Here is a 56420-nt window from a genome sequence, read left to right on the forward strand (position 1 = left end):
GAATCTCAACAAGCCTTAGCAGCATTCGACACGGACGAACAGATTGCTCCGGTGCTCTGCTCCGGAGTCTCTAAAGATCAAACAGCGCGATCTTGCGCTTGTCGAACTTGATGCCGATCTCGCCGCGCACAAGCTTGAGCGCTGCCTCGCCGAACACCGCGCGCCGCCAGCCCTGCAGCGCCGGTACGTCTGCATCCTCGCCCTCGGCGGCGATGCGATCGATGTCGTCGCTGGAGGCTAGCACTTTCGAGGCGACGCCTTCCTTTTCGGCGACGATCCGCAGCAGCACCTTCAACAGTTCCGCCGCAGCGCTCGAGCCCTCGGGCGGCTGGAAATTCTTCGGCAGCTTCGGCATCTGCTCCTTGGGCAAGGCAAGCGCGGTGTTGACCGCGCCAAGCAGGGCCGTCGCCGTCGAGGAGCGCTCCCAGCCCTTCGGCGTCGTGCGCAGCTTGCCAAGGGCTGCTGCGTCGCGCGGCGCCTGCTGCGCTACCTCATAGATCGCGTCGTCCTTGAGCACGCGGCCGCGCGGCACGTCGCGTTCGCGCGCTTCGCGCTCGCGCCAAGCCGCCACGCCCTGCACGATCGCCAGTTCCTGCGGTTTGCGCAGCCGCATCTTCAGCCGCTTCCAGGCGTCCTCGGGGTGCGGGTCATAGGTCTCTCGCGAGGTCAGGACCTCCATTTCCTCGTTGAGCCAATGGGCGCGGTTTTCCCGCGCCAGCTCGGCGCTGAGGTGCTGATAGACCTCGATCAGATGGGTGACGTCGGCCAGCGCGTAGTCGAGCTGCTTGTCGGAAAGCGGCCGGTGGCGCCAGTCGGTGAAACGCGACGACTTGTCGAGCCGCGCCCCGGTGATCCGCTGCACGAGCTGATCATAGGAAACACTGTCGCCGAAGCCGCAGACCATCGCCGCCACTTGAGTGTCGAACACTGGATGCGGAACCAGATCGCCGAGGTGGACGATGATTTCGATGTCCTGCCTAGCGGCGTGGAAGACTTTGACCACCGCCTCGTTGGCCATCAGCTTGAAGAACGGCTTCAGGTCGATATCAGGCGACAGCGGATCGATCAGCGCCGTCACGCCGGGTGCGGCCATCTGGATCAGGCACAGGATCGGCCAAAAGGTCGTTTCTCGAATGAATTCGGTGTCGACGGTGACGAAATCCGACTTTTCGAAAGCGGCGAGAACGGTCTCGAGTTCTTTCTGGGTGGTGATGACGTGCATCAAATCGCTTTTGGCAGGAGTAAGGTCTTCCTAGATTTCAGCCGGCGGGGCTTTCGTCAAGCTTTGGCGCCATCGTTACGACCCCGTCGGCCCGTCGGAATCGCTGTTTCTCTTGGCCAGCCGTGCGAAAACCGTCGAGGTGCGCAAGAGCGCGGTGAAGCGGCTGCGCCTGCCTGCCGGCACGCCGGACCGGGCCTGCATCCGGTAGAGAATGACGGCGATGAAGATCGCATAGACCACGGCGCTGAACACGAACAGCGCGCTCGGTCCGAAATACTGCATCGCCGTCGAGGCGGCAAACGGGCCACCAATGGCGCCGAAGGAATAGAACAGCATCAGCGCTGCGTTGATCAGCACGAACTCGCCCGTGTCGGCGCGATCGTTGGAATGCGCCGCCGAAAGGGAATAGAGCGGCATGGCGAAACAGCCGAAGATGAAGATGATGATGAAGTTGAGCAGCGGATTGCTGCCGGCGATGAACACCAGCGCCAGTGCCGAAAGCATCGCGCAGCAGGTCGTTATCAGCAGCACCCGGCGCCGGTCCCAGCGGTCGGAGAGGTAGCCGAGCGGATACTGGATGATGGCGCCGCCGAAGATGCCGACGCTGACGAAGGTGACGACATCGGCGACCGACATGCCGATCTGCTCGGCATAGACCGGCGACAACGTGCGAAAGGCGCTGTTGGTGACGCCGACGGCGATGCAGCCGAAGCAGCCCAGCGGCGAAATCCGCCAGACGCGCGCCAGGTCGAGCTTGACGTCTTCGGGCGGCGTCGGGTTGGAGCGGTCGCCGAGCGAGACCGGCACCAACGACAAGGTGATCATGATCGACATGATGGCGAAGATAGTGAAGCCGCCGGCGCCGAAGACAGGGATCAGGAACTGCGCGCCGGTGACGGAGCCGGTGTCGACCATCCGGTAGATCGCCAGCACGCGGGCGCGATCCTTGTTGGCGACGCCGGAATTCAGCCAGCTTTCGACAATGGTGAACAGCCCGGCAAAGCAGAAGCCGCCGGCAAAGCGCACCGCGCACCACATCACCGGATCGAGAACCAGCACCAGCAGCAAGGTGCCGACCGAGGCGATCGCCGCCAGCGCCGAAAATGCCCTGATATGGCCGACCGCCTTCATGATGCGGGTGATCGCCAGGCAGCCGAGCAGGAAGCCGGCGAAATAGAAGGTGCCCATCAGGCCGATGTCGGAAGCGGAAAACCCTTCCTGCGCGCCACGCAGCGCGATCAGCGTGCTCTGCAGCCCATTACCGCCGAGCAGGATGCCGGCGGCGAGAAGGAGCGGGATCAGTGGGCGGATGGAGGACATGAAGCAATCACGTGTCGGTGATCCCTTCTTGAACCATCGTCTTGGCCAATACCAGCGGCAATTCTTGGCCAACTACAGCGAGGATATGTCCAATTGCTCGTGGAAGGTCTCCCACGTCACGAGAACGGTCAAACCTCGCCGGTCTGCGCCGGTATCTTCTCCCGTGTGGGCTCGGGCACTTCGCCCGCCAATGCGGACTTGCCGTGCGGCGGTGGCCGCCGTCCAAGCGATCCAGCCGTCAGCAGGCTGAGCGCGATGAACGGGATGCCGATGCCGAAGGCCGAGCGGATGCCCCAATGGTCGGCGACAAATCCGAGCAGTGGCGGGCCAAGCAGGAAGGCGACGAAGGATATTTGCGACAGCGCCGCGACATTGATTGCCGCGGGGCGATCTGTTCGCTGTGCGGCCGCCGAAATCGCCAGCGGGAAGAGGGCGCTGGTGCCGATACCCAGCAGGGCGAAACCCAGCAGGGACAGCAACGGGGCAGGCGACAGGAAGACGAGCAGCACGCCAGTCGCCATGCTCGCCAACAGCACGCGCGCCACGCCGCTTGGCGAGTAGCGGTCGACGAAGCTGTCGGCGAAGAAACGCGTGGTTGCTTGCGAGAACGCAAACAGCGCTACCGTGAACCCGGCGACAAACGGGCCGGATTCGAACACGGTGCGCATATAGATCGCCGACCAGTCGATGCTGGCGCCTTCCATCAGCATTGCCGACAGTGTCACCGCGACGAGGACGAGGATTGGCAGTGTCGGCCTTGCCAGCGCGGGGGCCTTGTCACCGTTGCCGGCGAAGCGGCTCGGCGCTGGTTCGTAGCCGCCGAGAAACAGCGTCACCGATGCCGCGACCATGGGCACGACAATCGCCAGGTGCAATTGCGGCGACACGCCGAGATGCGCCAGCGCCGCGCCGAACAGACCTGCGCCGAAGAAGCCCATGCTCCAGAATGAGTGGGCCCGGTTCATGATGCGGCGTTTGAGCAGGAATTCGGTTCTATCAGCTTCGACATTGAGGATGATTTCGATGCTGCCGATCATCAGGCCGACCGGAACGAGCAGCAGGAACAAGGCGAGGGGTCCCGGCGCATGCACCGCGATGGCATAGGCTGCGGCCACCAGCGGAACCAGCCCGAGCAGCGCGCGTCGGAAACCGACGCGCTCCAGTACCGGCGTTGCCAGGGTAAGCGCGGTCAAGGTGCCGATCGGTGTGCCGATCAGGCTAAGCCCGAGCGTGCCATCCTGGATGTTCATGGCGTGCTTGATGTCGGGCAGCCGCGGAAAAATGTTGCCCATGGCAAACGAATAGATCGCAAACCCGGCATAGACCCGGTGTTGGGGAGCGAGGTTGAGGCCCATGGCGCGGTGCTTTCGATGAAAAGGAAGCCGGTGGCTGGCTGTCCGGCAACGGGAGTCCTGTCTCCTTGCATAAACGTGCAAAACATGCAAGAACGTGCACAAACAAAACGGAACCATGCAATGCTGACAGATGAGCGGCATCGAATCATCCGCGACCGCCTGGCGGCGGAGGGAAGTGTGTTGGCCGGTGAACTGGCGACCCGCTTCGGCGTTTCGGAGGACACCGTCCGCCGCGACCTGAGGGAGCTGGCGAAGTCCGGTCAATGCCGCCGCGTCTATGGCGGCGCGGTCGCACCGGCGCCGTTCGCAGATGCTCCCATCAGCCTGCGCGGTGGTCACGCCGTTGAGGAGAAGATGCGGCTGGCAAGCGCGGCTGTCGCGCTGCTTTCCTCTGGGCAGTCCTTGTTTATCGACGGCGGCAGCACCAACGCCGCTCTCGCCAGGGCCATTCCACACGACCTCGAGCTGACCATCGCTACCAATTCGCTAAGTGTTGCCTCGGCCCTCTCCGATCACGCCCTGGTTGAGTTGATCGTGCTCGGCGGAAGGTTCGTCCGCGACCTAGGAACCTGCGTCGGCGCCGACACGCTGGCCGCCGTCGCGCAGCTTGGCGCCGATCTGTTTTTCCTGGGCTCTTGCGGTCTCGACGCTACGCGTGGCGTAACGGCTTTCGATCCGGCCGAGGCCGAGGTCAAGCGGGCCATGGCTCGAAACAGCGCCGGCATTGTCGTTGCCGTGACCGACGACAAGCTGGCAACCGCGGCGCCCTATCGCGTCGCCGGGGCCGAGGCGATCCGCCATCTGGTGGTCGAAAAGACCGCACCGGCCGCAATCCTTGCGGATTTCCAGCGTCAGGGCGCCGAAATCCACTTCGCATGAAGGTGGGGCGAGACGGGGCCGGTCACGGCACTTTGGTTTCGGGTTCGGCCGAAGTCCCGGGCTGAAGGCGAAAGAAGCGCACGCGACCTGCTTGCCTTGACAAATCCGGCCTCCCATGCGCTTTTCGCGCAAATTTCAGGGCCGGGCCGTGATGCCTCGGCCCGCAACCCAGCACCCCGGACTTTACCAATGACAATGCACCGTTACCGCAGCCATACCTGTGCCCAGTTGAGGAAGAGCGACGTCGGCTCGACCGTTCGCCTGTCGGGCTGGGTGCATCGCGTGCGCGATCATGGCGGCCTGCTCTTCATCGACCTGCGCGACAATTATGGCCTGACCCAGATCGTCGCCGATCCGGATTCTCCGGCCTTCAAGGTCGCCGAGACCGTGCGCGGCGAATGGGTCATCCGCGTCGACGGCGAGGTCAAGGCGCGCTTGCCCGAGACCACGAACGCCAATTTGCCGACCGGTGAGATCGAGATTTTCGCCCGCGAGATCGAAGTGCTGTCGGCGGCCAAGGAATTGCCGCTGCCGGTGTTCGGCGAGCCTGACTATCCCGAAGACATCCGCCTGAAATACCGTTTCCTCGACCTGCGCCGCGAGACGCTGCACAAGAACATCATTGCGCGGACAAAAATCATCGCCGAAATGCGTAAGCGCATGGGCGAGGTTGGCTTCACCGAATTCTCGACGCCGATCCTGACCGCCTCGTCGCCGGAAGGCGCGCGCGACTTCCTGGTGCCGTCGCGCATCCATCCCGGCACCTTCTACGCGCTGCCGCAGGCGCCGCAGCAGTACAAGCAGTTGATCATGGTGTCGGGCTTCGACCGCTACTTCCAGATCGCGCCCTGCTTCCGCGACGAGGACCCGCGCGCCGACCGTCTGCCCGGCGAATTCTACCAGCTCGACCTTGAGATGAGCTTCGTCGAGCAGGACGACGTGCTGTCGACCATGGAGCCGGTCATGCGCGGGGTCTTCGAGACCTTCGCCAACGGCAAGCCGGTGACGCAGAAATTCCAGCGCATTCCCTATGATGTCGCCATGCGCAAATACGGTTCCGACAAGCCCGACCTGCGCAACCCGATCGAGATGCAGGCCGTCTCCGACCATTTTCGCGACTCCGGCTTCAAGGTGTTCGCCAACATCCTGGCCAACGACCCGAAGGCCGAGGTGTGGGGCATTCCGGCCAAGACCGGCGGCAGCCGCGCCTTCTGCGACCGCATGAATTCCTGGGCGCAAGGCGAGGGGCAGCCGGGGCTCGGCTATATCTTCTGGCGCAAGGAGGGTGACAAGCTCGAAGGCGCCGGCCCGCTCGCCAAGAACATTGGCGAGGAGCGCACCGAGGCGATCCGCCTTCAGCTCGGCCTTGCCGATGGCGACGCCGCTTTCTTCGTCGCCGGCGATCCGAAGAAGTTCGTCTCTTTCGCTGGTGCTGCGCGCACGCGCGCCGGCGAGGAGCTGAACCTTGTCGACCGCGAGCGTTTCGAACTGTGCTGGATCGTCGACTTCCCGTTCTTCGAATGGAACGAGGAGGAGAAGAAGATCGACTTCGCCCATAACCCGTTCTCGATGCCTCAAGGTGGCATCGATGCGCTGAATGGCGAGGATCTGCTCGGCATCAAGGCGTTCCAGTACGACATGGTCTGCAACGGCTTCGAAATCGCTAGTGGAGGTATCCGCAACCATCTGCCCGAAACCATGGTCAAGGCGTTCGAGACGGTCGGGCTGGATCGCGCCACGGTCGAGGAGCGCTTTGGCGGCCTCTACCGCGCCTTCCAGTATGGCGCGCCGCCGCATGGCGGCATGGCTGCCGGCGTCGACCGCGTCGTCATGCTGCTGCTCGGGGCGAAGAACCTGCGCGAGATCACCATGTTCCCGATGAACCAGCAGGCCTATGATTTGTTGATGAACGCGCCGTCGGAAGCGAGCCCACAGCAGCTTCGCGACCTGGCGCTGCGCGTTGCTGTGCCCAAGAAGGACGCCTGATCGCGCTCTGGCGATGCTTTAAAGAACCGCCCGAACCGATCTTTCGATTCGCTAATCCCAACAAAAAGCCCGGCATCGCTGCCGGGCTTTTCGCATATTGGGATCGCGTCGATCAGTCTTCGTTGGCCTTGACGGTGACGCCGAGCGTCTTCGGCAGGTCGAGCGGGTTGGACATGGCGCCCGCCATGATCAGCGCGAACGGCACCGATGCCGGCGGCTCGGCCGAGACTTCGAGGCTCTTCGGATCGTCGAGATACTTGCTGACCGCGGCCGTGACCTGTGCCGTCAGCTCGGGATTGTTGAGCTGCGCCATGCCGAACGGCACGATCGCCTTGGCCTGGTTGGCGATGTCCTTGCCGGACATGCCTTGCTGCTTGCCGACATAGTCCAGCACCTTGTTGGTCAGCGAATCGTCGTCGAAGCGGATCGAGGCGCTGTTGAACGACAGCTGCTGCAACAGGCCGAGCATCGCCATGCCTTGTGCCGAATTGTCGGCGCCTTCAGACTGTACCGCCATCTTCTTCTGCATTTCCTGCAGCGACTTGATGAAGTCCATCGTGTAGCCGCCAAGATCGAAGGTCATGCCGAGCGTGCCGGCATTCTCGACGGAGATGTCGTATTTCGACAGTTCCATCTTGCCGTCCGTGGGCTGCCAGGTGCCGGCCATCTCGAGATTGCCCGCGATGTTCTGGTAGCCGAGCGCGTTGATGACTTCCTTGGACTTGGGGTCGTCGACCAGCGTCAGGTCGGCGTTGAACTTTTCCGTGGTGGCGGTGAATTCCATCGCCTTGCCGTCCGCCGGCGGCGTGATCTCGATGGCAAGCCCGTCCATCGAGAAGGCGGTCTTGTCGGCGACCTTGACGGTCATGTTCGAGAGTTCGGCGGACTTGTACATCATCAGCGAACCCAGCGGGCTGGTGGCTCCATCCGCCGGAACCGTCATGTCGTGGATGACGAAGGGGCTGAGATCGAGGGTGACGCCGTCCTTGCTGTGCTCGAAGGCAGCCGTCGACACGGTGGCGATGTCATAGCCGCCATTTGCCTCGGTGACGCCTTCGAGTTTGACGTCGCCGATGGTGAGCGCTTCCTTTTCCGCCGCCGGTTTGATGGCAACGCCCTGCAGCACCATGCTGGTGTTGTCACCGGTCACGCCGGTCCAGGTGATGTCGACGCCCTGGGCGGACAGTGCCGCCTTCAGCCGGTCGGCGACGGCCGCATCCTGGGCGAGGGCGGCGTTGAGCGGCAGCGTGAGCAAGAAGGTCGAAAAGGCGAATTTCTGGAGAGTTGAGCGTTTGATTGTCATCGCAAGGTCCCTGAGAGTGTCCTGAAATTGTTTTTCAATTCTTTGCGCCATCACCATTCCGTGACGAACTGGACGGGAAAAAGGCGTGTCCCGGCACAATGGTCAAAAATCACGGTGAAAGGCAAACTCGATCCCACCGTCTTTGCGCAAACCGGTGAATTTGTCATGAAGAGCCGGTTGCCTGATATCGTCGCGCTTGGCCATAGAACCCGCATGTAACAGGCTGATGTTGGTCGACATCGTCAAGTGTATGGTTTCATGTTGCAGAAGGGCCGGTATATCCGCCTGCCTCTTGCCGCGAATCATCGGCTCGGCTAGTCCCAGCCCATGGGAAAAAGGCTTTTGCCGCCTGAAAATGGCGGTGGCGATCATATCGAGCCGGTCGATCTTAAGAAGGCGCTGGAAGAGCGCTATCTGGCCTATGCGCTGTCGACCATCATGCACCGGGCGCTGCCCGACGTGCGCGACGGACTGAAGCCGGTCCATCGCCGCATCATGCACGCCATGCGTCTGCTGCGGCTCAATCCGGACCAGGGCTTTGCCAAATGCGCCCGCATCGTCGGCGAGGTGATGGGCAAGTTCCACCCGCATGGCGACCAGTCGATCTATGACGCGCTGGTGCGGCTGGCGCAGGATTTTTCGATGCGCTACCCCTTGGTCGACGGACAAGGCAATTTCGGCAACATCGACGGCGATAACGCCGCCGCCATGCGCTACACCGAAGCGCGCATGACCGATGTGGCGACCGAACTGTTATCCGGCATCACCGAGGATGCCGTCGACTATCGGCCGACCTACAATGAAGAAGACGAGGAGCCGGTGGTTTTGCCCGGCGCCTTCCCGAACCTGCTGGCCAACGGCTCGTCCGGCATTGCGGTGGGCATGGCGACATCGATCCCGCCGCACAACGCGGCCGAGCTTTGCGACGCGGCCCTTCACCTGATCGAACACCGGGACGCGCCGGTGGCGAAGCTGATGGACTTCGTCCAGGGGCCGGATTTCCCGACTGGCGGCATCATCGTCGACAGCCGCGCCTCTATCCTCGAAGCCTATGAAACCGGACGCGGGGGCTTTCGCGTGCGGTCGAAGTGGATCCAGGAGGACCAGGGCAGGGGCACCTGGAGCATCGTCGTCACCGAAATCCCTTATGGCGTGCAGAAGGCGCGGCTGATCGAGAAGATCGCCGAGCTGCTGATGGCGCGCAAGCTGCCGCTGCTTGAGGATATCAGGGACGAGAGCGCCGAGGACGTCCGCGTCGTGCTTGTGCCGAAGAGCCGTTCGGTCGACCCCGGCATCCTGATGGAATCGCTGTTCAAGCTGACCGAGCTCGAAAGCCGCTTCCCGCTCAACATGAACGTCCTGTCGCGCGGCAAGGTGCCCAACGTGCTGTCGTTGAAGGGCGTGCTGCAGGAATGGCTCGAGCACCGCCGCGAGGTTTTGATCCGCCGCTCGAAACATCGGCTTGGCGAGATCGAAAGACGGCTGGAGATTCTTGCCGGTTACCTGATCGCCTACCTCAACATCGACGAGGTGATCAGGATCATCCGCGAGGAGGATGAGCCAAAGCAGGTCATGATGGCCCGCTGGTCGCTCACCGACACCCAGGCCGAAGCCATCCTCAACATGCGGCTGCGCGCTCTGCGCAAGCTTGAAGAATTCGAGATCCGCAAGGAATTCGACGGCCTGAGCGCCGAGAAGAAGCAGATCGAGGCACTGCTTGCTTCAAACGAGAAGCAGTGGGCGACGATCAAGTGGGAAGTCACCAACATCCGCGACAAGTTCGGCCCGGAGACCGAGCTCGGCAAGCGCCGCACCCAGTTCGCCGACGCGCCCGAGCATGATCTGACCGACATTGCCCACGCCATGATCGAGCGCGAGCCGGTCACCGTGGTCGTCTCGGAAAAGGGCTGGCTGCGGGCGATGAAGGGGCATCTGGCCGACCTTTCGACGCTGACCTTCAAGGAGGGCGACAGCCTCAAGCTCGCCTTCCATGCCCAGACCACCGACAAGGTGCTGGTCTTCACCACCGGCGGCAAGTTCTACACCATCGGCGCCGACCGGCTGCCTGGCGGGCGCGGCCATGGCGAGCCGATCCGCATCATCGTCGACATGGACAATGACCAGGACATCGTCACCGCCTTCGTTCACGACCCGAAACGCAAGCTGCTGCTGGCCTCGCACGACGCCAATGGCTTCGTCGTGTCGGAGGAGGAAGTCGTCGCCAACACCCGCAAGGGCAAGCAGGTGATGAACGTCAAGGCGCCCGACGAAGCCAAGCGCTGCATCCCGGTCACCGGCGATCATCTCGCCATCGTCGGCGAGAATCGCAAGATGCTGGTGTTCGCGCTCTCCGAGATTCCGGAGATGGGCCGCGGCAAGGGCGTGCGGCTGCAGAAATACAAGGACGGCGGTCTTCTCGATCTCAAGCCGTTTACCCTGGAGACTGGCCTCTCCTGGCAAGATTCAGCCGACCGCACCTTCATCCGGTCGCGCGAGGAACTGGCCGAATGGATCGGCGCCCGTGCCTCGGCCGGCCGCATGGTGCCGAAGGGATTCCCGAGGACGGGGAAGTTTGGCTGACCAATCTCCCCCCTTGAGGGGGAGATGTCGCCGAAGGCGACAGATGGGGTCGGAACGTCCTGACGCGACCTCCTATCGCAGACGAAGGAGGCTAGCGCTTCATGAGCGGCGACCCCCTCTGGCCTGCCGGCCATCTCCCCCTCGAGGGGGGAGATACCAACCATTTGGACTATCGTCACGATTGCTGCACTATATCAGTGCATAAGCGGGAAGGGTCTTCGGGAGAGGCAGGCGTTTGAAGGAATCCAGAATCCAGAAACCGGAACGGCACCAGCGCCTGTTCGGCCTGTCGACGCCGCTGCGGGCCGCCGTCATTCCGCCGCTGTCGGCGGCGCGCTGGCTGCTGGTGCTGATCGTCGCCGCCGGCGTCTATTTCTTCCACGGCTTCCTGTTTCCTGTGCTGGCGGCGCTCGTCATCGCTTTCGCCAGCTGGCCGCTCTACCGGCGCCTGCTCGTTGCAGTCAGCGGCAACCGCACCATGGCCGCGACCTTTGCCATCCTCTTCATCCTCGCCTTCCTGGTGATACCGATCGCGCTGGCCGGCACCTACGCGATCAACGAGGTTCGCGAGTGGGTCGCCTGGGCGATCGAGACCAACCGTCACGGTGCGGTGACACCGCACTGGATCGCCACCATGCCCGTCGTGGGCGAGTGGTTGAACGAGCAGTGGACGACCAATTTTGGCCATCCCGGCGGCATTGGTGAGCTGATCCAGCTGGTCAGCGGCGCCAACATCGGCAGCATCTATCGCGGCGTGCTGGCCGCCGGCGGCAGCGCTTTCGGCCTGCTGTTGACGCTGCTGTTCATGATGATCGCGCTGTTCTTCGCCTATCGCGACGGCGAGCATTTTGCCGGCCAGGTCGACCGCCTCGGCGAACGCATCCTGCCGACCAGATGGGAGCGAATCTCGCGCGTCGTGCCGGCGACGATCTCGTCGACGGTGACCGGCATGACCGTCATCGCCATCGGCGAAGGCCTGGTGCTGGGCATTGCCTACTGGCTGGCCGGCGTACCGTCGCCGGTGACACTCGGCGCCCTGACCGGCGTCATGGCGCTGATCCCCGGCGGTGCACCACTATCCTTCACGCTGGTCTCGATCTATCTCGCCGCCAGCGGGTCGCCGATGGCCGGGCTGGCGCTGTTCCTCTGGGGCGCGGTCGAACTGTTCATCGTTGACAAGACACTGCGCCCGAAACTCGTCGGCGGGCCGATAAAACTGCCCTTCCTGCCAACCTTTTTCGGTCTGATCGGCGGCGTCAAGACCATGGGTTTTCTCGGCCTGTTCATCGGTCCGGTGCTGATGGCCCTGCTGGTCGCGATCTGGCGCGAATGGCTGCGCGAGGTGGAACTGGCCGATGAAATCGTCCCAGGCTCGCCAGCCGAAATCGAATCCGGCCCGCAAATCGAGGCCTTGCCGGAACCTGACGTGGCGAAGAAGGCCAGCGCCTGATCTAGAGCAATTCCAGGAAAAGTGTGAAACGGTTTTCCGTCCGGAATTGCGTCAAAACAAAGAGTTAGAGCGTTTCACCGTTTCCGTGAAACGGTGAAATGCTCTCGAAAGCCGGCCTGCGCTACACCGGATGATGCACCGCAAGGTCGGCACGGCGCTTGCGCCCTTCATGCAGTTGCCAGAGCGAATGCGCAATCAGCGTGACGATCAGGATGGCGCCGCCGATCAGGCTGTTGCGCGACGGCGTCTCGGCAAAGATCATCCATACCCAGACCGGCGCCAAAACCGTTTCCAGGAGATAGAACATCGCCACCTCGGGACCTGAGATGTATTTCGGCCCGTTGGCGAGGCAGAAGAACGCTATCGGCATGATGACGGCACCGTTGAGGATGATCCACCATGGCGCCTCCACCTGAAAGCCGGTCTTCGAAACCATGAAGGCGGCGACGGCGAAAGGCAGCACCACCCCGATCAGCGCGGTGAAGCCCATATCCTTGCCGCTCGCCCGCGAAATGGTGATGGCGCAGGCGACGCACAGGGCCGAGCACAAGGCCATGATGTCGCCGAACAGATATCCGTTGCCGATGGAGTCGCCGACGATGATGGCAATCCCAATGATCATCAATGCCAGCGCCACCATTGTCAGCGGCCGTGGCCGCTCCTTCAGGAACAGCCAGGAAAGCAGCGCCGAGAACATGGTGGTGAAGGCGAGGATGAAGACGAGATCGGCGGTCGAGGTGTTGTAGACGGCGGTAATGAAGGCGATCGAGCCGAGCCCGTAGAGCGTTGCTACCGCAAGTCCCAGCCGTCCGGGAACGAGTTGTGGCGCCCTGTCGCTCAACGAGCGCCACACCATCCAAATGACAAGCCCGGCAAGAACGGTGCAGCCGGTGCGCAGCAGCAAGATCGTCCACGCATCGCCATGGGCGAGGCGGATCAGCGGGATGTCCACGGTCAGCGTCAGTCCGCCAAAAGCGGTGAGCAGAAGTCCTTTGGTGTGAGCATCGTGAGGCGACATGCAGCGGCTTTCGCAATGAATTCGGGAGAGGATGGCGGATCGGCGCAATCGCACGCTCTCCGCCCACCAGCGGAAAGACCGGCATCATCTCAGTTGAAAATGTTTAGGCCCGGACTTGGGAAAGGATAGTTAGCGCGTGACCGCTTCGTTGGTGTAGCGCTCCCAGCCTTTCGGGCCGAGATGCTCCTGCGGCATGAAGCGCATCTTATAATTCATCTTGCGCGAGCCGTTGACCCAGTAGCCGAGGTAGACATGGGGCAGGCCCATCGCCCTGGCGCGGGCGATGTGATCGAGGATCATGAACGTGCCGAGCGACCGCTCCTCGAAATCGGGATTGAAGTAGGAATAGACCATCGACAGGCCGTCGGCCATCTTGTCGGTGAGCGCCACCGCGATCAGCTCGCCCTGTCCCTTGCCGGTGATGAAGGTGTCGGGCCCGCGCCGCCGATACTCGATCACCTTGGTGTCGACATGGGTGTCCTCGACCATCATCGCATAGTCGAGCACCGTCATGTCGGACATGCCGCCACGGCGGTGGCGGGCATCGAGGTAGCTGCGGAACAGGGAATATTGTTCGGTCGAGGGCTCGGCATTGTGCATGTGGCCGACGAGATCTGAATTGTGCTGCAGCACGCGTTTCATGTTGCGGCTGGCGACGAATTCCTGGGCCAGGATGCGTACCGAAACACAGGCGCGGCAGGTCTCGCATGCCGGCCTGTAGGCGATGTTCTGCGAGCGCCGGAAACCACCTTGCGTCAACAGGTCGTTCATCTCCGCCGCCTTGTCGCCGACCAGGTGCGTGAACACCTTGCGCTCGAATTGGCCGTCGAGATAGGGACACGGCGACGGCGCGGTCAGGAAGAACTGCGGCGACTGGGTCGGATGCTGCGTCATCGAGCCTTGGAAACACTCCTTCGAATCGCCCTACCTTTGGCGCGGACGGCGAAAAATTCAACAGGATTATAGAGGCGCGGTCGACTTGACGCCTTCACATTTGTGCTCAATCGGTTGCGACTGCTCTTCGCAGGGCCATTTCAGCGGTCGGTGCGGCTGACAACCGTGCCAAGCAAAAGGTCGTGCAAGGTGCGCTTGCGGTCGGAAAACAGCGTCACCAGCAGGACCAGCGGCGACAGCATGACGTTGCCGGCCCAGAACAGCACCGAATGGACGACCGCGGTGAGACCGTCGATCGGCCTGCCGTCGAGCCGGTCGAGACGGATGCCCATCATCTTCATGCCCGTGGTGGCCTGGTCGGCACTGCCCAGCGTGTTCCAGATGTAGAGGATGGCAACGGCCGGCACCAGGATGCCGAACAGCATCCAGCCAAGGCCGAGGGTCAAAAGCCCGAGGAAGAACACCAGTATGGCAAACGGAATGGTGAGCAGCGCGACGATGACATAGTCGATCACGAAGGCCAGGATGCGCTTCGTGCGCACGCCGTCATAGGCCCTGACATCGTCAAGCCTGCTGGTGATGATTTCGCCGTCGAGAACGCGCGCGTTCATGTCATTTCCTCGTAACAGGGGCCCTGCATAGGGTGCGGGCCGCTCAGCAATGAAATGGTGAGGGCCTGTCGCGGAATCAAGATCGGGCTTTTTGCGGCACACGAGCTCAAACAGCTCGGGATGCAATCTGAACCGGTTGAATTTGCGGCGCGGATGGCATTAGCTTGCTGCGGCGCAACAAAGCGCTCAGGGGCAGGGGACGGGGCAAGATGGACTACGACATGCTGGTCATCGGCAGCGGCCCTTCCGGTCGCCGTGCCGCGGTGCAGTCGGCCAAGCTCGGCAAATCGGTGCTGGTGGTCGACCGCGGCCGGCGTCTGGGCGGTGTCTCCGTGCATACCGGCACCATTCCATCGAAAACGCTGCGCGAAACGGTGCTCAACCTCTCCGGCTGGCGCGAGCGCGGCTTCTACGGGCGCGGCTACCGGGTCAAGCAGGATATCTCGGTCGGCGATCTGGTCGAGCGCCTGCACAAAACGCTCGACCACGAGGTCGAGGTTCTGCAGCACCAGTTCATGCGCAACACGGTCAAGAGCGCCCGCGCCGCGGTGAAATTTCTCGGTCCCAACAAGGTCAGCCTGACCACCGACACCGGCGATTACAGCGAGGTTGGTTTTGCCAATGCGCTGATCGCGGTCGGCACCAGGCCGCACCGGCCGCGCGATGTGCCTTTCGACAAGACCCGCGTCTTTGACAGCGACGAGATGCTGGAGCTTGATCGCTTGCCGCGCACGCTGACCGTGATCGGCGCCGGCGTCATCGGCGTCGAATATGCGACGATCTTTTCGGCGCTCGACGTGCCGGTAACCTTGGTCGAGCCGCGCAACTCGATCCTCGATTTCGTCGACCGCGAGATCGTCGACGATTTCATCCACCAGATGCGCGATCGCGGCATGACCATCCGGCTGGGCAGCGCGGTGAAGGAAATCCGCTCCAAGCCGGACGCTGCCGAGGTCGAACTGGCCGATGGCCGCACCATCCGTTCCGAGGTCGTGCTCTACGCCGCCGGCCGTACCGGCAATGTCGGCAGCCTGGGCCTGGATGTCGTCGGCATCGACGCCGACTCCAGAGGCCGTATCAAAGTCGATCCGCAATCCTTCCAGACCAGCGTGCCCAACATCTACGCCGCCGGCGACGTCATCGGCTTTCCGAGCCTGGCCTCGACTTCGATGGAGCAGGGCAGGGTGGCGGCCTGCCATGCTTTCGGCGTGCCCTTGCCGCCGCCGCCGGAAACCTTTCCCTACGGCATCTACGCGGTGCCGGAAATCTCGACGGTCGGCCAGTCCGAGGAACAGGTGCGCGAGAGCGGTGCGGCCTATGAGGTCGGCGTGGCGCGTTTCCGCGAGACCTCGCGCGGCCACATCATGGGCGTCAACACCGGTTTCCTGAAGCTGTTGTTCTCGATCGAAACGCGCCGCCTGCTCGGCGCGCACATCATCGGCGAGGGCGCTACCGAACTCATTCACATCGGTCAGGCGGTGATCAATCTCGGCGGCACGGTCGACTTCTTCGTCAACAACACCTTCAACTATCCGACGCTCGCCGAGGCCTACAAGATCGCCGGGCTGGATGCCTGGAACAGGATGGGACGAGGGTAGCCAACAGTCTATTCGGTGGCGGGTGCCGAGGCAGAACAGCGGCAGCAGCGCAGGCGCTTCGAAGGCCTGTCAGCCTGCCTGCGCCACCGCCACTGCCGCCAGCCATTGCCTGACGATCGCTGCGTCGGCGCTGCCGAATTCATGACCCGATGAGACAATCCGGGCATCGATCTCCGCGCCGTGCTGGCTGAGCAATGTCACCAGAGCCGGCGCGAAGGGCGCGTAGGTGAGGTCGGCGGCGCCGGCGATCATCAGCACCCGCACCGTTGACAGATCCGTCGCCGGCACGTCATCGAGCACCGGCATCGGTCGCAGCAGCGCAGCGCGTTCGACAAGGCCGGGATGCAGCAGCATTAGGCTCGAGACCAGATTGGCGCCGTTCGAATAGCCGAGGAAATTCGTGCGGGAGAGATCGAGATGGTGGCGTGTGGCCGCATCACTGACGAAGCCCGCGAAGGCATGTGTTTCATCGCGGATGCTGTGCTGCTCGAAGCGCGTCGGCGTGATGCGCGCGAACCAGCGGAAACCGTCTTCCTGGACGATGCGGCCGCGCACGGCGATCAGCACGGCACGCGGCGCGATCTCTCTTGCCAGCGGTACCAATGTGGTCTCGTCGACACCCGATCCATGCAGCAGGAAGAAGCATTCGCTGGTTGAATCCGCCGGGCTGTAAAGGCGGTAGCTGAACGCGAGATCACGCAGCAGCGCACCATCTTGTGAGGTCCTTACGGTCATGGCCTCATCCTTTTGATTTCATGATGATTCCCATCAGTTTGCCGGCTTCAAAACGCAATATTTTCAAGCTCCGCGAAAGTTGATTGAACCGGGCGCATTACAGTCCGTTTCTTCGCCGATACCATTCCTTCGGGAGGAATCGAAGCGGTGCGCCGGGGGTCGCATTGCCGGCATGAACAACCAGCTTTGAGGCCTTTTTGTCGATGACCACCCCTATTTCCTCGGATCGCGGCACGCGTATCCCAGACCGCGATTCGCGTGTCTCGGACCGCGATGCGCGCATCGCCGATCGCGACACGCGTATCGATGTGTTGCGCGCTCTCGCTCTGCTGACCATCTTTGTCGACCATGTGCCGGGCACGGCCTTCGAGTCTCTGACCTACAAGAACTTGGGCTTTTCGGACGCGGCGGAGGTCTTCGTGCTGATCTCCGGCATCTCGGTCGCGCTCGCTTACGGAAAGAAATTCCAGCCTGGAAATCGGCTGCTGGCAACGTTGAAGATGTGGCGCCGGGCCGGTGTGCTCTATGCCGCCCACATTGTCACCACCATGGTGGTGATGGCCATCTTCTGCGCCGCCGCGGTGTTTGCCAGGCGGCCTGAGCTTTTGACCATGATCAACATCGAGCCGTTGATCAAGAATACCCCACAAGTGCTGATCGGCATCGTGACGCTCGGCCACCAGCTCGGCTACAACAACATCCTGCCGGTCTATGCAGCGCCTTTTCCTTTCTGGTCGCCGCCTTGCTGGCGGGGGCCGCCGTGCCTTTCCAGGCAGGGGCGAACGCCATGCTTGGCCGCCTGCTCGGCCATCCGCTCTGGGCGACCTTCGTCTCGCTGAGCGTCAGCGTCGTGTTGATCGTCCCGGTCATGATGGCCTTCAGGCTGCCGGTTCCATCCGTCGGGATGGCGCTCAAAGGCCCGTGGTGGATCTGGATCGGCGGCGCGGCAGGCGTGGTCTACATCACCGCCGCGCTGCTTCTGGCGCCGAGGCTCGGTGCCGCGAGCTTCATCGTTGCCGTCATTGCCGGCCAGATGGCCGCGTCGCTGATCATCGACCATTTCGCCTTGATGAGCTTTGCCCATCGGCCGGTGAATATTGCCCGCTTCGCCGGACTTGCGTTCATCATCGCCGGGCTCGTCGTGACGCAATGGGCAAGTACGATTGCACCACACTCAGCCCAGCCCGACTCGCAGCCGACCCAAAAAGGAGACGTCCAATGAAACCTGATCTCATCTTGCGCGTGGCGCGGCCGACGAACGATCTGGAGGCGGTCATCCGCTTCTACCGGGATGGTCTCGGTCTTCAGGAACTGTTTCGCTTCAGCGGCCATGATGGCTTCGACGGCGTCATGCTCGGGCAGCCCGGCGACGCGTATCATTTCGAATTCACCCACGCCCATGGCCACGACGCGGGTAGGGCGCCGACACAAGACAATCTGGTCGTCTTCTACATGCCGGATCGTGACGCCTGGGAAGCGGCCGTGCAGCGCATGAAGGACCATGGCTATGCCACGGTGCCGTCCTTCAATCCCTATTGGGACAGGCAAGGGGTCACCTTCGAGGATTGCGATGGCTACCGCGTCGTCCTGCAGAACGCCGATTGGCGCGCTGTGGTGCAGCAGTCGTAACTGACAGGGCCTATTGCACCTCGTAGCCGACTTCCTCGCTGGCGTGACAGAGCGCCTTCCAGAACGAGCGTGCGAACGAGCGGAAGACATAGATGTCGAACTGGTCGGCGCCGGTGCGCTGGATCTGGGCGAAGACGTCGTGATGGGTGGTCGATCGGCCGGCGCCAATGGGAAAAGCTGGCAGCGCGAAGTCGATGGCGAAGAATTTCGCCAGCACCCATTCGGCCTTCGGCCCGGCAATGCGAATGGCGGTGCGGCCATGTGAAAGGTCGGTCACCGTGCCGATGATGGGGGTCACCACCTTGGCAAAGGCCGCGGCCAGCCCTTCGACCTCGTCGGCAACGGTGAATTTTCCCGGCGCGAAGCCGAACACCGACTTCACGCCGTCGCTCAGGCCACCGCCGGCGCCATCGGGCAGAGCAAGCCCGGCGACGGTGCGGATGGCCGCGATCAGCTTCTTCTCTTCGCCCGGCCAGGCGGCGAGCTGCACGATCGAGCCCGGCCTCGTCTCGGTCAGGATGATCTCGACGCCGTGCTCGAAATTGCCGTGTGAGCCGACGTGAAATTCCGGTTCGAGTGGCGATTGACGCTCAACCATGCATGCGGGTCCCTTCCGGATCGTAGAAATGGTTGGAGACGATCTCGACCGGTCCAAACCGGTTGCGCAAGGGATCGGAGACATGGGCGCGTGTGCCTTGCCTGGCCTTGCCGGCCTTGACCAGCGCCAGCGCGATGTGCTTGCCGAGCGCCGGCGAATAGCAACACGCGGTGATGTGGCCGATCGAGCCGTGCGGATTGGCTTCGTCAACCTCTTCGACGATGTGCGCGCCGCCGTTGAGCGGCTTGTTGTCGAGGGCGATCAGGCCGACCAGTTCCAGGCGGTCAGACGCGATCAGGCCCTCGCGGTCCATCATCGCCGAGCCGATGAACGGCTTCTTCTTCGACAGCATCCAGTCGAGATGCAGGTCGCGCGCCGTGGTGCGGCCGTCGATCTCGGCGCCGGTGACATGGCCTTTTTCGATGCGCATCGTGCCCAGCGCTTCGAGCCCGTAGGTGACCAGCCCGAACGGTTTGCCGGCTTCAACAAGCGCTTCCCAGACATGGGTGCCGTGGCCAGCGCCGCAATAGACCTCGAATGCCATTTCACCGGAGAAGGAAAGCCGGCAGATCATCACCGGCACGCCTGCTATCTCGCCGCGCACGATGCCCATGAAGGGCAAGGTGGCGTTGTCGACCGCTGTGCCGGTGACACAGGCGGCGAGGATCTGCCTGGCCTTCGGCCCGCCGATCGCGGCGCCCGCCCATTCGTCGGTCACCGAGGTGACGTGCACCTTGAGCTCCGGCCAGATCACGTCGAGGAAATATTCCAGATGCTGCATCACCTTGCCGGCATTGGCCGTGGTGGTGGTCATCAAAAAATCCTGCTCGCCAAGCCGCCAGGTGGTGCCGTCGTCAAAGGCAAGGCCGTCCTCGCGCAGCATCAGCCCGTAGCGCGCCTTGCCGACGGCCAGCGTCGAAAACATGTTGGTGTAGACGCGGTCGAGGAATGCGGCCGCATCAGGGCCTTGCACGGCGATCTTGCCCAGTGTCGAGACATCGACGATGCCGGCGCTGTCGCGCGTCGCCTTGGCTTCGCGCACATAAGCCTGCTCGACCGTTTCGCCGGCATGGCCGTAGATCATCGGCCGGTACCAGAGACCGGCGGAATACATCGTCGCGCCATTGGCGAGATGCCAGTCATGCATCGGCGTCAGCCGCTCTGGCCTCAGGTCGCCGAAGCGTTCCGCCGCCAGCGAGCCGATCGACACCGGCGCAAAGGGCGGCCGGAAGCGCGTCGTGCCGACCTCGGGGATCGGCTTGCCCAGCGCTTCGGCCATGATGGCAAGGCCGGGGACGTTGGAGCTCTTGCCCTGGTCGGTCGCCATGCCGAGCGTGGTGTAGCGCTTCAGATGCTCGACCGAGACGAAGCCTTCGCGGTGCGCCAGTCGCACGTCCTCGGCTGTGACGTCGTGCTGGAAATCGACAAAGCTCTTGCCCTTGGCCCTGATTTCGAACACCGGCGCCGGATCGGGATCGCCGGGTACGGCCTCTACCACCGGCAATACAGCTGGCGTGCTCTGTCCACCGGCCGCGGCTAGGCCGGCGGCGCGGCCTTCGGCGAGCGCTTCGAGCGTCGAAAAACTGCCGGTGAAGGCGCCGGCGCCGATCCAGCTCTGTGTCGGCTTCGGTGGCAGGAAGGCTTGCCGCGCGGCATTCCATTCCGCCTTGGCGCCGGCCTGGCTGGCCAGATGAATGGTCGGCGACCAGCCGCCGGACATCAGCAGGCAATCGGCATGGATGCTGCGCGCATCACCGATCAGCGCGCCATTGGTCATGTCGAAGCGTTGCAGCTTGAGGCCGGACAGCGCCTTGCCGCCCTCGGTGGCGACGACGGCATGGCCGGCAAAGATCTCGGCCTCGGCTTCCGCCGCCAGCTTGCGCATCTCCGGCGAAAGTTCTGGCCTGATGTCTGCGATGGCGACGACCGCGGCACCGGCCTTCTTCAAGGCGATGGCAGCGCGATAGGCGCTGTCATTGTTGGTGAACAGCGCGATCCGCTCGCCCGGCAGCACGCCGAATTCGTTGGCATAGCGCTCGGCGGCATGCGCCAGCATCACGCCTGGCCGGTCATTGCCCGGGAAGACCAGTGGCCGCTCGAAAGCACCGGTGGCCAGGACCACGGATTTGGCGCGGATCGCCCAGTAGCGATGGCGCGGCTCGCCTTTGCCTGGCTGCTCCTTGTGGTCGCTGACCCGTTCGAGCGCGGCAAGCGTGTTGTTGTCGTAATAGCCCCACACCGTGGTGCGCGGCAGAAGCCGGACATTGTCGCGGCCTTCGAGCTGGGCGACGGTGCGACGAGCCCAGTCTGCGGCCGGCGCGCCGTCGATCGTTTCATCGGACCAGTTGGCCGAGCCGCCGAAACGCGGCTCGAGATCGGCCAGCATGACGCGCGCGCCCTGATCGGCGGCGGCCCTGGCGGCCATCAGGCCGGCCGGGCCGGAGCCGACCACCAGCACGTCGCAAAAGGCATTCATGCGCTCGTAGCGGGCCGGGTCCTTCGCCGATCCGGCGCTGCCGAGACCGGCGGCGCGGCGGATGAAATGCTCGCAGAACATCCAGAAGCGCGTGCCCTTGAGCGGGCCGAACACCGGTCCCATGAAGGTCTTGTAGTAGAAGCCGGCCGACAGGATCTTGCCGCCAAGCTGGTTGACGGCATTGATGTCCCAGGCAAGCGAGGGAAAGCGGTTCTGGCTGATGGCGACCAGCCCGTCATGGATCTCGACCATCGTCGCCGGAATGTTGGGTTCGCGGACCTCGCCCTTCAGCACCGTCACCAGGGCGTTGGGCTCCTCGACGCCGGCGGTGAGCAGGCCGCGCGGGCGGTGGTATTTGAACGAACGCCCGTAAAGCGTGACGCCCTTGGCCAGCAGCGCCGATGCCAGCGTATCGCCGGCATGGCCGGTATAGGCCGCACCGTCGAAGGTGAAGCGGATGGTTTTCAGCCGGTCGATGCGGCCGCCAGTGTCGGTGCGGCGCGGGCTCATGACTTGTCCTCCGCCTTGCGGCGCGCGGCCGAGCCATGACCACCATGCGCGAAGGCGACGCTGGAAATCTCATGCGTCAGCGTGTTGCGCACGACCCGCAGATGCGTGCGGCAACCGCCGGAATGCTGCCAGATCTCGTTGTGGTCGCCGGCCGGGTTCAGCCGGTCATAGACATAGGCGTTCCACGCCTCGAAATTCTGCGAGGCGGGGTCGGGACGCTCACGGTTGCCGTCCCCCTGATAGGTGAACTCGATGACGTCGCGCGGGCCGCAATAAGGGCAAGTGATCAACATTGAACTCTACCTAATGCCTAATGCAGCCGCGGGTTTGCACCCTGGCCCTTGTCGTCGATCACCAGGCCGCGGTGGAAGCGGTCGAGCGTGAAGGGCGCGTTGAGGTCGTGCGGCTGGTCCTTGGCGATGGTCCAGGCAAAGCACCAGCCGGAAGCCGGCGTCGCCTTGAAGCCGCCATAGCACCAGCCGCAGTTGAGATACATGCCGGGCAGGGGGCCGGTGGTGATGATAGGCGAGCCGTCCATCGACATGTCGCAGACGCCGCCCCAGGAGCGCAGCATGCGCACGCGGGCAAGACCTGGGAACAGCGCCAGCATCTCGCTCATCACCTCGTCGACGACAGGCAAATTGCCGCGCTGGGCGTAGCTGTTGTAGCCGTCAATGTCGCCGCCATAGATGAGGCCACCCTTGTCCGACTGCGACATATAGAAATGGCCCATGCCGAAGGTGACAACCGTGTCGATGAAGGGTTTCAGCGATTCCGTGACGAAGGCCTGCAGCACATGGCTTTCGATCGGCATCGTGTCGATGCCGGCCAGCTGCATGACGCGTCCGGTGCTGCCGGCGACCGCAACGGCCACCTTCTTGGCGCGGATGTCGCCACGCGACGTCGTTACGCCTGATATGCGGTCCCCGTCGCGCAGGAAGCCGGTGACCTCGCAATTCTCGATGATGTCGACGCCGCGACGGTCGGCGCCGCGCGCATAGCCCCAGGCCACCGCATCGTGGCGGGCGGTGCCGGCGCGCCTTTGCATCAGGCCGCCGACCACTGGGAAGCGGGCGCTGTCGGAGATATCGAGCGCCGGGATCAGACGTTTGATCTCAGCCTTCGTCATCAGTTCGGCGTCGACGCCGAGATGACGCATGGCGTTGCCGCGCCTGGCGTAGTCGTCGAACTGGGCCGGGGTGTGCGCCAGGTTCAGGCAGCCCCGCTGCGAGAACATGACGTTGTAATTGAGCTCGTGCGACAGGTTCTCCCACAGCTTCATCGAGTGTTCGTAGAAGCGGGTGTTGGCCGGCAGCAGGTAGTTCGAGCGCACGGCCGTGGTGTTGCGGCCGACATTGCCGGAGCCGAGCCAGCCCTTTTCCAGCACGGCGACATTGGTGATGCCGTGTTCCTTGGCGAGATAATAGGCGGTGGCCAGCCCATGACCGCCGCCGCCGATGATGATGACATCATAGGACGCCTTCGGGTCCGGCTTGCGCCAGGCCGGTTTCCAGTCCTTGTTTCCCTTGAGCGCGTTCGCGAGCAGCGAAAAGGCCGAGTACTCTGCCATCATTGTCATCCGGTTCGGGCGATGCGGCAGACTATAGAGCAGGCCGCATCCGCAAAGCCAATATTGCGCCATCGCCTTTCGACTGGCCGACGCTTGGGATGGGATGGGCCAGCAATGGCCGCGACGACTTGCCCCGTGATATCGCCGTCTTTATCAAGGACAGGCTCTTTGAATGCCTTTGCCGCTGGTGAGTCGCCAACAAATCATGCTTTTTCGATTGCTTCGCTTCATTTTGATCCTCGCGCTCATCGTTTCGGCGCCGCCTTCGTTCGACGCGATGGCGCAAGCACTCGGCCAGGGCGCCGCCGGATTGATCACCGATCAGCAGAAAGTCATCCAGGGCCTGACGGCCAAGACCGACGACCTCGAGAAGAAAATACAGCAGGACGGGGAGGACGATGCCTCGCTGGTGGATATCCGTCTGCAACTGGAGGATCTGTCGCGGGCGGCCCTCACCAGTGCGCTGGCGTTCCGTTCGCGCCTGACCGATATCAACAATCGAATCGAGATGCTGGGTGCGCCGCCGGCGGCGGGCCAGCCGCAGGAGCCTGACATCGTGACCGGCGAACGCCAGGCGCTGGCGTCGGAAAAGGCCGAGATCAACGCGGTCGTCGCCAGCGCGCAGAACCTGTCGATCCGCATCAGCGGGCTGATCGACAAGATCGGCAACATGCGCAGCGAACTGTTCCGCAACCTTTTGACCAAGCGCTACGTGCTGTCCGATGCACTGAGCCCGCAGGTCTTCTCGGATGCCAGGGACGAATTCGGCAATTTCTACAAGGCGGTGTCGTCCTGGCTGAGCTTTGCGTTCAAGTTCAAGTTCCAGGCCATCCTGGCGGCGACCTTCGTGGCGCTCGGGCTTGCCTTGGTGCTGCTGGTCGGCGGCAGGCGCCTGTTCGGGCGCGTGTTCGAAGCCGACCCCACCAATGAAGACCCGTCCTACCTCAGCCGCCTGTCGGTGGCCTTCTGGTCGACATTGCTGCCGACCTTGGCGGTTGGCGCCTTTCTCGGCTCGACCATCTTCTTTTTCAACTATTACAACGTGTTGCGGGGAGATATTGGTCTCTTCCTCAATGCGCTGGCGACGGTCATCGGCGTGGTGTTCTGCGTCAACCGGCTGACCAATGCGGCACTTTCGCCGCGGCTGCCGAACTGGCGCCTCATCCCGGTCGAAACGGGGCCGGCGCGCTGGCTGGTGCGCCTGGCCACCGCCATGGCCGTGGTCATCAGCGTCAACACCTTCCTGTCGATCATCAACGACAAGATGGGTTCGCCGCTGTCGCTGACCATCGCCCGCAGTTTCGGCGCAACCATCATCGTCGGCGTCATCCTGATCCTGATGGCGATGCTGAGGCCGTTCAAGGCGCGTGACGGAAGCTGGCGGCCGTGGCCGGCATGGCTGCGCTACACATCGCTTGCGCTTGGGGTTTTCACCATCGTTGCCGCGCTGCTCGGCTATATCGGCCTTGCTCTGTTCGTCTCGCTGCAGGTGGTCGTTACCGGCACCGCCTTGATCACCGCCTATATCGGCTTCCTGTCGGCGCGCGCGATCGGCGAGGAGGGCGCTTTCGCCAACACGTCTGTCGGGCGCTGGCTGTCGGCCAATTCCAGCTACGAGGACACGGCACTCGACCAGCTCGGCCTTGTCGTCAGCGTCGCCATCAATCTGATGATCGTGCTGGTGTTCCTGCCGTTGATCCTGCTGATGTGGGGCTTCCAGCCCGGCGACATCCAGGCCTGGGCCTACAAGCTGGCGACCGGGATCAATATCGGCTCGGTGACGATTTCGGTCACCGGCATCCTCTCCGGCATCGTCGTCTTCGTCATCGGTTATTTCCTGACGCGCTGGTTCCAGGGCTGGCTCGACGGTTCGGTGATGGCGCGCGGCAAGGTCGATACCGGGGTGCGCAACTCGATCCGGCTGGCGGTCGGCTATGCCGGCGTCGCGCTTGCGGCACTCGTCGGCATATCGGCGGCAGGCATCGACCTGTCCAGCCTTGCGCTTGTCGCCGGCGCTCTTTCCCTCGGTATCGGTTTCGGCCTGCAGAATGTGGTGTCCAATTTCGTCTCCGGCCTGATCCTTTTGGCCGAGCGGCCGTTCAAGGTCGGCGACTGGATTGTCGCCGGCGATGTCAGCGGAACGGTCAAGAAGATCAGCGTGCGCGCCACCGAGATCGAGACCTTCCAGCGGCAGTCGGTGATCCTGCCCAATTCGAACCTGATCAACAACGCCGTCGGCAACTGGACGCACCGCAACAAGCTCGGCCGCGTCGACATCAAGGTCGGCGTCGCCTATGGCAGCGACGTCAAGCAGGTCCATGCCATCCTGTTGGAGATCGCACGCAGCCACCCGCTGGTGCTGAAGAACCCCGAACCCTTCGTGCTGTTTTCCAATTTCGGCACGGCAGCGCTCGAATTCGAGATCCGCGTGTTCCTGGCCGATGTGATGAACGGCAACATCGCGCAGAACGACATCCGTTTTGCGGTGCTCGAAAAATTCAGCGGCGAGCACATCGAGATCCCCTCGACGCCACGCGCTGTCGTTGATGCCCACAAGCCCAAGGCCTGGCCGACCGACGACGACAAGATCGAGGCCGACTTCGCCGAGCAGGAGCAGGCCAAGGTGGAAGCCGCGGCCGAAGCAAAACGGGCCGTCAAGACAGGGCGCAAGGTGCGCAAACCCGATCCGGACTAGGGTGTATTGTGTTCATCCGGCCCACCAACGGGCCGCTTGCAAACCGCCAAAAGCCAATTGCGGCATGAATGCGGCATTCAGTTGCGGTTCAGCTTCCATCTCATATAAGCTCCCATGCAAAGGCGAGAATGCCTTGCGAAATGCAACAGAGGCGGTGGGAACACCGATATTGCACCATGTGGAAGTCTCTCGTCGCTGCCGTCGCCCTGGTCGCCGCCATCGGCTCGGCCCATGCCGCGAGCGCGGTCAACAAGGACGCCGAGACCCGCACGCTGGTCGTGACCGAGGGCGGCAGCAAGACCGACCTCGCGCTGGCCGGAGGCGAAACGGTTGAGTTCTGCCCGAATGGCTGTTTCGTCACCTTGCCGAACGGCGACCTCGAGGCCCTGACCGGTTCGGAAACGGTCGAAATCTCGGGTGGCGTCGCCCGCATCAAGTAATTCCGACCGCATGACAGGAAAGGCCGGGCAATTTGCTCGGCCTTTTATCGTTTCCGGTAGCGTTTGTTTAACAATGACGCCGGAAATACCGCCACGGCAGCCGTCTACAACCGGGCGTTTTAACGTTCGATATGCCGTTCCCGGCTATACCAGCTTCAAGACGCCGAGACGCGGCGCGCAACGAGATCCGTTCTGCGGATCATACGCTGGCAGGGCAGGACGGACATGGATGCGCGGTCGGACAGGAACGCAATACCGCTTGCGGTCGATCTCGATGGCACGCTGATCGCGACCGACCTGTTGTGGGAAGGGCTGTTCATCCTTCTCAAGAAGAATCCGCTCTATATCTTCCTCGTGCCGTTCTGGGCCGCCGGCGGACCGGCGCGGCTGAAGCAGGCGATCGCGCAGCGTATCGACATCGATCCGGCATCGCTGCCCTATCGCGAGGTGCTGCTTTGCCGCCTCCGGACCGAGCACGCCGAGGGCCGCAAGATCGTGCTGGCGACCGGCACGCCGCGCAAGTTCGCAGACGCCATATCAGCCCATCTCGGCATTTTCGACCGGGTGCTGGCCACCGATGGTCTCGCCAATCTCACCTCGGGCAGGAAGCGCGCCTCGCTGATCGCAGCCTATGGCGATGGCGGCTTCGACTACGCCGGCAACAGTCGCCATGACCTGCAGGTCTTCGACGCCGCGCGCAACGCGATTGTCATCGCACCCGACCGCCATGCCGCGCGCTGGCAAGCGGCGCACGGCGCCGAGACGATACCCGTGCCGAAGCCGACTTTGCGGACCATCGTCAAGATGCTGCGCGTGCATCAGTGGCTGAAGAACTCGCTGATCGCCGTGCCGATGGTGCTCTCGCACGAATATTTCAACATCGACATGATCTGGGAATGCCTGCTGGCGTTCGTCTCGTTCAGCGCGGTGGCGTCGGCGATCTACATCCTCAACGATTTCTTCGACCTCGCGCTCGACCGCAAACACGTCACCAAGCGCAACAGGCCGTTCGCCAGCGGCGCGCTGTCGATCCCGTTCGGCCTTGGCGCGATCGCGGTGCTTTTGGCGATCGGCATCGGCACTGGGCTGTTTCTGTCGCCCGAATTCCTGGCTGTGCTCGGCGGCTACATGGTCGTCACCACGGCCTATTCGCTGTCGTTCAAGCGCATGCTGCTGGTCGACGTGCTGACGCTCGCCGGCCTCTACACGATCCGCGTTCTGGCCGGTGCGGCGGCGACCGGCGTCGACGTCTCGTTCTGGCTGCTGGCCTTCTCGATCTTCTTCTTCCTGTCGCTGGCGCTGGTGAAGCGCTTCGTCGAACTGCGCACCACCGCCATTCCGCCCGGCGAGCGCATTGCCGGCCGCGGCTATCGCACCGAAGACCAGGAGATCGTCGCCCAGGCCGGCATGGCCTCGGCCTTCTCCTCGGCGCTGGTTCTGGCGCTTTACATGGACAGTGTCGCGGTGCGCGAGCTTTATCCGCATCCGTGGCTGATCTGGCCGCTGGCGCCGATCGTGCTTTATCTCACCATGCGCGTCTGGATCCTGGCACGCCGCAACGAGATGCATGACGATCCGGTCGTCTTCATCATCCGCGACTGGCGCAGCCAGATCGTGGTGCTGATCGGCGCGGTGATGCTGGTCATCGGGGGCTGGTAGGCATGGCCACCGAGCGGTTCCAGAGCTTTGGCCTTGCCACACCGTCGGCGCCACGCGCCATCGGTGCCGATGAGGGGATCGCGCTGTTGAAGGGCGGTCAGGCGAAGCCAGCGTCTTTGCTTGCCTATGGCAATGGCCGCTCCTACGGCGATTCCTGCCAGAACCAGGCCGGCGCGGTCGTCGACATGCGGTCGCTGAACCGGATCCGCGCCTTCAACGCCGAAACCGGTGTTCTCGAGGCGGATGCCGGCGTGCTGTTGTCCGACATCATCGCCCACGCTGCCCCTTACGGCTTCTTCCCGGCGGTTGTGCCAGGCACCCAATTCGTCACGCTCGGCGGCGCCATCGCCAATGACGTGCATGGCAAGAACCATCACCGGCGCGGCACCTTCGGCTGCCATGTCGAGACCTTCACACTGCTCAGGTCCGACGGAAAGACCCACCGCTGCTCGGCGACAGACAATGCGCGGCTGTTTGCGGCGACGATCGGCGGCATGGGGCTGACCGGCCTCATCCTGTCGGCTTCGATCCGGCTGATGCGGGTTCATTCCCTCGACATCATCGAAAGGGCGACGCCGTTTCGCGACCTCGCCGAATTCTTCGACCTGGCCGAGGCGGCCGATCAGGCCAATGAATATGCGGTCGCTTGGATCGACCAGCTTGCCAGCGGCCGCAACAGCGGTCGCGGGTTGCTGTTGTCAGGCAATCACGCCGAGCATGGCTCGCATGCCGCCTCGCGTGCCGGCGGCAATCTCTCGGTGCCGGTCCAGCCGCCGTTCAATGTGCTCAACCGGCCGTTCCTGACCGCCTTCAACGCCGCTTACAGATGGAAGAAAGGGCGCTCGACGGCGCCGCGCCAGACCGGATACCAGGGCTTCTTCTTCCCGCTCGACGGCGTGCGCGACTGGAACCGGCTTTATGGGCCGAAAGGGCTTTTCCAGCACCAGAGCTTGGTGCCGGAAGAGACGGCGCGCGAGGCGGTGCCGGCACTGCTGGCGGCTGCAAGGCAAGCCGGGCAGGGCTCGTTCCTCACCGTGCTGAAACGCTTCGGCTCCATCCACTCGCCGGCGCTGCTGTCGTTCCCGCGTCCCGGCTACACGCTGACGCTGGATTTCCCCAACAGGGGGGCTGCGACGCTCGCCTTGTTGCGGGAACTCGATCGCATCACGGTCGAGGCGGGCGGCGCGGTCAATCCCTACAAGGACGCCCGCATGGGCGCCGACATCTTCGCTTCATCCTTTCCCGAATGGCCACGATTGGAGGCACTGCGCGATCCAGCCTTCATCTCTGACTTCTGGGCGCGGACGGCAAGGAAGCTGGACACGCGGCGAGGTGCGGTCGAGGCGGCGGAATAGATAAAACTCGAGTAATTCTTGCTTACCGAATCGTTAAATCCACGATTCACTCAAGACATTCTTGTGGCTTCACGAAATGTTTGCGGGTTTGTAATAGGAGGCGTGAAGGGGTGGCTTGCAACACATGAAATACATCGTCTTCATTCTCTTTACGGTCATGACCAATGCTGCCGCACAGCTGATGCTGAAGCAAGGCATGATGTCGCTCGGGCCGGTCTCGTTCGAGGGCGTCAATCCGCTCGTCAAGCTGTTGCAGATCGTCTTCAGCCCGTGGGTGTTCCTGGGCCTCTGCACCTTCGTCATCTCGATGGCCTCGCATCTCTATGTGCTGTCCAAGGTCGAGCTCTCCTTCGCCTATCCGTTCCTCAGCCTCGCCTATGTCGCGGTCGCGATCTTCGCCTATTTCGTCTTCCGCGAGGATCTCAATGGCTGGCGCATCGCCGGCATCGCCTTCATCTGCGTCGGAACCGTGCTGATCGCGCAGAGCGGGCGAGGGCATGAAGACCAGACTGCTTCCATCACGCCCGACAAGATCCAAGCAAACGAGATCGTTCGATGAGACATGTGATTTTCGGCGGCGACGGTTTCGTCGGCCGCCACCTTGCCCCGAAGCTTGTGGCCGATGGTGAAGAGATTGTCGTTGCCGACATCGTCAAAAGCGACCTGCCGCATTACCGCAACGTCCGCTTTATCCAATGCGACGTCACCGATCCGGCGTCGGTCGCTTCGGTTGGGCTCAAAGCCGACGACATGGTCTACAATCTGTCGGCCAAGATGCTGTCGCCGATCCAGGTGCGCGCCAAGCGGCATGACTTCTTCTTTCCGGTCAATTTCCATGGCACCGAACACATCATGCAGGCCATGGACAGAGCCGGCGCAGCCAAGCTCGTCCACTACACGACCGACATGATCTACGGCCACACGGTTACGCAGCCGATGACCGAAGAACATCCGGTCGCGCCGCTTGGCGAATATGGCTGGTCGAAGCAGAAGACCGAGGAGCTGGCGGCCGAATGGCGCAAGCGCGGCATGTCGATCTCGCTGTTTCGCCCGCGCCTGATCATCGGTCCCGGCCGGCTCGGTATCCTGGAAAAACTGTTCAAGCTGATCGACTGGAACCTTCCCGTGCCGATGATCGGTTCGGGCAGGAACCCCTATCAGTTCATTTCTGTTTTCGATTGTGCGGAAGCTGCCCGCGCGGCCTGGAAGGCCGGTGTGCCTGATGAGGCTTACAATCTTGGCTCGCTCAACCCGCCGCCGGTCAAGAAATTGCTCGGCGATCTGATCAGACATGCCGGCTCGAAATCGATCCTGATCCCGACACCGGGCTGGGCGGTCAAGCGCACGCTCGACCTGCTCGATCTGATGAACATGCCGATTATGGACCCGGAACAATATCTGATCGCCGACGAGGAGTGCGTGCTCGACGTGTCCAAGGCCGGGCGCCAGCTCGGCTGGGTGCCGCAATACCGCGACGAGGACATGCTGATCGCAGCCTATAGCGAGTATCGCGCCAAGAAGGCCGGTCACGCAGTCGCCACCACACATGTGCCCGCCGAATAGCGGCTCGCAAAAACAGCTTTCGTTGCGCCCGATCCTGGTCGTGCGTGCAGACAGGAGATTGAAATGACCGTCATGGCCAAGCCCGAACAGACCAACGTGCGCACCATGGTCAGCGCGCCGTCGCTGTCGCCCGCCACCATCGCCAAGCCCGACCTGATCAGCGTCGAGCAGGCCAAGGCGATGGATGTCGCCCGCATGACCGACCTGTTCAAGGCGCATCTCAACCCCGGGCAGCTGCATTTCATGAAGCTGCTCGGCTTCCACAAGATCAAGATCGAGCGCGCCGAAGGCATGTTCTACATCGACCAGAACGGCCGCAAGATCCTCGATTTCTTCGGTGGTTTCGGATCGCTGGCCTTCGGCCACAACCATCCGCGCATCTTGGAAGCGCGGAAAAGGTTCCAGGAGGAGAAGCGCCAGGAAATCGCCATCGCCTTCATGTCGCAATATGCGGCAGCTCTGGCGCACAACATCGCCAAATGCTCGCCCGGCGACCTCGACATGGTGTTTTTGGGCTCGTCCGGCTCGGAAGCCATGGAAGCGGCGGTGAAGCTCGCCGAGCGCGCCGCCGGCCCGAAGCGGCCGAAGATCGTCTATGCCGAGAATTCCTTCCACGGCAAGACCAAGGGCGTGCTGGGCATCACCGACGGCCAGCTCTACCGCGCCGACTTCAAGATGGCGGAAAATACGGTGCGCATCCCCTTTGCCGACATCGAAGCCGTCGAGCGCCTGTTCCGCTCCGACCCGGAGGTCGGTGTCATCGTGCTGGAAACCATCCAGGGCGGCGGCGGCATCATCCAGGCGCCGGCCGAATACTGGCAGAAGCTGCGCGCGCTGTGCGATCAGTATGGCGTGCTGTGGGTCGCCGACGAAGTGCAGTGCGGCTATGGCCGCTCGGGCCGCTTCTATGCCTTCGAGCATTACGGCGTCATTCCGGACGTGACCGCGCTGGCCAAGTCGCTCGGCGCCGGCAAGGCGGCGGTCGGTGCGATGATTGCCCGGCGCGAGGTCTACATGAAGGCCTATGGCACGCCGAAAACGGCAATGATCCATGCCATGGCGACCTTCGGCGGCATGGGCGAGGCCTGCGTCACCGCGATCGAGGGGCTGAACGTGCTCTATGACGAGGGGCTGATCGACAACGCCGCCGTCACCGGCGACTATTTGCTGCAACGGCTGCAGGCGCTCAGGGAAAAATACCCGAAGATCATCAAGGATGTGCGCGGCAAGGGTTTCATGGTCGGCCTGGAGTTCCACGACTTCTCGCAGACCTTGCCGATGGTGCTGCGGCCGATCGTCAGCGTGCTCGACGACAAGCTGAAGGGCTCGCTGTCGGGTTTCGTCGGGGCGCTGCTGTTGCGCGACTATGACGTGCTCGTCGCCTTCACCGAATACAACCGCAATGTCATCCGGCTCGAGCCGCCGCTGATCTGCCAGCGCGAGCATGTCGACCGTTTCGTCGATGCCTTCGACAGCCTGCTGTCGCGCGGCATCGTGGGAATCGTGAAGGATTTCGTCAAAAGCCAAGTCCGTTAGAAACGAAGCTCGCTGAGTTCGACAATGCTGACCAGGTCGCCCGCACCGAACAACCTGCTCGACCGGCTCACCGAGGCCGGTCTGGCGTGGGGCGAGGGGACCTATGCGCGGCTGGCAGCACCGATCGGCGCGGCGGCCTTCGCGCTCTACATCCTTTTGACAGCGTTCAGCGCCTGGGTGATGCCAGACGCCAACTGGGACATGCTGCCCTATCTCGCCATATCAGAGGAAGGCACCTATCCCGATGCCCAGGCACTGCACGACTATGCCTACAACACCGTCAAATCAGGCGTTTCGGCTGGCGACTACAAGACGTTGACCGACGATGGCGGCGGCTTCCGCAGCCATATGGCGGAGAATGCAGCCGACTTCCATTCTCTGCTTGGCATGTACCGGATCAAGTTCCTCTATGCCGAGATCCTGTCGACGATGAGCGCGGTGATGTCACCGGTCGAGGCGATGCGCCTCGTCTCGGTGGTGTCCGTGCTGCTGTTTGGCGTGATCACGTTGCTCTGGCTGCGCGCCGAGGGGGCGCTGGCCTTGGCGCCTTTGGTCGGCGCGGCGCTGATCATGGCCGATTTCGGCGATGCGGCGCGCGCCTCGACGCCGGATCTGTTGTGCTCGGCGCTGTTCCTCGGCGGGCTTTTTGCCTATGTCCGCGGCCGCGAAATGGCAACGGCGCTTCTGCTCTTCCTCGCCTTCATGGTGCGGCCGGACAACATTGTTTTCCTTGCCATTTTCGCAGCCCTGCTGGTTGCGTTCCGGCAGAGGGCATGGGGCGCGCTGGCCGGTTTTGCCGCGTCCTTCGTTGCCTATTTCGCCATCTCGCACTGGGCCCATCATCCCGGCTGGTGGCCGCATCTGTGGTTCTCCAGCATCGAACAGCACTACAATATGGATGGGTTCGAGCCGCCATTCTCCGTCACCGCCTATCTCAGGGCGTTTGCCACATCGCTGCTGCGCGCCGTCAGCTTGAACAGCTGGGTCGGCGTGTCGGTGCTGGCGCTGGCCGGCTGGTATGCGGCCGCTCGTGCCGGCTTCCGCCTCGATCGCCGCGCCGGCATCCTGTTTGCGGCGCTGGTGCTCGGTGCGCTGGCGAAGTTCACCGTCTTCCCGATCCACGACACGCGCATCTATTTCCCCCATTTGATCCCGCCATTCCTGCTGCTGGCGACGCCATTCATGGCGCTGTGGGCAGCCGTGGCTCGCGGCCAGAATCGCGCCGCCTCGCCAATCATTCCCGGAGACAAGTCATGAGTTCGGTATCCAGCCTGGCGCGCGTTGCCCTGTCGCTTGGTCTTCCCAAGGGCGTTCTCGATCGCGGGCCGTCGCTACGCGGAACGAAGTTCCTGGCCAGGGCGGCGCTGAAGGCGCGCTTTGGTGGGGCGGGGCGACCGTTCCAGATGGTCAATGTCGGCGCCTGCGACGGCGCGCTGTTCGACGATGTGACGCCGTGGCTGCATCGCATAGCTGGCGCACGCGCGATGCTGGTCGAGCCGATCCCGTACAATCAGAAACGGCTGCGCGCCAACTACCCCGACACCAGCCGCTTCATCATCGAGCCGGTGGCCGTGACGAAAACCAAGGGGACGATCACCGTCCACACTTTCGATGCCGCCGCACTCGAGGCCGGCACGCTGCCGATCGAGTTCATCGGCTGCTCGTCGGTCACCGACACCAATTTGATGTCGGGCAAGAATGCCTGGGGCGAGGCCGACACCAACTTCAACAAGTTCGCACCGCATCTCAGGGACATCGAGGTGCCATCCGAGACCCTGCAGACGCTGCTCGATCGCAACGGCATCAGCCATATCGACGCCTTCCTGGTGGATTGCGAGGGTGCCGACTGGATCGTCTTCGAACAGCTCGACCTCAAGCGCTACCGTCCCGGCATGATCAAGGTCGAGGTCGGCGCGCTGCCGGCGGCCGAGATCGGCCAGGTCGTGGTCAAGCTGAAGACCTCAGGCTATCAGGTCGGTTTCCAGGCCGAGGACATCTGGGCCTTCGCCTGAGCTAGCCTCCACCTCGGAAAGCGAACCGTCCAAGGCGCCGGACGGGAAGCATTCTGCCGTCTGGTCGCTCGGCTTTTTGCCAATGTCGCAAACAGGCTTCAATCGTCCTGCCGCTCCGCCCTATAGTCCGCCCGCTTTATCACTTTGGAGTCGCGGGCAATGGCAGAGTTTCCGAAAAAGGCGAAGGTCGTCATCGTCGGCCTGGGCGGTATTGTCGGCGCATCGATCGCCCATCATTTGATCGAGCGCGGCTGGGACGACATTGTCGGCATCGACAAATCAGGCATCCCGACCGATATCGGCTCGACCGCGCACGCCTCCGACTTCTGCTACACGACCAGCCACGATTTCCTGTCCTGCTGGACGACGCTCTATTCCATCGATTTCTACGAGAAGATGGGCCACTACTCGCGCATCGGCGGCCTTGAAGTCGCGCGCGTCGGCGACGACAGCCGCATGGAAGAGATCAAGCGCAAGATCGCCTCGGCGAAGGCGTTTGGCACGCGCGCCCGGCTGATCGAACCGGCCGAGATCAAGGAAAAATTTCCGCTCATCGAAGAAGACATCGTGCAGGGCGGTCTTTGGGATCCGGACGCCGGTCTCGTCATCCCGCGCTCGCAGACCGTCGCCGGCAAGCTGGTCGACCAGGCGGAAGCGTCGGGCAAGCTCAAATCCTTCGCCAACACGCCGGCCCGGTCGCTCGTCGTCAAGGATGGCCGCATATCAGGCGTGGTGACCGACCGCGGCACCATCGAGGCCGACTATGTCGTCGTCTGCGCCGGCATATGGGGCCGGCTGATCGCGGAAATGGTCGGCGAGGACCTGCCGGTCATGCCGATAGACCACCCGCTGACCTTCTTCGGCCCCTACAACGAGTTTGCCGGCACCGGCAAGGAGATCGGCTGGCCGCTGCTGCGCGACCAGGGCAACTCAGCCTATATGCGCGACACCGGCGACCCCAAGACCGCCGAGGGCGGCCAGATCGAATGGGGCTATTACGAAGAGACCAATCCGTGCCTTTGCCATCCGCGCGACTTGCTGGAGAAGGACCAGGCGCGTCTGTCGCCTTCGCAGCGCGACCTCGACATGGAACAGATCTTGGCACCGCTCGAACGCGCCATGGAACTGACGCCGATCCTCGGCGAACTCGGCTACAACGAGAGCCATTCCTTCAACGGGCTTCTCCAGGTGACGGCCGACGGCGGCCCCTCCATGGGTGAAAGCCAGAAGGTGCGGGGCCTTTGGTATGCCGTCGCCATCTGGGTCAAGGACGGCCCCGGCATGGGCAAGCTGATCGCCGACTGGATGACGGACGGCCGCACCGCGATCGACCATCACGCCATCGACTATGCGCGCTTCTATCCGCACCAGACGAAGGAACAGTTCATCTGGGACCGCTGCACCGAGACGGCGATGAAGGTCTACAATCCGGCGGTGCATCCGCGCGAGCCTTTCTCCAAAGCCCGCAACATCAGACGTTCGCCGTTCTGGGAGCGCGAGAAGGAACTCGGCGGCTATTTCATGGAGTTGGGCGGCTGGGAGCGCGCCCATGGTTACGCCGCCAACGAGCATCTCTTGGAGAAATACGGCAACCGCGTGCCGGTGCGCGAGAACGAGTGGGACAACCGCCATTTCTGGCGCGTTTCCAATGCCGAACATCTCGCCATGAGCGAGGATTGCGGCATCGTCAACCTGTCGCATTTCGCCATGTATGACATCGAAGGTCCGGACCATGTCGCGCTGCTGGAATGGCTGTGCGCGGCCAAGATCGGCGGCGACAACAACATCGGCAAGGGCATCTACACCCACTTCCTCGACGAGGAAGGCATGGTGCGCGCCGACTTTACCGTCATCCGCATGGCCGACCGCTGTCGTTTGATCGACGGCGCGGACGCCGGCCCGCGCGACTTCCAGTACATGCGCCGCACGGCGCAGGACAAAGGCTTTGACGTCACCATCACCGATGTGACCGAGAAATATGTCACCATAGGCATCTGGGGTCCGAACGCCCGGGCGACGTTGCAGAAGGTTGTCGAGAATCCTGATGGGTTGTCGCCGGAGAATTTTGCCTTCGCGGCGATCAAGCCGGTCAGGATTGGCGGCAAGGACGTCACCGCTTTCCGCATCTCCTATGTCGGCGAGCAGGGTTGGGAACTGCACATGCGCTACGAGGACGGCCTGGCCGTCTGGGACGCCTTGCGCTCGACCGGCGTGATGCCCTTCGGTGTTGAGACCTATGCCAACACCCGCCGCATGGAGAAGAGCCTGCGCTTGCAGAACGCCGACCTTTTGACCGAGTACAACCTGCTCGAAGCCGATCTCGCCCGTCCGAAGGTCAAGGAGAACGACTTTTGCGGCAAGGCCAGGCATGTCGAGTTCCGCGCCCGCGAAAACCAGCCGGCCATGCTGTGCACACTGGTAATGACCGAAAACGTCGATTCAAAAGGCGTTGCCCGTTATCCCGTCGGCACCATGCCGGTGATGGACCCGAAGACCGGCGAGACGCTGGTCGACGACCTCGGCCGCCGGTCCTTCACCACCTCGATGGCTTATGGCCCAACCATCGGCAAGAACATCGGTCTCGCCTATCTGCCGTGGGCGTACGCCCAGGAAGGCCGCAAGCTCACCATCGAGTATTTCGGCGAGACATATCCGGTCGAAGTGGCGGCTGTCGGCTACAAGCCGCTCTACGATCCGGAGAATCTGAAGCCGCGCAGTTGAGTGCTCGCAGGGCGCAAAAGGCATGAAGGCAAAAGCCTGGCCATCGGCCGGGCTTTTCTCTTTTTAAGCAGGCAATTTTCGCTTACCCTTGCGGCATGTCTGCTTTTGCCAGCGCAAGACATTTCTTTTCAGGCTGCGCCGCGTTCGCGCTGACGCTCTGGCTGACGCCGGTGTCCCTCGCGGATGAGCCGGTCGATGTCGAGCTGGTGCTGGCGGTCGACGTTTCGTTGTCGATGTCGCCGGAAGAGCTCGAGATTCAGCGTCACGGCTACGCAGCCGCCTTGACGCATGACAATGTGCTGCAGGCCATTGCCGACGGCGCCTATGGCAAGATCGCCGTCACCTATGTCGAATGGGCGGGCACCACCTGGCAGCGTGTCATCGTGCCGTGGACGGTGATTGCCAGCCGCACGGATGCGGAGCGCGTGGTTGCACAATTGACCGCCCAGCCGCCCAACAGCGCGCGGCGCACTTCGATCTCCGGCGCGCTGGAGTTCGGCAACGACCTGTTCGCCGAAAGCGGCTACCAGGGGACGAAGCGTGTCATCGACATTTCGGGCGACGGTCCCAACAACCAGGGCGCGCCGGTCAATCTCACCCGCGACGGGCTGATCAAGCGAGGCATCGTCATCAACGGTCTGCCGCTGATGACGCGAGGCGGTTTTTCCGGCGCCTACGACGTCAATAATCTCGATCGCTACTACAGCGACTGCGTCATTGGTGGTCCCGGAGCCTTCATGATCCCGGTCAACGACTGGACGCAGTTTCCCGAAGCCGTCCGCCGCAAGCTGGTGCTGGAACTCGCCGGTCCGGCCTCGCCGCAATGGGCGGCGGAAGAAGCCGCGCATCCGCCAGTGATATTGGCGCAGGACAGGCCCGCCACGGACTGCCTGGTCGGCGAGAAAATGTGGCGCAACCGCAGCTGGATGTTCGACAGCCGCTAAGCGGCCGAAGCATTGGCAAAATGGCCGGACCGCGCTATCCAGCCGGAGGGGGCCGCGGCCAAAACCGAGGAAACATCAGATGAAACGTCTCGCCATCCTGACTGCTGTCGCGTCCGTGCTTTTTGCCGACGGCGCCAGCGCCCAATACAATGATGAACCCGCTTGCATGATGTTCGAGCACGCGAATTTTCGCGGGCGGTCTATCGGTATGGGAGAGGACGACGCCGTGAATTTTCGCGGCGGCCAGTTCTGGAACGACCGTGTGTCGTCGGTGATCGTGCGCCGCGGCTGCACGCTCGTTGCCTATGAGGACTCGCGCATGGGGGGCCGCTCCATCGAGATCAGGCGCAGGATCCGCGATTTCGGCGGCAGCGAGTGGAACGACCGCATCTCGTCCGCGGAGTGCTATTGCGAAGGCTACTGAAGGCCATGTTGGGTTTCTGGCAGCCCGCCCCGTTTCGGGGACGGGCCGCCGATCGAGCTGCCTATCGCCGCCGGGCCTGCCGGGTGCCTCACCAAGCTGTTCATTGACAAGCCGATTGGCGTCTGTGAGACAATTCCTCAGCGAAAACAAAAGGGGAACTGACATGACCAGGATCGCCGTTCTTACCGCAACTCTGACACTTGCCGTCGGATTGTCCGCCCCGGTGATGGCCGCCACCTCAGTCACCATCGGCATCAGCGGCTGGACCGGCTTCGCGCCGCTGACGCTTGCCAAGCAGGCGGGCATCTTCGAGAAGCACGGCCTGGACGTGACCTTGAAGAAGGTGCCGCAAGCGAGCCGGCCGCTCGCCATCGCCAGCGGCGACCTGCAATGCGCCGCCACCACGGTCGAGACCTGGCTGGTGTGGAACGCCAGCGGGGTCACCACCAAGCAGATATTCCAGCTCGACAAATCCTATGGCGCCGACGGCATCGTCGCCCGCAACGACATCAAGACGGTCGCCGACCTCAAGGGCAAGAATGTCGCGTCCTCGGCGCCGGGAACGTCGCCCTATTTCATGCTCGCCTGGGTGCTGAACAAGGCCGGCATGTCGACCAAGGATGTGACCGTCGTCAATCTGGAGCCGGATGCGGCGGCGCAAGCCTTCCTCGCTGGGCAGAATGATGCCGCCGTCACCTATGAGCCGTTCATCTCGGCCGTGCGCGACAAGTCGGACCAAGGCCATATCCTGGCGACCACGCTCGACTATCCGATGGTGCTCGACACGGTCGGCTGCACGCCCGAATTCCTCAAGGCCAATCCGGATGCCGCCAAGGCGCTGGCCGACAGCTATTTCGACGCGCTCGACCTGATCAAGAACGATCCGCAGAAATCCTACGAGATCATGGGCGCCGACGTGAAGCAGTCGGCGAAGGAGTTCGAGGATTCGGCGAAGTACCTTAAATGGGCTGACAGGGCGGAGAACAAGCAGTTCTTCACCAAGGAATTCCTGGACTTTTCCAAGACCGCCGGCGAGCTTCTGCTGCAGATGGGGCTGATCAAGGAAGCGCCCGACGTCACCACGCTGGCCGACACCAGCGCGGTGTCGAACTGAAAGTCCGGTCTTTGACCATCATACGGCGGCGCCTGGCGCCGCCGTTTCTCCTGGACAAGTGACGATTTGAAGATGGGGACGATTTGACGATGCGCCCCTTGCAGCCAGTCTCGCCGGGCATCCGAACCGTGCTCGGCATTTCCTTCTTTGTGTTGTTCGTCGCCTTCTGGGCATGGATCACGCTCGGCGGCCACGTCAACCGCATCTTCCTCGCCGATCCGTTGTCGATGCTGCGGGATGGCTGGCGGCTGCTGGTCGAGGACCGTTTCTGGCTCGATATATTGATCACCATCTGGCGGGTGTTCGGTGGCTTCCTGCTGGCGTCGGTCGTCGCGGTGCCGATCGGCATCGCGATGGGCGCCTGGAAGCCGGTGGAAGCGTTTCTCGAGCCCTTCGTCTCCTTCGCCCGCTACCTACCGGCCTCGGCCTTCATCCCGCTGCTCATCTTGTGGGCGGGCATCGGTGAGCTGGAGAAGCTGCTGGTCATCTTCGTCGGCTCGGTGTTCCAGATCATCCTGATCATCGCGGTCAAGGTCGGCAGTACAAGACGCGACCTGGTCGAGGCGGCCTATACGCTGGGCTCCACCAACAACGGCATCGTCAAACGGGTGATTATGCCGGCCAATGCGCCCGAGATCGCCGAGACGCTGCGGCTGGTGCTCGGCTGGGCCTGGACCTATGTCATCGTCGCCGAGCTGATCGGCTCGTCCTCCGGCATCGGCTATATGATCATCAACAGCCAGTCGCGGCTGGCGACGGGACAGATCATCTTCGGCATCATCGTCATCGGGCTGATCGGGCTGTTGTCCGACTTCGCCTTCAAGGCCTTCAATCGCTGGCTTTTTCCGTGGAGCCTGGCGTGAGCAAGCTTCTCATCGAAGGCGTCTCGCGCACTTTCGCCGGCGTGCGCGGCGGAGAGCCGGTCAAGGCCTTGATGCCGATCGACCTGGCGGTCGCCGCCAACGACTTCATCACCATCCTCGGCCCATCGGGCTGCGGTAAGTCGACATTGCTCAGGATCGTCGCCGGCCTGGAAGCGCCAAGCGAAGGCCGTGTGCTGCTCGACGGCAAGGCGGTGACCCGGCCGGGGCCGGATCGCGGCATGGTCTTCCAGTCCTACACGCTGTTTCCCTGGCTGACGGTCGCCGAAAACATCGCCTTCGGCCTGCGCGAACGCGGCATGCCCGAAGAGGAGCGGGACGGGATCGTCGCTTCCTATGTCGATCTTGTCGGGCTGAAGGGGTTCGAGAACCATTGGCCGAAGCAGCTCTCCGGCGGCATGCAGCAGCGCACGGCAATCGCCAGGGCGCTGGCGAACGATCCCGAGATCCTGTTGCTGGATGAGCCGTTCGGCGCGCTCGACAACCAGACCCGCGGTCTGATGCAGGAGCTTTTGCTCGGCATCTGGGAACGGCGCAAGAAGACGGTGCTGTTCGTCACCCACGACATCGAGGAAGCCATCTTCATGGCCTCGCGCGTGATCGTGATGACGGCGCGGCCCGGCCGCATCAAGTCGGATGTCGCCATCGACCTGCCGCATCCGCGCCACTACACGCTGAAGACCAGCCCGGAATTCTCGGCGCTGAAGGCGCGGCTGACCGAGGACATCCGCGTCGAAGCGATGCGAACGGTGCAGGTGTAGTCAGATCGGCTCAGCTTGATCGCGATCCGGGAAGATGCTTGGCTCGCTCAACAGGCGCCTAAGACGAGGAAGATCACGCGTCGGGGCGTCTAGCGCCGCCATGAACACAACCCATTTTTCTGCGTCGAGGGGAAAGCTCCGCCGGTCGGCCAGTTTTTCAGGTCGGGTCATTCTCGTACTCATGTGACACCTACTCAGGCCGCCAGCAACTGCTTGCGGTCGACGCGCTCCTGTTGCGGCGAGCGGGCGTAGAGCTCGCGATAGCATTTGGAGAAATGCGAGGCCGAGACGAAGCCGCAGGCGACCGCCACCTCGACCACCGGCATCGACGACTGGATCAGCAGATGACGGGCGCGGTCGAGCCGGATTTCGAGATAATAGCGGGCAGGGGAGCGTCCCATCTCGGTGCGGAACAGCCGCTCGATCTGACGGCGCGACAGGTCGACATGGTCGGCGATCTCGATCAGCGACAGCGGTTCGGAAAGATTACCCTCCATCAGTTCGATGATGGTCAGCACTTTCGAGTTCTGGACGCCGAGGCGAGCGCGCAGCGGCAGGCGCTGGCGGTCGGTAGGGCTGCGCACGCGGTCGGTCAGCACCTGCTCGCAGACGCGGTTGACGAGGTTCTCGTCAAAGTCGTCGCCGATCAGCTTCAGCATCATGTCGAGTGCGGCGGTGCCGCCGGCGCAGGTGTAGATGTTCTGGTCGATCTCGAACAGGTCGGCAAAGACATTGGCCTTCGGGAATGCCTCTGAAAAGCCCGGCAGGTTCTCCCAGTGGATGGCGCAGCGCTTGTTGGACAACAGGCCGGCGGCGGCGAGAATATGCGCGCCGGTGCATAGGCCGCCGACGGCGACGCCGCGATTGTATTCCTCGCGCAGCCAGGCAAAGGCGGACTTGTTCTGGTAGCGCTCGACATTGATGCCGCTGCAGACGATGGCCATGTTTGGACGGTCGGGGCCTGCCATCTTCTTGCGTTCATCCTCAAGTGAGGTGTTGACCGCGCATTCGACCCCGTTCGAGGCGCGCACCGGCTTGCCGTCGATGCTGGCGAGGCGCCAGCAATAGGCCTCGTAGCCAAGCATGCGATTGGCCGAGCGCAGCGGGTCGAGCGCGGTCGCAAAAGCGATCATGGTGAAATCGGGAACAAGGAAGAATACAAACGATCGCTTGATCGGATGCTTTACGGCGTTCAAGGGAACCTCACACAGCCATGGCGCGATCAGGATGTCGCGAATAGCATAGCGACATCAGGAAAAACCATGTCTGTCAATCGGCTACGCCGCTACGACAAGATTAAATTTGCGACATGGGTCGCAAATGGGCAATCGGCATGCAGCGAGCCCTGAAAGTGGCACTCAACTGTTCAAGGGACGGGCAACGTACGGCCTGCGGGCAGAACAAAAACGCCGCTCTGGCTGGAGCCAGGCGGCGTTACAGTTTTAAAGCAGCGGCAGGGATGCGCTGCCTCCAAAAATCTTCAGGCGACGAAGCCGAGGCGCGCCGCATTCATGGCGCCGGTCTGGCCGGGCATGGTGTTGGCAAGACGCTGACGCTCGAGAGCGGTGGTCAGGTTCATTTCGCGGCGGGCAAAGAGGCGGGCAAAAAGCTTCACGATCATCTCCATTTGTTGCTCAGACGGGTCGCCTTCGCTTGATGGAGTGGGGCAGCTCGTTTGCTGACGCTGATATAGGCTTGTGTAAGGAAAAACTAAATCGCAAAAGCGAAGCGCTTGATATGAAATGCGACACCGAATGCGGAAAATTTGGGCAAGGTGCTCGAAATTTGCGATTATTTACAAGGCATTAATTGGAAATACGGTCTGCTATGCGGCTTGCTCATATGCGTCATGCGCTGGCGACATGGCTTCAAAACTGATTTGACTACAAATAAAATAGAGAAGGCCTGCCGGGCGACTGCGCGGCAGGCCTTCAGCACATGGTACACACGATCTACTTTGCTCCAGCCCAGGATCCGACGCCATTGCGAATACCGGTCTTGGTGTCGGAAGCTTCAGGCCAGCCGATATCCTTCTGCAGTTCGATCGGCAGGGAGCGGATGGCGCGTTCGGTCTGGTAGCGGGCGCGGGCCGCGCTGAATTCGGTCGCGATCCGACCGAGGGACGACAGGATAGACATTTCATTCTCCTTTGGTGTCTGGCGGCTGCCAGACCACGCGTTGGTTACGTCGGGTCTGTTTCAACTTCATTTCGTGTCGAATGCAGGTCTGTGTCGGGGTCGTTTCATGGCTGCTTGTGGCAGCTACCTGCTTCGATGGAGTTGACTATCCTCCCAATCTGATGTTCAATCAAACGAAATGGAATGATGCTTTGTATCAGAAAAATTGAAGGTCGGTTCCCATGAACGCCCCGCTCAATCATCCGCTGCCACTGCTCGATCTCGACGTTTTGCGCACTTTCGTGGCGATTGCCGAGACCGGCAGCTTCACCACCGCCGCCAATGCCGTGTTCCGCACGCCGTCGGCCGTCTCCATGCAGATCAAGAAGCTGGAGGACATTCTCGGCCGCTCGGTGTTCGCGCGCGACGCCCGCTCGGTGTCGCTGACTACGGACGGCGAAATGCTGCTCGGCTATGCCCGCCGGCTGCTGTCGATCAACCGCGAGGTGGTGTCGAAGTTCATCATTCCCGAGATTGTCGGTGTGGTGCGGCTTGGTTCGCCGGACGATTACGGCGAGCGCGTGCTGCCGCATGTGCTGAAGCGTTTTGCGCAGTCGCATCCGTCGATCGCCGTCGACGTCACCATCGACCAGAGCAGCAATTTGCGCCGGCGCATGGACGACCGGGCGCTCGACCTCACGCTGTTGACCAATTCCTACAAGACCAGCGCGCTCGGCGCCGAGGTGCTGCTGACCGAGCCGATCGTCTGGGCCGGCGCCAAGGGCGGCTCAGCGCATCTGCGCGAGCCCTTGCCGGTGTCGCTGTGGGAAGAGGGCTGCGCCTGGCGGGCTGGGGCGCTTGACGCGCTTGGCCGCGAGGGCCGCAACTACCGCATCGCCTATATGAGTGCGCATACGGCCGGCCAGCGCGCTGCGATCATGTCCGATCTCGCCGTGGCGCCGCTGCCGAAGTCCTTCCTCGGCAACGACATGGTCGAGCTCTGCCCGAAGGACGGCATGCCCGACATCGGCACCTACAATCTGGCGATGGTTGTGGCGCCGGACGCCAGCGCGCCGGTCAAGGCCGTCGCCGACCACATCCGCGCGACCTTCGAAGTGTTTAGGGAAACCGGCAAGTTCTGATCCGCCAGCAGGGTCGGATCGAAAGCAGAAGCGCTACTCCGCCGCCTCGGCGGAGGGCGCTGCAAACATTGTCCCGGTGTCCTGCCTCATCCCGGTGTCTTGCCTGATCGGCGACCGGCTCTCGCTGAGAAACGCGACGATGTGTTGGCGGGCGCGGCGTGATTCCGGCATATCGATCAACGGCCAGACGTGGAACATGCCTTCCTCGTAGACGACATCGACCTCGACGCCGGCGGCACGCGCCTTTTCGGCGAAGATCAGATTGTCGGGACTGAGCAGGTCGTGCGAGCCGGTCAACAGCAGCGTTTTCGGCAGCACCGACAGATCGCCGTAGAGCGGGCTGATGTGCCAGTCGCTGCGGTCGATGCCGGCGCTGTACATCCGGATCGCCTCAAGTCCACCGGGCACGCCAAGCCACGGGTCGTTGCGTTCGGCCTCGAACAGCTTTGGATTGGAAAGCGACATATCGAGGCCTGGCGAAATCAGCACATGGCGCGACGGCAGGGGCAAGGCCTCTTCCGCGGCCATCATGGTCAGCACCACGGCCATGTTGCCGCCGGCGGAATCACCCATGAAGACGATGTCCTCAGCCTCCGTCTCGTCGAGCATCTGGCGGTAGACGTCGCCAACCATGCCGAACATGGCGTGGAAATCGTGTTCGGGGGCGATGGGATAGATCGGTATGGTTATGCCGTAGCCCAGCCGATCGGCCATGTCGGCGATCAGGTGCCAATGATAGGGCGTGATTTCAAAGACATAGGCGCCGCCGTGCAAGTAGAGAATCCGCTTTCGCTCGCCGTCTCTGGGGGCGATTTCGTAGACCGGAAAGCCGTCCATTGTGTGTGCCCCGATGTCGAAACGTTGGTGCAGCGAGGCAGGGGGCCGGTGGTTCTCGGTCTTGCGCGCGGCCGCAATCCACCGCCGCAGGTTTTCCGGGCTGGAAAACGCCTTCTTGCGGCTGTGCCGGAGCACGAAGGACACGACATGGCTTTTCAAACTTGGCATGCGGATACACGGACTTCGGCTAAAGCCGACTAAGAGAACCCCCACTATCTCCGAAGATCGTGCCGTGGCCGAAAATGTCAAGATTTACGCTGTGTCTACACGGTGGTGTGATCCGCGCCACAGTGGTCAGCGACGCGGCAGAAGTGCGGCACGCAGCCGGTTGCTGGTGATCGCCGGCGATGTGCGACGTCCCCGGCGCATGCCGAGCAGTTTGCATTTGTCGGCGAAGGTCATCAGCGCGCGGCGCTCCAGATAGCGCTGGTGAGGGACGCCTTTTCGCTGGATCGCGGCGACACCGGCCAGCCGATATCCTTCTGGATTTCAGGCGGCAGGCTGTTCAGCAGGCGCCGTGCCTTGCTGCGGTCATGGGCATTCTTGATGGCCGCGCCATAGCGGCCCAGGCTTTCGAGCATCGACATTGTTGTCTCCCTTGAAGCGTTGCGGCGGCTGAAAGCGATCTGCTGCCTGCCGTTCGATGCCGGTTAAATGCGCTTGCCATGTATCTGGCGGATTTCACGAAAACAGCGTTTTGGTTTCCGAATCAGGCGATCCGGAAACATTTGCATGCAAACGAAATTGCAGGTGATTGACGCTCCGGGCGATCGCCTCTCGGCCGCGTCCAAGAGGGAATGTCGCGATCCCACTTAGGTTCGCGGGGTTGACAGCGGGTGGCGGACGTCTGCTATTGTGCACTGCAGCATTTTTGAGGGTGCTAATAAGGAGGTGCTGGTAAGGAGTACGGCTTGAATGACATTCACAGTATTCAATACCTTCGAGGACTAGCCGCTTCCGCGGTAGTTTGCTTTCATATCAGCGAGCAGTTCAGCGGTCCGTTCGCGGTTGGCGCTGCAGGCGTCGACCTCTTTTTCGTCATCAGCGGTTTCATCATGTGGGTGACCACGGTCGATCGCCCCGTTGATCCACAGCGTTTCATGTGGCGACGGATCGTTCGTATCGTGCCGCTTTATTGGATCGTCACGGTGCTGACCGCGCTGGCAATTTTCGTCAAGCCGCAATTTCTCTTCGGACATATGCTGAGCCCGGCAAATTTTGTCGGCTCGCTGTTGTTTCTTCCGATCATGCAGGATGGGTCACTTCACCCCGTGGTGATCCAGGGTTGGACGCTGTGTTATGAAATGATGTTTTACGTCATTTTCGCCTTGGCGCTCTTGCTAGGCGAGAAGCAGCGTTTTGCCGCGCTGATCGGCGTGCTGACGGCAATGGTCGCATTGAACTTGCTGCTGCTCAGAGGCTACCCCTTTACCTCTCCCCTCATGCTCGAGTTCGCGGCCGGCATTGTCGTCGGGCGGCTGTGGATGGAGGATATTCGGCTCCAGCTTGCGCTGGCGCTATCGCTGGTTGTCGGCGGATTTCTTCTGTTGATGACGATCCAGATGCTTGACCCTGAAATGCCTCGTGTCCTGCGTTGGGGTGTTCCGGCGACCCTGATCGTCGCCGGAGCGGTTTTTGCCGAGCGTGCCAGACCGTTCAGCCCCATGGCCTTGTTTACATTTTTTGGCAGTGCCTCGTATTCGATCTACATCTGGCATGTGCTGGTGGTTGTCGTGGTAACTGGCATCATGCTGCGGCTTGGGGTTCCGCCAAATTGGCAGCCGGCGCTGATTGCGTTTGTCAGCATCGCGCTTTCCGCGATGCTTTATCTGGCGATTGAAAAGCCGCTGACTGGCTTTCTCAACCCGTCACACGCCAAAAGCATATCGCCGGTCGATCAGCGGTCCGGCTTGCGCCTGCCGTCGAATGAGACAAAGGACTAAGGCGCCTCGGCGGAACCCGTTGCAACGTAGCTTAATTTTATTCCCGCCCGCGCCGTGCGGCGTGGCCTTCGCGCGAACGCCGGCGCGGGGTGGCGTCGCCGGCAACGCCGTCCTCGCTGACCGTCTTGCGCGGCGGCAGTTTCACCACCGCCGACAGTTTCGGGAACGGATCGACCTTGTTGGGCAGCGCCATGGCGTAGACGAAATGCTCCTGGAATTTCGGTTCCAGCGCCGTCTCGATCTTCTCGATCTTGCTGACGGTGTCCTCGATTTCGCGGCGATAGCCACGATTGAGCAGCGCCATGCGAGCGCCGGCGCCGGCGGCGTTGCCGACCGCGGAAACCTTGTCGAGATCGCAATCCGGGATCAGGCCCAGCACCATGGCGTATTTCGGATCGATGAAGGAGCCGAAGGCGCCGGCGAAGTGGATGCGGTCGACATGGTCGGTGTTCTGCTTTTCCATCAACAGCTTGGTGCCTGCATAAAGCGCTGCCTTGGCGAGCTGAATGGCGCGCACGTCGGTCTGGGTGATGGTGATCTTCGGCCCATCTTCCTTCAATGCGGCGGAGCCTTCCTTCAGCACGTAGGAGAAGGTGCGGCCGTTGGCGGTGACGCGCGGCGAGCGGGCCGAAAGCCCGCCGTCGATGACGCCGTCCTCGGAAATGATGCCGGCGAGATACATCTCGGCTACCACTTCGATGATGCCGGAGCCGCAGATGCCGGTGACGCCGGTCGCCTGGACGCTCTCCAGGAAGCCCGGCTCGTCGGACCACAGCTCCGAGCCGATGACGCGGTACTTTGGCTCCAGCGTGTCGGGATCGATGCGTACGCGCTCGATGGCGCCGGGTGCTGCGCGCTGGCCGCCGGAGATTTCGGCACCCTCGAAGGCTGGGCCTGTGGGCGAGGAGGCGGCAACGACGCGCGTGCGGTTGCCGAGCACGATCTCGGCATTGGTGCCGACATCGACGATCAGCATCATCTCGTCCTGGCGGTGCGGGCCTTCCGACAGCGTCACCGCCGCCGCGTCCGCACCGACATGGCCGGCGATGCAAGGCAGCATATAGAGCCTGGCGCCCTGGTTGAGCTTCAGGCCGATGTCGGATGCCTTGATGTGCACCGCGCCCGAAACGGCGAGCGCGAAGGGGGCGCCGCCAAGCTCGGTCGGATCGATGCCGAGGAACAGATGGTGCATGATCGGATTGCCGACGAAGACGGAATCCAGGATGTCGTTGCGCTGCACATTGCCTTCGGCGCAGACCTTGTCGACGAGACCCGAGATCGCCTCGCGCACGGCCACCGTCATGCCTTCGCGGCCGTCCGGGTTCATCATCACATAGGAGACGCGGCTCATCAGATCCTCGCCGAAGCGGATCTGCGGGTTCGACGTGCCCGACGAGGCGGCGACGCGGCCCGACAGCAGGGACACCAGATGCATGGCGATGGTGGTCGAGCCGATATCGCAGGCCAGCCCATAGGCTTCGTTCTTGAGGCCGGGCCACAGCGCCACGACGCGCGCGGTCTCGCTGTCGGCATCCTTGTAGATGGCGGCGGTCGCGGTCCAGTTGCCCTTGCGCAGGATGCCTTGCACCTGCGGCAGCAGATAGAAATCGAAATCGAGGCTTTTCAGGCCCCAATCGTGCATCAGCGCGATCTTCAGGCGGTCGAGATCGCCAAGCGGCTTGTGCATGTCGGGCTCTTCGATCTCGACATAGCACATACGGATCGCCGCATCGCGGGCGATGACCCTGGTGTCGGCATCCTTGCGGATGGTCTGCGCGTTGATGACGGTGTCTTGCGGCACGTCGATGACGAGGTCGCCAAGGATCTGCGCCGAGCAGGAGAGGCGGCGCCGTTCGGGCAGGCCACGGACGCGCTCATAGCGCTCTTCCTTGGCGCCCTTGGGCGTGATGTGGTCGTTGGAGGAAACGATCTTGTGCTTGGCGAAATTGCCTTCCTGCACTTCGATCTGGCAGCGCCCGCACGTGGCACGTCCGCCGCACACGCTTTCGACATAGACGCCGAGCTGGCGCGCGGCATCGAGCACCAGCGTGCCGACAGGAAACCGCCCGCGCTTGCCCGACGGCATGAACAGCACAAGCGGGTCAGTGATGTTTGCAGGTGAATTCACGATTGCGCGCTTATCCTCGGCCCATCCGGGCTTCACGGCCGCCACGGCGGCGACCGCCGTTGTTGGCGCCTTCGCCCGGCGCATTGACCTGCGTCGGGGCGGCAACAGCCTGGCCGCCTTCGGCCGGCTTGTAGTCCTTGTAGGTGCGGATCCAGTTGGTGCAGTTCTCGTCGGTGCCGTTCAGCACATTGGCGCCGCGCACGGCTTCCATTTCCTGCGGACGCACCGGGTTCATGATGGCTGATGTCATGCCGGCGCCGATCACCATCGGGATGAAGGCGGCGTTGATGCCGTGGCGGTGCGGCAGGCCGAAGGAGATGTTGGACAGGCCGCATGTGGTGTTGACCTTGAGCTCTTCGCGCAGGCGGCGCAGTAGCGCGAACACCTGGCGGCCGGCATCGCCCAGTGCGCCGATCGGCATCACCAAAGGATCGACAACGACGTCATGCGCGGGAATGCCGAAATCGGCGCAGCGCTGCACGATCTTCTTAGCGACGGCGAAGCGGACGTCCGGGTCCATCGAAATGCCGGTCTCGTCGTTGGAGATGGCAACGACCGGCACGTTGTACTTCTTGACCAGCGGCAGGATGGCTTCGAGCTTTTCTTCCTCGCCGGTGACGGAGTTGACCAGCGGGCGGCCCTTGGCGACCTTCAGTGCGGCTTCGATCGCGGCGGTGACCGAGGAGTCGATCGACAGCGGCAGGTCGACCAGGCCTTGCACGATCTCCAGCGTCTGCACCAAAAGGCCAGGTTCGGTCTCGTTCGGATTGACGGAGGTAACGCCGGCATTGACGTCGAGCATGGTGGCGCCACAGGCTGCCTGCTCGAGCGCGTCCCTGATGACGGTCTCGAAATTGCCAGCGATCATCTCGGCGGCCAGCTTCTTGCGGCCGGTCGGGTTGATGCGTTCACCGATCACGCAGAACGGCTGGTCGAAGCCGATGATGATTTCTCGTGTCGCCGAGGCGACGATGGTACGGGTCATGAAGTCTCTCCGCCGTGATATAAAGATTTCTTTATATCGTTGTCTGTTTTCGTTCAAGCAAATGGGTGGCCGTCCGCGCCGTCAGTGCGCGGTCTTCACCATGTCCACCTGCGTTTCGGTAATGTCGTCGTGCAAGATGCTTTCGAGCCGGTCGGCGACCATCTGGTCGTCGCGACGGATCTCACGTTTCCATGGCTGGCGGCCCTTGAGCACGCCCGATTCATCGACGATCTCGGCGACATATTCCTCCTGCCGATAGGCCATCACATGGACGCCGGAAACGCCTGATATTTCCTTCACCTCGTTGATGATGTCGATGCAGAGCTGTTTGCCTTCCTTCTTCTGGTCCTGGGCGCCTTCCAGCCGCTTGATGACCGAATCGGGAATATGGATGCCCGGCACGTTCGTGCGGATCCACTTGGCCGTCTTGGCCGAGGCGAGGGGGCCGACGCCAACCAGGATGAAGCATTTTTCGGTGTAGCCGAGGTCGCGCACCTTTTGCATGTAGGTGCGGAACATCGGCACGTCGAAGCAATACTGGCTCTGTACGAATTGCGCGCCGGAGGCGATCTTCTTGCCCAGCCGATGCGGACGGAAGTCGATCGGCGGCGCGAAAGGATTGATCGCAGCACCCAGGAAAAGCTGCGGCGGGGTCGTCAGCTTGCGGCCGGACAGGAACTTGCCATTGTCGCGCATGATACGGCAGGTCTCGAGCAGCGACATGCAGTCGAGATCGAACACCGGCTTGGCGCCGGGCTGGTCGCCGGCCTGCACGCCGTCGCCCGTGAGGCACAGCATGTTGGCGACGCCCATCGCGGCCCCGCCCAGCACGTCGCCCTGAATGGCGATGCGGTTCTTGTCGCGGCAGGCGATCTGCATGATCGGCGCATAGCCCATGCGGGTCAGCAACGCGCAGATGCCGACTGACGACATGTGGCAGTTGGCGCCCGACGCATCGACGGCGTTGATGGCGTCGACCCAGCCGTCGAAGATTTTCGCACGGTTGTAGACGTCTTCCGGATCGGCGCTGTCGGGCGGATTGAGCTCGGTCGTCACCGCGAACTCGCCGCGCCGCAGGACGCGTTCCAGCCGGCCGCGCGAGGTGTGGCCGGGCAGGGGGGCGAGCGGCAGGTGGATGCCGTCCGGGTTCTCGTCGCGCTGGCGTCCGATCATGCCGATGCCCCGGTGTTTGCCGCCCCATTCTTGGCGGCAGCGGCTGCTTCTCGCGCGGCTGCCGCCTGCGCGGTCACTCGCAGCCAGGCCGAGGTTTCGCGCAGCGACTGATCAACCGGCTTCTGCACGGTCAGGATCCTGTCGCCGTGGACCATGTTCTGAGAGCCTTCCCAGGCCTTGACCCAGACGCAGGGCATATCGGGCTCGACCTCGCAATTGCCGTTGGCGCGCACGCCACCGCAAGGGCCGTTGCGCAATTGCTTGGGGCAGTTCATCGGGCACGACATGCCGGTCGACGACAAGATGCACTGGCCGCACATGCGGCAGTCGAACATGAAACCCTTGACGCGCTTCTCGACAAATTTGATCGGCCCTTCGACGCGGCCGTAGCCGATGCCTTTCCACAAGGGATGGAGAAGCAGGAACATGTCGGCGAATCTGGCGTAGAACCATTCGAGCAACCGCGAATGCCTGACCGACCACAGCCGGATCGCGAAGGAACGCTGCACGCGCCGCTGCGGCGACACGTCGGCCGGCTTGTAGTCGGATTTCGGCGCTGCCTTCTTGACCAGAGTAGCCTGGGTAACCGCCGGCCCGTCCTTGGCAGGAATGGTTTCAGACATTTTCTTTGCCGCCCGCCTTGACCAGAGCGACCAGCCGCTCGCGGTCATATCTCGTGTCGATGTCGTTGAACGCCTTCTCGACTTCGGCTTCGAGGTCGTCGCCGACCGGAGTGGGATCGGCCTTGCGCCATTCGGCCAGATAATCGTCGGTGCCGCCGGCGCCGGTGCGCATGGCGCACATGTCGATCGCCTCGGTGAAGCGCAGCGGCAGTTCGCGCTTGGCGTTCTGCCGGCCCTTCTTGACGATGATCTGGGCAGGGATGTCGCGCCAGTAGACGACGATCAGATCGGCCATGAATTCTCACTCCTCGATATCGGAGCATTGCCGGAAGCGCAGTGGGGCCGCTTGTTATGGGACGACGCGCGCGCATTCAAAAGCGACGCATTTCGATGTCGTAAAATGAAAGGTGCGTTTATTCGTTTGCGGCGTGTGCCGGCGGCGGGTTTTGGGCATCGGAACAACAGGCGCGCTGCACACGAATCCGGGCGAAGAACGCGCTACCAGATGCCGGTTCTCAGGCCCGTCCAGAGGTAGAACCAAATCGTCGGGTGATACCATTGTTGCGACGGCAGGCCCGGGTCGATGGTGGTGAGTTTTCCGGCCAGCACGTCGCTGACCGCTTCGACGCAGATGTCGCGCGAGAACGCGGCCTGGCGCAGCGCATAGCTGGAGATGGTGTCGCCGCGTTTCGGCTGACCGTGCACCTGTTTCAGCACGGCGCCCGTATCGACACCGGCATCGACCAGATGCACGGTGGTGCCGAAATTGTGCGGATCGCCTGATGTCAGCGCCCAGTAGCCGCCATTCATGCCGCGGTATTTCGGCGTGATGCCGGCGTGATAGTTGAGCACCGGGCAAGGCATCCTGGCCAGCATGCCCTTCGACAACAGCCTGCAGCCGTTGAGCAGGACAACGCCAGGCTGGATCTTCTCGATCGCCGCGAGGCACTCCGGCCCGTTGGCGGACGCAACATGGATGATCTCCTGGTCCCGCCGCGGCTCGATCTCGAGCTTCTCCTCGGCAATCAGCCGCGCGGCATGGCCGGCGAGGAGCCGCTTGCCAAGCCTGCTCAGCACCATCGTGCCGAGTTGACCTATTGCCGAGATCCAGCCCTGGCGGCGAGCGCGGCCAAGCAGCAATTGCTTTTTGGATTCAGGCGTTTCGAGGACGACGCTGACAGGGCCGACGCGGTCGGTGATCGCGTTGACGATAGCCCAGACATGCGGGCCTCCTCCAGTGACGATCACGATCGGTCGCGGACTGGATTGCGACGCTGCCATGGATCTCTCTCCCCTCCAAGCGACCCGTTCTCGACAATGGGCGGATGCTAGGGCGTCCGGGTTAATCCTTGGTGATCAGCTCTTCGATACACGGTCAGCGCTTGAATTCGATGATATCGAGCTTCGATTCGTAGTAGGGCGCCGGAAATTCGATGCGCCATTCCTTGGCGCTGTTGCGAAAGGCGTAGCCGACCTGATCGGTTTGCGGGCCGCTGCCATAGGGCTTTGCCGGATCGCTGTTGACATAGAAGGAGCCGAGATAGATCGAGCGTTTCTCGCCATCGTCGAAGAAACGGCCCTTGGTGCGCTGCGAGCCGCTGATCTTTTCCAGCCGCCAGCCGGAACCGTCGTCGCTCACCTTGCACTTGAACCAGCCATAGATGACGAGCGGCAAAGGTCCGCCGGCCTTGATGGTGCGGCACCGCCAGTTGCCGGTCAGGTCCTTGTCGGAGAAGGCGACGAGCGGTTTTGCCAGCAAGGCGTCGAGTTGCTTGACCTCGGCGGGGTCGCCCGCTTTCGCTTCGGCCAGCGCTGCCTTGCGCGTCTCGCCATATTTGTCGAGCCGCGCCTTGTCGGCTGGGGTGATCAGTTTCTGCACCTCGCCATCGGCAAGGGCGGGCAGCGTGCAGCAGAGCAGGCCGACAAGGGCGAACAGCGGGCGAAGTGTCATCGGAAGCCTCCCGGTTGATGTCTGGCGCAGCGCCGCTGCCCCTGGTGCATAACTTATCGGGTCGCTGGCGCCTGTCATCCGTGCTTAACAGCGTCACGGTCAAAAATCATGGTGTGACGAATGCGAATCTTGCTCACGGGATCGTCGGGTTGGCTGGGCAGCGCGCTGGCGCCGCGGCTGCGCGCGCTTGGACACGACGTCACCGGGCTCGATCCTGTGCCATCGGCAGAGACGCGCCTTGTCGGTTCCATCGCCGACCGTGACCTTGTCCTGCGCACGGTCCGCGACAACCGGATCGAGGCGATCATCCACAGCGGCGCGCTGCACAAGCCCAACATCGAGAACCGCGCCAACAGCGATTTCGTCGCCACCAATGTGCAAGGCACGCTGAACCTGCTCGACGCGGCGGTGGCGACAGGCGTGCAGCGCTTCGTTTTCACCTCGACGACGTCGCTGATGATTTCGCAGGCGATACGCGACGACTTCAGCGGCGGGGCTCGGAAAGCTGCCTGGCTGATGGAGGCGATGTCGCCCGAGCCGCGCAACATCTATGGCGTCACCAAGCTTTCAGCAGAGCATCTCTGCCGCCTCTATCATATCCAGCATGGGCTGCCGGTGGTGGTGCTGCGCACGGCCCGCTTCTTTCCCGAAGCCGACGACATGGCGCATGCGATCGAACAGTCGGATGCCAACACCAAGGCGAACGAATTGCTATTCCGGCGCTTGACGGTGGAGGACGCGGCGGAGGCTCACATCCTTGCCCTTGAAAAGGCGCCACAGCTGGGTTTCGATATTTTCATCGTCTCGGCGCCGACGCCATTCCACCCGGATGATTGCGCGGCCTTGATCGCCGATGCTCCGTCGGTCGTGGCGCGCCATTTTCCGGACTTTCCGGCGCTTTATGCGCGAAAAGGCTGGACGATGTTTTCCTCCATCGACCGTGTCTATGACGCGTCGCGGGCAAGGGACAGGCTGGGTTTCGTCTGCAAGACGAGCTTTGCCGATGTGCTTGCGGCGCTGCGGGCGGAAGAGGGGGCTGCCTAGCCCGCGACAGCAGCAGCTTGCGCCATTCCGGCCGTCAGGTCGCCATAGCCGGTGGCGCGGCGTTCGTAGACGAGACCGAGCATTTTGGCGGCGTTTTCGGCGACCTTGTCGAGTTCCGGATCGTTGGTCTGGGCGAGGTAGATCAGCTTCTCGTAGTTGCCGAAATAGTCCTTGATCAGCTCCGGGTGCTTGTCGAGGCCGAGCGGCTTCATGAAGAAGGCATCGAACTGCCGGCAGAGGAAGTCGGTCATGTAGAACGACATCATGTCGTCGTCGGCGATTTTCGCGTAGGCATCCATGCCTTGATAGAAGGCAAAGCAGTGCGGGCCGGCCATGCGCTCGACGCTATGCTTCTCGCAGATGCGGTCGAGCAGGCCGCCGGTGCCGCAATCGGCATAGCCGACGAAGATGTTGGTGTAGCCTTCGGCCTTGGCCTTTTCGATTGCCTTGTCCATGGCCGGGGCGATGCGGTCGGGATAGAAATGGAATTCCGCCGGCAGGCAGGTCAGGTCGAGGTGATCCAGTCCGAGCTGTTCCTTGACGGCCAGAACTTCGCGCGCAATCATCCCACAGGCGATAATGAGCAGCCTGTCGTCTTGATTCTGTTTCATTTTTTGCGTCTTTGCCATGGAACCAGT

The 56420-nt window shown here is 62.8% G+C and carries 52 protein-coding genes and 1 pseudogene; 26 read left to right on the forward strand and 27 right to left on the reverse strand.

The genetic code is table 11. From position 1 onward, the window contains the following. Nucleotides 1-70 precede the first annotated feature (70 nt). From rnd to FCU66_RS27800, 3 genes are all read right to left on the reverse strand, one after another. Nucleotides 71-1222, reverse strand: coding sequence for a ribonuclease D (gene rnd, locus FCU66_RS27790; protein WP_136621377.1), 1152 nt, complete (start codon nucleotides 1220-1222; stop codon nucleotides 71-73). Nucleotides 1223-1297: 75 nt separating this feature from the next. Beyond that, on the reverse strand, nucleotides 1298-2542 hold the full coding sequence (locus FCU66_RS27795; protein ID WP_136621376.1) for an MFS transporter: 1245 nt from the start codon (nucleotides 2540-2542) through the stop codon (nucleotides 1298-1300). Between the two features lie 128 nt (nucleotides 2543-2670). Beyond that, a complete protein-coding gene (locus tag FCU66_RS27800; RefSeq protein ID WP_246094041.1) occupies nucleotides 2671-3792 on the reverse strand; it encodes an MFS transporter in 1122 nt (373 codons plus the stop codon). A 3-nt stretch (nucleotides 3793-3795) separates the two neighbouring features. Here FCU66_RS27800 and FCU66_RS27805 point away from each other — a divergent pair, with 3 nt between their 5' ends. Together FCU66_RS27805 and aspS are read left to right on the forward strand one after the other, a co-directional pair. Beyond that, nucleotides 3796-4776: a DeoR/GlpR family DNA-binding transcription regulator gene (locus FCU66_RS27805; RefSeq protein WP_246094042.1), complete on the forward strand. Its 981-nt coding sequence runs from the start codon at nucleotides 3796-3798 to the stop codon at nucleotides 4774-4776. A 195-nt stretch (nucleotides 4777-4971) separates the two neighbouring features. Then, nucleotides 4972-6762, forward strand: coding sequence for an aspartate--tRNA ligase (aspS, locus tag FCU66_RS27810; RefSeq protein ID WP_027038352.1), 1791 nt, complete (start codon nucleotides 4972-4974; stop codon nucleotides 6760-6762). A gap of 112 nt (nucleotides 6763-6874) precedes the next feature. Here aspS and FCU66_RS27815 read toward each other — a convergent pair whose 3' ends face one another. Together FCU66_RS27815 and FCU66_RS27820 are read right to left on the reverse strand one after the other, a co-directional pair. After that, nucleotides 6875-8065, reverse strand: coding sequence for a hypothetical protein (locus FCU66_RS27815; protein ID WP_136621373.1), 1191 nt, complete (start codon nucleotides 8063-8065; stop codon nucleotides 6875-6877). A 102-nt stretch (nucleotides 8066-8167) separates the two neighbouring features. Then, a complete protein-coding gene (locus FCU66_RS27820; protein WP_168992119.1) occupies nucleotides 8168-8437 on the reverse strand; it encodes a hypothetical protein in 270 nt (89 codons plus the stop codon). On the opposite strand from FCU66_RS27820, the gene parC reads away from it, so the two are divergent. Together parC and FCU66_RS27830 are read left to right on the forward strand one after the other, a co-directional pair. Continuing rightward, nucleotides 8393-10645, forward strand: a complete 2253-nt coding sequence (gene parC / locus FCU66_RS27825) for a DNA topoisomerase IV subunit A (RefSeq protein ID WP_136621371.1) — start codon at nucleotides 8393-8395, stop codon at nucleotides 10643-10645. The two genes, FCU66_RS27820 and parC, sit on opposite strands and share 45 nt — an antisense overlap. A 235-nt stretch (nucleotides 10646-10880) precedes the next feature. Then, nucleotides 10881-12095, forward strand: a complete 1215-nt coding sequence (locus FCU66_RS27830; RefSeq protein WP_136621370.1) for an AI-2E family transporter — start codon at nucleotides 10881-10883, stop codon at nucleotides 12093-12095. Nucleotides 12096-12216: 121 nt separating this feature from the next. Here FCU66_RS27830 and FCU66_RS27840 read toward each other — a convergent pair whose 3' ends face one another. The 3 genes from FCU66_RS27840 to FCU66_RS27850 all read right to left on the reverse strand — a co-directional run bounded on the left by FCU66_RS27840 (nucleotide 12217) and on the right by FCU66_RS27850 (nucleotide 14618). After that, entirely contained in the window at nucleotides 12217-13113 is an 897-nt protein-coding gene (locus tag FCU66_RS27840) for a DMT family transporter (RefSeq protein WP_136621368.1), read from the reverse strand. A 129-nt stretch (nucleotides 13114-13242) separates the two neighbouring features. Beyond that, on the reverse strand, nucleotides 13243-14007 hold the full coding sequence (locus tag FCU66_RS27845; RefSeq protein ID WP_109668555.1) for an arginyltransferase: 765 nt from the start codon (nucleotides 14005-14007) through the stop codon (nucleotides 13243-13245). A 140-nt stretch (nucleotides 14008-14147) separates the two neighbouring features. Further along, entirely contained in the window at nucleotides 14148-14618 is a 471-nt protein-coding gene (locus FCU66_RS27850) for an RDD family protein (RefSeq protein ID WP_136621367.1), read from the reverse strand. Nucleotides 14619-14827: 209 nt separating this feature from the next. Between FCU66_RS27850 and sthA the strand changes: the two genes are divergently transcribed. Beyond that, nucleotides 14828-16216: a Si-specific NAD(P)(+) transhydrogenase gene (sthA, locus tag FCU66_RS27855; protein WP_136621366.1), complete on the forward strand. Its 1389-nt coding sequence runs from the start codon at nucleotides 14828-14830 to the stop codon at nucleotides 16214-16216. 69 nt (nucleotides 16217-16285) lie between these two features. On the opposite strand, the gene FCU66_RS27860 is transcribed toward sthA, so the two are convergent. Continuing rightward, a complete protein-coding gene (locus FCU66_RS27860) occupies nucleotides 16286-16951 on the reverse strand; it encodes an alpha/beta hydrolase (protein ID WP_136621365.1) in 666 nt (221 codons plus the stop codon). A gap of 203 nt (nucleotides 16952-17154) precedes the next feature. Between FCU66_RS27860 and opgC the strand changes: the two are divergent. From opgC to FCU66_RS27875, 3 genes and pseudogenes are all read left to right on the forward strand, one after another. Next, nucleotides 17155-17667: pseudogene (gene opgC, locus FCU66_RS27865) on the forward strand (OpgC domain-containing protein); the annotation flags it as partial. Between the two features lie 71 nt (nucleotides 17668-17738). After that, complete coding sequence (locus FCU66_RS27870) at nucleotides 17739-18173, forward strand: DMT family transporter (protein WP_246094043.1); 435 nt, start codon at nucleotides 17739-17741, stop codon at nucleotides 18171-18173. Beyond that, nucleotides 18170-18580 carry a VOC family protein gene (locus tag FCU66_RS27875; protein WP_136621363.1) on the forward strand — a complete coding sequence of 137 codons (411 nt, stop codon included), beginning with the start codon at nucleotides 18170-18172 and terminating at the stop codon, nucleotides 18578-18580. The genes FCU66_RS27870 and FCU66_RS27875 overlap by 4 nt, the downstream gene beginning before the upstream one ends. A gap of 10 nt (nucleotides 18581-18590) precedes the next feature. Here FCU66_RS27875 and FCU66_RS27880 read toward each other — a convergent pair whose 3' ends face one another. Genes FCU66_RS27880 through FCU66_RS27895 form a run of 4 tightly spaced genes read right to left on the reverse strand, consistent with a single transcriptional unit; the run spans nucleotide 18591 to nucleotide 23734 of the window. Further along, the gene (locus FCU66_RS27880) at nucleotides 18591-19178 is read right to left on the reverse strand and encodes a sarcosine oxidase subunit gamma (RefSeq protein ID WP_136621362.1); all 588 of its coding nucleotides are present in this window, start codon (nucleotides 19176-19178) and stop codon (nucleotides 18591-18593) included. Continuing rightward, entirely contained in the window at nucleotides 19171-22164 is a 2994-nt protein-coding gene (locus FCU66_RS27885) for a sarcosine oxidase subunit alpha (protein ID WP_136621361.1), read from the reverse strand. The genes FCU66_RS27880 and FCU66_RS27885 overlap by 8 nt, the downstream gene beginning before the upstream one ends. Next, the gene (locus FCU66_RS27890; protein WP_136621360.1) at nucleotides 22161-22457 is read right to left on the reverse strand and encodes a sarcosine oxidase subunit delta; all 297 of its coding nucleotides are present in this window, start codon (nucleotides 22455-22457) and stop codon (nucleotides 22161-22163) included. The genes FCU66_RS27885 and FCU66_RS27890 overlap by 4 nt, the downstream gene beginning before the upstream one ends. A 17-nt stretch (nucleotides 22458-22474) precedes the next feature. Then, on the reverse strand, nucleotides 22475-23734 hold the full coding sequence (locus tag FCU66_RS27895; RefSeq protein WP_136621359.1) for a sarcosine oxidase subunit beta: 1260 nt from the start codon (nucleotides 23732-23734) through the stop codon (nucleotides 22475-22477). Between the two features lie 205 nt (nucleotides 23735-23939). On the opposite strand from FCU66_RS27895, the gene FCU66_RS27900 reads away from it, so the two are divergent. The 15 genes from FCU66_RS27900 to FCU66_RS27970 all read left to right on the forward strand — a co-directional run bounded on the left by FCU66_RS27900 (nucleotide 23940) and on the right by FCU66_RS27970 (nucleotide 41839). Beyond that, a complete protein-coding gene (locus FCU66_RS27900; RefSeq protein ID WP_136621358.1) occupies nucleotides 23940-26429 on the forward strand; it encodes a mechanosensitive ion channel family protein in 2490 nt (829 codons plus the stop codon). Nucleotides 26430-26605: 176 nt separating this feature from the next. Then, nucleotides 26606-26869, forward strand: coding sequence for a hypothetical protein (locus FCU66_RS27905; protein WP_056596396.1), 264 nt, complete (start codon nucleotides 26606-26608; stop codon nucleotides 26867-26869). A 225-nt stretch (nucleotides 26870-27094) separates the two neighbouring features. Continuing rightward, nucleotides 27095-28528, forward strand: a complete 1434-nt coding sequence (locus FCU66_RS27910) for a UbiA family prenyltransferase (RefSeq protein ID WP_136621357.1) — start codon at nucleotides 27095-27097, stop codon at nucleotides 28526-28528. Between the two features lie 2 nt (nucleotides 28529-28530). After that, nucleotides 28531-29883, forward strand: coding sequence for an FAD-binding oxidoreductase (locus tag FCU66_RS27915; protein ID WP_136621356.1), 1353 nt, complete (start codon nucleotides 28531-28533; stop codon nucleotides 29881-29883). Between the two features lie 124 nt (nucleotides 29884-30007). Next, nucleotides 30008-30442, forward strand: a complete 435-nt coding sequence (locus FCU66_RS27920; protein ID WP_136621355.1) for an EamA family transporter — start codon at nucleotides 30008-30010, stop codon at nucleotides 30440-30442. Continuing rightward, nucleotides 30439-31446, forward strand: a complete 1008-nt coding sequence (locus FCU66_RS27925; RefSeq protein WP_136621354.1) for an NAD-dependent epimerase/dehydratase family protein — start codon at nucleotides 30439-30441, stop codon at nucleotides 31444-31446. The genes FCU66_RS27920 and FCU66_RS27925 overlap by 4 nt, the downstream gene beginning before the upstream one ends. 105 nt (nucleotides 31447-31551) lie before the next feature. Continuing rightward, complete coding sequence (locus tag FCU66_RS27930) at nucleotides 31552-32982, forward strand: aspartate aminotransferase family protein (RefSeq protein ID WP_246094046.1); 1431 nt, start codon at nucleotides 31552-31554, stop codon at nucleotides 32980-32982. A 24-nt stretch (nucleotides 32983-33006) separates the two neighbouring features. Further along, nucleotides 33007-34239, forward strand: coding sequence for a glycosyltransferase 87 family protein (locus FCU66_RS27935; RefSeq protein ID WP_136621352.1), 1233 nt, complete (start codon nucleotides 33007-33009; stop codon nucleotides 34237-34239). Beyond that, nucleotides 34236-34994: an FkbM family methyltransferase gene (locus FCU66_RS27940; RefSeq protein WP_136621351.1), complete on the forward strand. Its 759-nt coding sequence runs from the start codon at nucleotides 34236-34238 to the stop codon at nucleotides 34992-34994. Before FCU66_RS27935 ends, FCU66_RS27940 begins: the two co-directional genes overlap by 4 nt. A gap of 159 nt (nucleotides 34995-35153) precedes the next feature. Continuing rightward, nucleotides 35154-37715 (forward strand): GcvT family protein, encoded by a 2562-nt coding sequence (locus FCU66_RS27945; protein WP_136621350.1) that lies wholly within the window; start codon nucleotides 35154-35156, stop codon nucleotides 37713-37715. Between the two features lie 95 nt (nucleotides 37716-37810). Then, nucleotides 37811-38659, forward strand: a complete 849-nt coding sequence (locus tag FCU66_RS27950; protein WP_136621349.1) for a DUF1194 domain-containing protein — start codon at nucleotides 37811-37813, stop codon at nucleotides 38657-38659. Between the two features lie 79 nt (nucleotides 38660-38738). Then, nucleotides 38739-39083 carry a peptidase inhibitor family I36 protein gene (locus tag FCU66_RS27955; RefSeq protein ID WP_136621348.1) on the forward strand — a complete coding sequence of 115 codons (345 nt, stop codon included), beginning with the start codon at nucleotides 38739-38741 and terminating at the stop codon, nucleotides 39081-39083. 163 nt (nucleotides 39084-39246) lie between these two features. Next, nucleotides 39247-40197, forward strand: a complete 951-nt coding sequence (locus tag FCU66_RS27960) for an ABC transporter substrate-binding protein (protein WP_136621347.1) — start codon at nucleotides 39247-39249, stop codon at nucleotides 40195-40197. A gap of 89 nt (nucleotides 40198-40286) precedes the next feature. Beyond that, on the forward strand, nucleotides 40287-41060 hold the full coding sequence (locus FCU66_RS27965) for an ABC transporter permease (RefSeq protein WP_136621346.1): 774 nt from the start codon (nucleotides 40287-40289) through the stop codon (nucleotides 41058-41060). After that, entirely contained in the window at nucleotides 41057-41839 is a 783-nt protein-coding gene (locus tag FCU66_RS27970; protein ID WP_136621345.1) for an ABC transporter ATP-binding protein, read from the forward strand. Before FCU66_RS27965 ends, FCU66_RS27970 begins: the two co-directional genes overlap by 4 nt. Here FCU66_RS27970 and FCU66_RS42130 read toward each other — a convergent pair whose 3' ends face one another. The 4 genes from FCU66_RS42130 to FCU66_RS27995 form a co-directional block, all read right to left on the reverse strand. Next, nucleotides 41840-42010, reverse strand: a complete 171-nt coding sequence (locus FCU66_RS42130) for a type II toxin -antitoxin system TacA 1-like antitoxin (protein WP_246094044.1) — start codon at nucleotides 42008-42010, stop codon at nucleotides 41840-41842. A gap of 23 nt (nucleotides 42011-42033) precedes the next feature. Then, nucleotides 42034-42972 (reverse strand): GlxA family transcriptional regulator, encoded by a 939-nt coding sequence (locus tag FCU66_RS27980; RefSeq protein WP_348640062.1) that lies wholly within the window; start codon nucleotides 42970-42972, stop codon nucleotides 42034-42036. 347 nt (nucleotides 42973-43319) lie between these two features. Then, nucleotides 43320-43454, reverse strand: a complete 135-nt coding sequence (locus FCU66_RS42590) for a hypothetical protein (RefSeq protein WP_013531161.1) — start codon at nucleotides 43452-43454, stop codon at nucleotides 43320-43322. Nucleotides 43455-43791: 337 nt separating this feature from the next. Beyond that, nucleotides 43792-43977, reverse strand: coding sequence for a hypothetical protein (locus FCU66_RS27995; protein ID WP_095199791.1), 186 nt, complete (start codon nucleotides 43975-43977; stop codon nucleotides 43792-43794). Nucleotides 43978-44198: 221 nt separating this feature from the next. On the opposite strand from FCU66_RS27995, the gene FCU66_RS28000 reads away from it, so the two are divergent. Further along, entirely contained in the window at nucleotides 44199-45098 is a 900-nt protein-coding gene (locus FCU66_RS28000; protein ID WP_136621342.1) for a LysR substrate-binding domain-containing protein, read from the forward strand. 33 nt (nucleotides 45099-45131) lie between these two features. Here FCU66_RS28000 and FCU66_RS28005 read toward each other — a convergent pair whose 3' ends face one another. Continuing rightward, a complete protein-coding gene (locus tag FCU66_RS28005) occupies nucleotides 45132-46103 on the reverse strand; it encodes an alpha/beta hydrolase (RefSeq protein ID WP_136621341.1) in 972 nt (323 codons plus the stop codon). Between the two features lie 233 nt (nucleotides 46104-46336). Continuing rightward, nucleotides 46337-46522 (reverse strand): hypothetical protein, encoded by a 186-nt coding sequence (locus FCU66_RS28010; protein ID WP_056596339.1) that lies wholly within the window; start codon nucleotides 46520-46522, stop codon nucleotides 46337-46339. A gap of 324 nt (nucleotides 46523-46846) precedes the next feature. Between FCU66_RS28010 and FCU66_RS28015 the strand changes: the two genes are divergently transcribed. Then, nucleotides 46847-47878 (forward strand): acyltransferase family protein, encoded by a 1032-nt coding sequence (locus FCU66_RS28015; protein WP_246094045.1) that lies wholly within the window; start codon nucleotides 46847-46849, stop codon nucleotides 47876-47878. 37 nt (nucleotides 47879-47915) lie between these two features. Here FCU66_RS28015 and FCU66_RS28020 read toward each other — a convergent pair whose 3' ends face one another. The 7 genes from FCU66_RS28020 to FCU66_RS28050 form a co-directional block, all read right to left on the reverse strand. Continuing rightward, nucleotides 47916-50006 carry an ASKHA domain-containing protein gene (locus FCU66_RS28020; protein WP_168992120.1) on the reverse strand — a complete coding sequence of 697 codons (2091 nt, stop codon included), beginning with the start codon at nucleotides 50004-50006 and terminating at the stop codon, nucleotides 47916-47918. A gap of 10 nt (nucleotides 50007-50016) precedes the next feature. Next, nucleotides 50017-50991, reverse strand: a complete 975-nt coding sequence (locus FCU66_RS28025) for a methyltetrahydrofolate cobalamin methyltransferase (RefSeq protein WP_136621339.1) — start codon at nucleotides 50989-50991, stop codon at nucleotides 50017-50019. A gap of 81 nt (nucleotides 50992-51072) precedes the next feature. Then, nucleotides 51073-52164, reverse strand: coding sequence for a methylenetetrahydrofolate reductase (locus FCU66_RS28030; RefSeq protein ID WP_136621338.1), 1092 nt, complete (start codon nucleotides 52162-52164; stop codon nucleotides 51073-51075). Then, complete coding sequence (locus FCU66_RS28035) at nucleotides 52161-52787, reverse strand: methylenetetrahydrofolate reductase C-terminal domain-containing protein (protein WP_136621337.1); 627 nt, start codon at nucleotides 52785-52787, stop codon at nucleotides 52161-52163. Before FCU66_RS28035 ends, FCU66_RS28030 begins: the two co-directional genes overlap by 4 nt. Continuing rightward, nucleotides 52780-53082, reverse strand: a complete 303-nt coding sequence (locus tag FCU66_RS28040; protein WP_136621336.1) for a virulence factor — start codon at nucleotides 53080-53082, stop codon at nucleotides 52780-52782. The genes FCU66_RS28035 and FCU66_RS28040 overlap by 8 nt, the downstream gene beginning before the upstream one ends. Before the next feature lie 203 nt (nucleotides 53083-53285). Further along, nucleotides 53286-54068, reverse strand: a complete 783-nt coding sequence (locus FCU66_RS28045; protein ID WP_136621335.1) for a formyl transferase — start codon at nucleotides 54066-54068, stop codon at nucleotides 53286-53288. 94 nt (nucleotides 54069-54162) lie between these two features. Then, nucleotides 54163-54738 (reverse strand): DUF4893 domain-containing protein, encoded by a 576-nt coding sequence (locus FCU66_RS28050; protein WP_136621334.1) that lies wholly within the window; start codon nucleotides 54736-54738, stop codon nucleotides 54163-54165. Between the two features lie 120 nt (nucleotides 54739-54858). Here FCU66_RS28050 and FCU66_RS28055 point away from each other — a divergent pair, with 120 nt between their 5' ends. Beyond that, the gene (locus FCU66_RS28055) at nucleotides 54859-55782 is read left to right on the forward strand and encodes an NAD-dependent epimerase/dehydratase family protein (RefSeq protein ID WP_136621333.1); all 924 of its coding nucleotides are present in this window, start codon (nucleotides 54859-54861) and stop codon (nucleotides 55780-55782) included. On the opposite strand, the gene FCU66_RS28060 is transcribed toward FCU66_RS28055, so the two are convergent. After that, nucleotides 55779-56411: a DUF1638 domain-containing protein gene (locus tag FCU66_RS28060; RefSeq protein ID WP_136621332.1), complete on the reverse strand. Its 633-nt coding sequence runs from the start codon at nucleotides 56409-56411 to the stop codon at nucleotides 55779-55781. The two genes, FCU66_RS28055 and FCU66_RS28060, sit on opposite strands and share 4 nt — an antisense overlap. Between the last annotated feature and the right edge of the window lie 9 nt (nucleotides 56412-56420).

Origin of the sequence: Mesorhizobium norvegicum (assembly GCF_004919685.1) — a bacterium.
Lineage (GTDB): Bacteria > Pseudomonadota > Alphaproteobacteria > Rhizobiales > Rhizobiaceae > Mesorhizobium > Mesorhizobium norvegicum.

Excerpts from the sequence above, each read along its gene's own strand:
- rnd (WP_136621377.1), bottom strand. The coding sequence starts at position 1,222 with ATGCACGTCATCACCACCCAGAAAGAACTCGAGACCGTTCTCGCCGCT.
- FCU66_RS27795 (WP_136621376.1), bottom strand. The coding sequence starts at position 2,542 with ATGTCCTCCATCCGCCCACTGATCCCGCTCCTTCTCGCCGCCGGCATC.
- FCU66_RS27800 (WP_246094041.1), bottom strand. The coding sequence starts at position 3,792 with ATGAACATCCAGGATGGCACGCTCGGGCTTAGCCTGATCGGCACACCG.
- aspS (WP_027038352.1), top strand. The coding sequence starts at position 4,972 with ATGCACCGTTACCGCAGCCATACCTGTGCCCAGTTGAGGAAGAGCGAC.
- FCU66_RS27815 (WP_136621373.1), bottom strand. The coding sequence starts at position 8,065 with ATGACAATCAAACGCTCAACTCTCCAGAAATTCGCCTTTTCGACCTTC.
- parC (WP_136621371.1), top strand. The coding sequence starts at position 8,393 with ATGGGAAAAAGGCTTTTGCCGCCTGAAAATGGCGGTGGCGATCATATC.
- FCU66_RS27820 (WP_168992119.1), bottom strand. The coding sequence starts at position 8,437 with ATGATCGCCACCGCCATTTTCAGGCGGCAAAAGCCTTTTTCCCATGGG.
- FCU66_RS27840 (WP_136621368.1), bottom strand. The coding sequence starts at position 13,113 with ATGTCGCCTCACGATGCTCACACCAAAGGACTTCTGCTCACCGCTTTT.
- FCU66_RS27845 (WP_109668555.1), bottom strand. The coding sequence starts at position 14,007 with ATGACGCAGCATCCGACCCAGTCGCCGCAGTTCTTCCTGACCGCGCCG.
- FCU66_RS27850 (WP_136621367.1), bottom strand. The coding sequence starts at position 14,618 with ATGAACGCGCGCGTTCTCGACGGCGAAATCATCACCAGCAGGCTTGAC.
- sthA (WP_136621366.1), top strand. The coding sequence starts at position 14,828 with ATGGACTACGACATGCTGGTCATCGGCAGCGGCCCTTCCGGTCGCCGT.
- FCU66_RS27860 (WP_136621365.1), bottom strand. The coding sequence starts at position 16,951 with ATGACCGTAAGGACCTCACAAGATGGTGCGCTGCTGCGTGATCTCGCG.
- FCU66_RS27870 (WP_246094043.1), top strand. The coding sequence starts at position 17,739 with ATGCTTGGCCGCCTGCTCGGCCATCCGCTCTGGGCGACCTTCGTCTCG.
- FCU66_RS27875 (WP_136621363.1), top strand. The coding sequence starts at position 18,170 with ATGAAACCTGATCTCATCTTGCGCGTGGCGCGGCCGACGAACGATCTG.
- FCU66_RS27880 (WP_136621362.1), bottom strand. The coding sequence starts at position 19,178 with ATGGTTGAGCGTCAATCGCCACTCGAACCGGAATTTCACGTCGGCTCA.
- FCU66_RS27885 (WP_136621361.1), bottom strand. The coding sequence starts at position 22,164 with ATGAGCCCGCGCCGCACCGACACTGGCGGCCGCATCGACCGGCTGAAA.
- FCU66_RS27890 (WP_136621360.1), bottom strand. The coding sequence starts at position 22,457 with ATGTTGATCACTTGCCCTTATTGCGGCCCGCGCGACGTCATCGAGTTC.
- FCU66_RS27895 (WP_136621359.1), bottom strand. The coding sequence starts at position 23,734 with ATGGCAGAGTACTCGGCCTTTTCGCTGCTCGCGAACGCGCTCAAGGGA.
- FCU66_RS27900 (WP_136621358.1), top strand. The coding sequence starts at position 23,940 with ATGCTTTTTCGATTGCTTCGCTTCATTTTGATCCTCGCGCTCATCGTT.
- FCU66_RS27905 (WP_056596396.1), top strand. The coding sequence starts at position 26,606 with ATGTGGAAGTCTCTCGTCGCTGCCGTCGCCCTGGTCGCCGCCATCGGC.
- FCU66_RS27910 (WP_136621357.1), top strand. The coding sequence starts at position 27,095 with ATGGATGCGCGGTCGGACAGGAACGCAATACCGCTTGCGGTCGATCTC.
- FCU66_RS27915 (WP_136621356.1), top strand. The coding sequence starts at position 28,531 with ATGGCCACCGAGCGGTTCCAGAGCTTTGGCCTTGCCACACCGTCGGCG.
- FCU66_RS27920 (WP_136621355.1), top strand. The coding sequence starts at position 30,008 with ATGAAATACATCGTCTTCATTCTCTTTACGGTCATGACCAATGCTGCC.
- FCU66_RS27925 (WP_136621354.1), top strand. The coding sequence starts at position 30,439 with ATGAGACATGTGATTTTCGGCGGCGACGGTTTCGTCGGCCGCCACCTT.
- FCU66_RS27930 (WP_246094046.1), top strand. The coding sequence starts at position 31,552 with ATGGTCAGCGCGCCGTCGCTGTCGCCCGCCACCATCGCCAAGCCCGAC.
- FCU66_RS27935 (WP_136621352.1), top strand. The coding sequence starts at position 33,007 with ATGCTGACCAGGTCGCCCGCACCGAACAACCTGCTCGACCGGCTCACC.
- FCU66_RS27940 (WP_136621351.1), top strand. The coding sequence starts at position 34,236 with ATGAGTTCGGTATCCAGCCTGGCGCGCGTTGCCCTGTCGCTTGGTCTT.
- FCU66_RS27945 (WP_136621350.1), top strand. The coding sequence starts at position 35,154 with ATGGCAGAGTTTCCGAAAAAGGCGAAGGTCGTCATCGTCGGCCTGGGC.
- FCU66_RS27950 (WP_136621349.1), top strand. The coding sequence starts at position 37,811 with ATGTCTGCTTTTGCCAGCGCAAGACATTTCTTTTCAGGCTGCGCCGCG.
- FCU66_RS27955 (WP_136621348.1), top strand. The coding sequence starts at position 38,739 with ATGAAACGTCTCGCCATCCTGACTGCTGTCGCGTCCGTGCTTTTTGCC.
- FCU66_RS27960 (WP_136621347.1), top strand. The coding sequence starts at position 39,247 with ATGACCAGGATCGCCGTTCTTACCGCAACTCTGACACTTGCCGTCGGA.
- FCU66_RS27965 (WP_136621346.1), top strand. The coding sequence starts at position 40,287 with ATGCGCCCCTTGCAGCCAGTCTCGCCGGGCATCCGAACCGTGCTCGGC.
- FCU66_RS42130 (WP_246094044.1), bottom strand. The coding sequence starts at position 42,010 with ATGACCCGACCTGAAAAACTGGCCGACCGGCGGAGCTTTCCCCTCGAC.
- FCU66_RS27980 (WP_348640062.1), bottom strand. The coding sequence starts at position 42,972 with ATGATCGCTTTTGCGACCGCGCTCGACCCGCTGCGCTCGGCCAATCGC.
- FCU66_RS27995 (WP_095199791.1), bottom strand. The coding sequence starts at position 43,977 with ATGTCTATCCTGTCGTCCCTCGGTCGGATCGCGACCGAATTCAGCGCG.
- FCU66_RS28000 (WP_136621342.1), top strand. The coding sequence starts at position 44,199 with ATGAACGCCCCGCTCAATCATCCGCTGCCACTGCTCGATCTCGACGTT.
- FCU66_RS28005 (WP_136621341.1), bottom strand. The coding sequence starts at position 46,103 with ATGCCAAGTTTGAAAAGCCATGTCGTGTCCTTCGTGCTCCGGCACAGC.
- FCU66_RS28010 (WP_056596339.1), bottom strand. The coding sequence starts at position 46,522 with ATGTCGATGCTCGAAAGCCTGGGCCGCTATGGCGCGGCCATCAAGAAT.
- FCU66_RS28025 (WP_136621339.1), bottom strand. The coding sequence starts at position 50,991 with ATGACCCGTACCATCGTCGCCTCGGCGACACGAGAAATCATCATCGGC.
- FCU66_RS28030 (WP_136621338.1), bottom strand. The coding sequence starts at position 52,164 with ATGATCGGACGCCAGCGCGACGAGAACCCGGACGGCATCCACCTGCCG.
- FCU66_RS28035 (WP_136621337.1), bottom strand. The coding sequence starts at position 52,787 with ATGTCTGAAACCATTCCTGCCAAGGACGGGCCGGCGGTTACCCAGGCT.
- FCU66_RS28040 (WP_136621336.1), bottom strand. The coding sequence starts at position 53,082 with ATGGCCGATCTGATCGTCGTCTACTGGCGCGACATCCCTGCCCAGATC.
- FCU66_RS28045 (WP_136621335.1), bottom strand. The coding sequence starts at position 54,068 with ATGGCAGCGTCGCAATCCAGTCCGCGACCGATCGTGATCGTCACTGGA.
- FCU66_RS28050 (WP_136621334.1), bottom strand. The coding sequence starts at position 54,738 with ATGACACTTCGCCCGCTGTTCGCCCTTGTCGGCCTGCTCTGCTGCACG.
- FCU66_RS28055 (WP_136621333.1), top strand. The coding sequence starts at position 54,859 with ATGCGAATCTTGCTCACGGGATCGTCGGGTTGGCTGGGCAGCGCGCTG.
- FCU66_RS28060 (WP_136621332.1), bottom strand. The coding sequence starts at position 56,411 with ATGGCAAAGACGCAAAAAATGAAACAGAATCAAGACGACAGGCTGCTC.